Raw genomic sequence first — 57482 nt, forward strand, 5'->3', positions numbered from 1 at the left:
GCCTCAAGGGCAGCGAAGACATGACTGCGAAACATGCATTTGTCGCTGCCCATAAGGCTCTTTATCCCATTTCCCTGCTCTGTCGCATTCTGGGGATCGGCCGCAGTTGGTTTTATGGTTTTACTCAATCGCAACCAGCCCGAGATCAGCGGCAAAAGCTGCGTACCGACCGGGACGCCGAGTTGCTGCCAAAGATAATAGCGGCGTTTTCTCAAAGCAAAAAACGATATGGGTCAAAGCGGGTCCACCAGGATCTGAAGGCCGATGGCGAGGCAGTCTCGGAGCGTCGCGTCGCCAGAATAATGAAAGAAAACAGTATCTCACCGCGTCTACGCAAGCGCCGGAAGCCGCGCACGACTGACAGCAATCACTCTTTGAAACCATCGCCGAATTTGTTGGAGCAACAGTTCGATTGTTCCGTTCCAAACCGGGTTTGGCTGGCCGACATTACCTACGTCGATACGGACGAAGGATGGCTCTACGTCGCCGCCATCAAAGACATGGCAACACGTGAAATCGTCGGCTGGGCAATGGACGATCATCTGCGATCCAAACTCTGCTGTGATGCCTTGAACATGGCCCTGGGGCGGCGTGGTCCGGTGCCTGGGCTCATTCACCATTCGGATCGCGGCGTGCAATACGCTGGCAGCGAATACCGTGCGCTGCTCGGGTCCGCGAAGATCATCCAATCAATGAGCCGAACCGGCGAATGCCTGGATAACGCTCCAATGGAAAGTTTCTTCGCTTCACTGAAAAAGGAACTGGTTCACCGGGAGCGCTTCAAAACGCGCGCCCAGGCAGAGTCGGCGATCTTCGAGTACATTGAGGTCTTCTACAATCGACAGAGGCGTCATTCAGCCGTCGGCTACAAAACACCCGCGCAAGCATATGAAGACATGGCTTGGAAAAGCGCAGCATAGGGTCAATAGTCAAACTGTCCGGAAATCGGGACGAACTCCAATCCGCAGCAAATCTGAAACCACAAATTCACACAAATCGGGCTAGAATCGAAATTGCGGAGAGAAGCGGACCTACGACGGGCAGCCTGCAAATGGTATCTTCGGCCATTCGGCAATCCGGGAAGAAGCCGGATTCAATCGCGCGGCGCTTCATAGCCTCGCTCAGGTGTCGATCATGGAGTTCCCGCAAGCTCGGATTGGACTCCGTCGCAGCCTCCATAATTTCGATGGCTTCTTCGAGCGTCTGGTCCTTGAAGACGGTCATGGTCAGGCGAGCCTCCATGACCTCAGCAATGCCTTCGGCGGTCATGCCCAAGGGAAAGGCATTGGTTCATTTCACTTGGATATCAAGTGCCACAGGCGGTGTAAGGTGCGAATTGATAAAGGCGCCAGGAAACAAGGCATTTAGATCACTTTCGCGGTAGGCCAAGCTTCAGCCACATCTCAAGAAAAATGCCCGCTCCGTAATCACAGAGCGGGCCTGTTTTAGTTGGAGGTATGATCTACTTCAGCAAGACCCCCAGCGGCACAGGTTCGCTGATCGTCCATTCTCCCACGACGCTTGGGGTGGCATTCGAAACTTCAATGATCTGCATTGTCGCTCTGTTCTGGTGATGCAGCTTATCGCTGAAACTGCGTGGGCCAAATGCGGTAGTTTCACCTTTCATCTTTTCCAGTTCTGCAGTGACGGCAGTGCCTTCAACTGAGCCTGCACGCTCGACTGCCTTGGCCCAAAGGTCGATCAGGATGTAGCCCGGATATGCGTATTGGCTGGCCGGGCGCGCACCAGTCGCGGCTTCATACGCTTTGTTGAAATTCTCTACATCGTTGCGCGGGTCATCACCATATATAGAGCCTTGCACTGGCAGAACGAAGCCTGACAGATCCGGCACGGCGTCCAACCAGTAAGAACCGTCTACCGCTGAACCGTTCAGGATCAGCGAATTAACACCCGCTGCCCGCAACTGGCGCACGGCGGCCGCCGCACCTGGAATGTAGGAGCACAGCATGATCACGTCGGGCTGTTCCGGCAGCGCTTTGATACGGCTGATCTGACTTGCGATAGAGGCGTCACTATTCTTGAATGTGTCGCGCCCGACAATCTCACCGCCCGCTTTGGGGAACATCCAGTCGAATCCGGAGCAGATACCCTTATTGTATTCAATAGTGGTGTCCAGAAGCACATATCCGGTTTGGGCCTCGCGCACGGATTTCGCCCATTCAGCCATTGTCGCGCCTTGAACCGCCGCCAGGACCGAGCCCGAAAAGCTGTTTGGACCGACCCCCTGAATGCCGGCCTTGACGTCTTCAGCACATAGGAAGAACGAGTTCTTACCCTCGGCTTCGGCTGCCAGCGCCGCGGGGGCCCCAAAATCATAATCGCAGCTCACGACCATCATGTCGGCACCTTCGTCCAGGACCTGAAGGCCTGCCTTGGCTGATTGTGCCCGGTCAGTCTTAGTGTCAGCCTCGACCCATTTGATTTGCTTGCCCAGCAAACCGCCATTCGCATTGATTTCCTCGATGCGGATTTTGGCGGCGGTGGCAGCGGGAGTGTCGTACGCCTCCATCCAACCGGACTTTGCGATGGCAAAGCCGACCGTGATATCGTCGGCAAGGACGGGCGCAGTCATGGCCAGTGTCAGTGCCGATGCAAATAGCGTGTGTTTCATTGGAAGCGTCTCCTCAGTTGGTTGGTTTTTGTTTGGCGGGAACGGGCAGTCCGGCAAGCGGAAGGCGTAACTCCTTACCAGCCAGAAGCCCGGCAGGACGCAGAGCCAGAACCAGTACCATCACTGCGCCGATGAGAATTTCCTGGGCACCGCTTGGCAGAGCGAAATCTGCAGTACCGATGGTGACACCCCGCTCCAAGCGGACCAGCGCCTCGATCAATAGCGAGAGACTGAGCACGCCAATCACCGCACCCGACAGGCTGCCAATCCCGCCAACCACCAGCATCGCTAGTGAAATGAAAGTGATGCCGAGATAGAAGCTATCGGGGTTCAGCACACCGATAGAGTGGCCCAAGAGCGCGCCTGACACACCGGTGAAGAAGCCGCTGATCACCAGGGATATAAGGCGATGGAGGTACATGTTGATACCGGAAGCGCTGGCTGAGACCTCATCTTCACGGGTCGCGCGCAATGCCAGACCGCTGGCTGAGTTCGCATATAGATTGGCTGCGATGATCGCTGCGCCCGCCCAGCAAAGCGCCGTCCACATGCCTACATACCGGGGCAGACCAACCACAGATGAGGTCGCGCCGGTCACTCCCTCCCAATTGGAGTAGACCGTGTTAACGATGGCGAGGAATGCAAAGGTGGCGATCGAAGCTGCAATGCCTGTAAGCCGCAGAATTGCCGAGCCTGAGATCAGCGCCACCAGCGCCGCCAGTAAGCCGGAAGCAACAGCGGCCGGGAAGACTGGCCATTCGGCCTGCGCGAGCCAGGGCCACAGATCAGGCAGGAACAGCGCTTTCGTCTGCGGCTTCAGTGTCAGCCAAGCCGAGCAGTAGGCACCGATTGCCATGTAGCCGGCATGACCAAAGCTGACCACACCCGAATTGCCGACGAATATCCACAGGCTGACCACCAGAACCACCCGGATCAACGTCTCGGCAGCCATGCGTGCCAACGATTTATCGGCGGTCAGGGTGACAAGGCCTGCAAACAGTAGGAGTATTCCGATCAGTACAAACGGTGTCGAATAGGCCAGAAGCCGGTTTTTTGCGTGCTTAGCCATCATAGATTAGATCCTTGGTTTGGCGGAGCTGGGCACGAACAGCCCCTGCGGCCGCAAAAGCAGGCAGACGATGACCAGCGTGTAGAGAAAGGCGTCGCGGAAAGGACGAACTTCGAGGGGGAGGAATGCTTGCAGGACAACCGACACCGCCCCGATCAGGAAGCCCGCGGTTACAGCTCCGGGCAGGGATCCCAGCCCGCCGATTACCGTGGCGATAAAGGCGACCAGCATGATCTGCCCGCCCATGCGCACATCGGCGACGCCGGTTTGCGTGGCCATGATGAGAGCGACAGCAGCAGCCAGCGCGCCGGAAAGCGCAAAGGCACCGGTGATCACAACGTTAGCCCGCACGCCAAGCAGGCGCGCCATGTTGAAGTTCTCTGCCGCGGCGCGCATTTCCAGCCCGAGCCGGGTTTTCTTCAAAAGAAGCGCCAGGCCCGAGACCACCGCCAGTGTCGTCAGAATAACGATCACCTGCAAAAGCGGGACTTCCGCCCCAGCCAGCGCGACCGGCGTGTTCAGGTCGGGCCACAGGCTGATTGCCTTTGGCCGTCCGCCATAAACCGCCAGCAAAGCATTTTGGATTACGAACCCCAGCGCAAAGGAGGAGATCATCATCGCTACGGGGGTCGCATTGCGCATGTGGCGGAACACAGCATATTCGCTTGCCACTGCGGCCCCGGCCCCCAGCCCCAGAAGAACGGGGATCAGCAGGAAGGCTGGGGCTTTCCCCAGGAACATAACAGCCACAGCCTCTGTAGACGGCACAATCAGAGCAAAGACGCAGAAAGCGATATACTCGCCATGGGCAAAGTTCACGAGGTTCATCACCCCGAAAATCAACGCAATGCCGAGAGCGGCCATGGCATAAACGCCGCCCAATGAAGCTGCATCAAAGAATAGCTGTGCAATCGTGTTCATTGTGCTGCCTCATTTTGGGGGAGTTGGCTAGGCCGACCGAAATACGCTTCGCTGAGAAGGTCTTTTTCCGCGAAGGCAGCAGCATCGCCGTCACCAACTACCGACCCGCCGCGAAGCAGGATCATGCGGCCGCCGACCCGCGCGGCGCGGGTCGAGCTTTGTTCGACGATCAACAGTGTCAGCCCCCGCTCTTCTTGCAACTGAAGAAGCGTGTCATAAACCTGATCGACAATTTTTGGCGCTAACCCCAGCGAGGGCTCGTCAACCATCATCAGTTTCGGGTTGGTCATCAGCGCCCGGCCAATCGCCAGCATTTGCTGCTGCCCACCAGACAATGCACCTGCATTGGAATGGCGGCGTTCGCCGAGTATCGGAAAATTCTGATAAACGTCTTCGAAGTCGCCATCCAGCGCTGTTCGGTCCCGGCGCAACCCAGTCCCGATCCGCAGATTTTCCTCCACAGTCAGGCTGCCGAAAATCTCGCGTCCTTCGGGCACCATTGACAACCCAAGCCGCGCAATCGCTTCAGGAGGGCGTCCGGTCAGCAGGTCACCATCCATCTCGATCCGGCCGTGGCTGGTCGTCACGGCACCACTGATCGCACCCAGAAGTGAGGATTTTCCGGCTCCGTTGGGGCCTGAGATGAAAGCCCGCTCACCCTCATCGATGTGCAGAGTGACATTGTTTAGTGCAGGCACATTGCCATAGTTCACCGAGACGTCGAATACTCCAAGCTTTGACATCACGCGGCCTCCTGATCTGCACCGAGATAGGCGTCCCGCACGGCCTGGCTTGCGAGGATTACATCAACGTCGCCCTCTTCGATGATCTGACCGGCATCCAGCACATAGACATGGTGCGATACCGACAGAACCAACCCGACATTGTGCTCGATCAGCAGAACCCCAGTGCCTAGCTCCTTGGCTATGCGCCGGATCAGTGAAGCAAGATCAGTGGCCTCGGCCTCCGACATTCCAGCCGCCGGCTCATCCAGCAGCAGAAATTCAGGGGCAAACATCAGCGCCCGGGCAATGCCGACGCGCCGCTCATCGGTGTAAGGCAGGCTCGCCGCCGGGCGCTCGGCTAGGTGAGCAACGCCCATCCAGTCGAGCAGCCGCAGTGCTTCCGCTTCCGAGGATGAGCGGGAGTGACCAAGACCAACCCCGGTCACTGCCAGATTGTCGAAAACATCCAGGCCGGTGAACAACCGTCCGGCCTGGAACGTCCGCGCCACTCCCTCGCGGCGCAGCTTATGCGGCGGCAGCCTACTGACATCCTTGCCCGCAAGGCTGACGGTGCCAGCGGTCGGGGCCTGAAAGCCGGTCAGCGTGTTGACCATTGTGGTTTTGCCTGCCCCGTTCGGCCCTATCAGCCCATGGACGGCACCCGAGGTGATCGACAATGTGACATCAGTGAGGGCCTTGAACCCGCCGAAGGCCACCGTCACACCGGACGCCGCCAGGGAGGAAACCGTATTCTTCCGCCGCACCATGGGTCAGACCTCGGCCAGTTCTTTAAGCTGATCGATCTGGCGGTCTTGCGCTGCTGCATCGGCGGTCAGCACATATACCCCGGTTTCATGCAGGCTGACCGTCCATCCGGGTTCGACCACGATTGTGGTTGTGACCTCCTCAATCACCGCCGGCCCATGCAGCGTGTCGCCCGCGCCCATCGCCGATCCGTCATAGACTGGCGTGTCCTGGGCAATGCCGTCAGCACTGAACACCATCGGGCGAGTACCCTTCAGGGTTTCATGAGCGCCCTTGCCGGCGGCGATGGTCATCCGCTTGGGCTTGTCGACATGGCCCGCAATGGTGCTTTCGACATTCACCACCTCGACGGCGCTGTGCGGCTCGTCATAAGTATAAAGTTCCTTGTGGCGGGTATGGAATGCGGCCTTGATGTCGTCCAAGGTGGCCTCGGTGACATCGAACGGATCGATCTCGACGGTGCATTCATGCACCTGCCCGACATAGCGCATATCCAGGGAGCGGCGGATTGAGATGCGCTCTTCCGGGAAGCCGTCCTGGCTCAGGTCATCCTTGCCGCGCGCTTCCAACGACTTGAACAGGCTGTCGAGCTTCGCGGCCGCCTCAACCCCTTCCAGCCGGACCGGCGCCGGTGCCATGTAGTTGTATTTGACGTCCGAGATGATCTGGCCATAGGCGCAAAGACCCGAGGCCAGCTTGGAGATCAGCACCTTGGAAATACCCATCTCGCGGGCCAGCGAGGTGATATGCGCGCCGGTGGCACCGCCGGCGCCCATCAGCACGAAGTCCCGCGGGTCATAACCGCGCTCCACCGAGACGCGGCGGATCGCATTCACCATATTGTTGTTGACGATAGTGAACATGCCGTAGGCGGCTTTCTCAACCGAGATGCCCAGCGGATCGGCAAGCTTGCCCTTGATGGCGCTGCGGGCCTTTTCCAGGTCCAACGGCAGTCGGCCGCCGACCAGGCCGTCGGCATTCAGATAGCCCAATGTGAGGTTGGCGTCGGTGGTGGTGGGATTCTCGCCGCCCTGCCCGTAACAGGCTGGGCCGGGCTCGGAACCTGCCGATTGCGGACCCATCTGCATCAACCCCATCGAGTCGATCCAGCCGATCGAGCCGCCGCCGGCCCCCAGGGTTTCCACCTGGATCATCGGGATGCCGATGCGGTAGCGGAGAAAATCGATGTTCTTATTGACATTGGCCTGGCCGTCCTTGGTCAGGGTGATGTCAAACGAGGTGCCGCCCATGTCACAGGTGATGATGTTCCTGTCCCCCCAAGGCTCGGCCACGTCCAGCGCCGCCTGCGGCGCCGAGGCAGGGCCCGAGTTGATGGCGTAGACCGACTGATCGCTGACCACCTTGCCCAACGCCAGGCCACCGTTCGACTGGAAGTAGCGGACCGGGTGCTGGCTGCCGAGCTCGCGGAAATATGCGTCGATGGCTTCGACATAGCGTTGCAGGATCGGCGCCAGATAGGCGTTCACGATGGCGGTGGAGGTGCGGGTGTACTCGCGCACCTGCGGGTAGAGCTGCGAGCCGATGGTCAGCCGCACACCGGGCATCATCTCACGGACGATCTCGGCGGCGCGGTTTTCGTGCTCGGGGTGCAGCACCGACCAGACAAAACTGATCGCCACCGACTCGACGTTCTCGGCAATGAAGTACCGGCACGCCGCGCGGACGTCCTCTTCGTTGAGAGGTGTCTTGACCGAGCCGTCCGAGATCACCCGCTCGCTGACCCCTTTGCGCAGATGGCGCGGCACCAGCATGGTGGCGGGCGGGTAGTCGGGATCATAGCGATGGCCGTCTTCCTTGTGACCAAGGCGGATCTCGATCGAGTCCTCGTGGCCTCTGGTGGCGATCAGGCCGGTCTTGGCGCCGGTGTGGGTGATCAGCGCGTTCAGGCCCACGGTCGTCCCGTTGATGCAGAGATCCGAATTGGACACGATTTCTTCTGCGGTCAGGCCGGTTTCCTCGGTGATCAGCGCCAACCCGTTCTTGATAGCCTTGGTCGGCTCGGTCGGGGTGGACAGCACCTTGAAGATTTGAGTGCTGCCTTCCTTGTCGGCGAGAATGAAGTCGGTGAAGGTGCCGCCGGCATCAATGCCCAGGCGATATTGGGTACGCATGTTGTTAACCTTTCGGGTTTTTGGGCTCAGGCAGCGGAGCGCGCTTCGGCTGTGGCGGCTTCGTCAATGGCAAGGGTTTCGGCATCAGCGATGATCACGCCGTAGTCGAGCCTTGCGCCTTCGATGGAAACGAGACCGTTCCTGACATCCTCGACGACCTTCAGCGGGTCGCGCTCGAACGGATTGCCGAAGCCACCGCCGCCGGGGTTGAGGTTGGCCGCAATCTCGCCCGGTTTGATGGTCTCGATCACGTTGTCGGTGATGATCTGGGTCTCGCCATTCCGGGTGACTTCCAGTCTGCCGACCTTCTTGTCGATCATGATGGATTTCGCGCCGCCAGCCCCCATGGCCGGAATGCGGCGGCCTTCGCCGAAGGTGACCAGCGTCATCTCCTCATCGAGTGGCTCGACAGCCCAACGAGTGCCCGAACCTCCGCGGAACTTGCCCGCCCCGCCCGAGTCGGTCATCAGCCCGTATTCGTGGATAATGATCGGATAACTGTGCTCCAGCATCTCGATATCGCCCGAGGTCAACGCGCCGAAGCAGCATTCCGGTCCGCAGGCGTGCCAGCCATCCTGGCTAGCCGTCGCCCCAGCTCCCGAAATGATCGAAGCCAGCACCATGGTGACGTATTCCTCATCATGGCGGCTGTCCCAGCCAGCAATGTTGCATCCGTTTGCGTGGCCCCAACTGGCCGAAACCTTATCTGGCGCGGCCTGTTCAAAGGCGAGCCGCACCGCATCGGTCAGCGTTTCCATGGGTGTGGTTGTGCAGTTCATGTGAGGCGCCGGCGGCTTGGCGTTGCACAGCGTGCCTTTGGGACCCATGTCCACCGTCACGTTGCGATAGAGACCTTCGTTGTAGGGCGGCGGCAGCTGCGCAAACATCATCAGGCCGAGATAAACGCCGGAGTAGGAGTTCCCCTCGTAGGAGTTGATGAAGTAAGGGATCTGCGGCGGGCTGGCGATTTCGATATGACAGCTTTCGCCGTTGATGGTCACTGTCGCGGTGATGTCGAAGTCCCCGAAACCGTGCCCAGCATCTTCAAGAACGGCCGTGCCGGAGTATGTCCCATCGGGCACCTCTGCAATCAAGCCGTTCATGTGCTTGTTGGCCATGGTCAGCAACTCTTCGATGCAGGCCTGCACCGTGTCCTTGCCGTATTTGTCCATCAAGGCGACCAGATTGCGTGCCCCCACCTGGCAGGCGCCGATCAGAGCATTGAAGTCCCCCTCCTGGTCGCGCCGTGCCCGCATATTCGTCAGCAGCATGTTCATGATGTCATGCCGCGGCACCCCCTTATCCCAGATCTTGATTGGTGGAATGCGCAGCCCCTCGGCAAAGATCTCCTTGGCCTCGGGGTTGTACCCTGCGGGCACGGGGCCACCGATGTCGGTCAGATGACCCTTACAAACGGTCCAGAAAACCAGCTCACCTTCGTAGAAAACTGGGTAGTACATGCAGGTGTCGATGATGTGCGACCCGGCATAATCGGGGTCGTTGTGCAGGATCAGGTCGCCTTCGTGGATGTCGCCGCCGAAGAAACTGTCCACGGCCTTCATCGCCGGAATCAGGCTTCCAAGATGAATTGGGATGTCCTGGCCCTGCAGGATCATCTCCGGGGTATGGTTGAACAGCGCAGTGGAATAGTCATGGGCCAGGTTGAACACCGAGCTGCGCGCGGTCTTCTCCAGCGCCAAGGTCATTTCGCGCTGTGTGGTTTCCAAAACTCCGCGCACCACTGACAACGTGATGGGGTCAACTTGTCTCGATTCCATTCGATCTGGTCCTCTGCATGGGTGCAAAGGGGCCGCCTTACGGGTACGTAGGATCATCCCGATCCGGCGTGCTCCTCCTGCACGTCGATCTGGTGACTTCAGGATGCCGTGGGTACGCCATCTCGTCTTGACGCTCAGTGCAGAAGCGTTTGCACTACCGCGCAGGAGAATTTGCTGCTCAGCGCAGAATCGTTTGTCCGCCAGCGCACATCCCCTGATTTTCTTTGGTTTGAAGGGTGAGTGGGATATGTTCTAGTCGGGGAGGACTTGAACATGACCGCCGAGTTGAACTTCTCGACGGCCTCAACAGAGCCGCAACACCGCTCCAGCCGATGGAATGCGGTGATCGCGGAATCGTATTTTCCGCTGGAATTACAATTCCGTGATCCGATCCGTTTCGACGGGCGGCTTAGGCGTACTTCACTAGGCCATGTCGGGTTGTCGCGCTTGACCTCGGACCCGGTGAATTATGAACGCAGGCGAGCTCATATCCGCGAAGCTCGGGAAGAGGAATATTTGATCACACTCCCTAGCGTCAGCACGGTCGAGTTTCGCCAACTTGGCCGGGATGTGCGTTGTGATCCTGGGGGATTCATTATCGAACGCGGAGACGAACCCTATCGCTTCATGTATGAAAAACCCAATGACTTGTACGTATTGAAGGTGGGCCGCAAAGCGCTAGAGGAAAGGGTGCGCCAACCCGATCGGTTTTGTGCCCGCGTGTTTGATGCCACGTCAGGCACCGCCGGTCTGTTCGCGACCATGGTAGAGCAGGCGCAGTTGCAATCTGGATCACTTGCTGTTGCTGCCGCTGAAACCGTGGGGCGTCATCTGCTGGAGTTGCTGGGTCTAATGATAGATGAGGCCTCCGATGCCAGTACAAGCTCGGTATCCACCGTAAGGGCAGCACATATTGCGAGGGTCGAGAAATTCATCAGGACAAATCTGAAGAACCCCGATCTGTCCCCGGACCTGATTGCCGAAAGCTGCGGCATTTCAAAACGCTACCTGCACGACCTTTTCAAGGATGTGAACGGCACTGTCAGCCAGCAGATCCGTGATCAGCGTTTGGTCGCAGCACGGGACCGGCTGGCAGCAACGCCCGGCTTAGCCATTGCCGAAGTGGCCTATCGTTTCGGTTTCTCTGATCAAGCCCAGTTCTCTCGTTTGTTCAAAACCAAATTCGGAATGACACCGACGGATTTCAAATCAATTGCAACGTGATGTTCTTGTGAACCCAGCGCTTAATGGATGCGCTTTCAGCGTTCGATTGCAATGTCTCCGCGTCCAAGCCTTTGAAAATGCGTCTGGATGGGCGACACTCGGGTCCGCCCTGTCGCGACCTGGCTCTTCAGCGGGTTGGAACGGGAATGTCCCCCCGGTAGTCATAAAAGCCACGGTCGGTTTTGCGGCCCAGCCAACCGGCCTCGACATATTTCACAAGCAGAGGGCAAGGGCGGTATTTGGTATCCGCCAGCCCTTCGTGCAGAACATTCATGATGGCCAGGCAAGTATCCAATCCAATGAAATCGCCCAATTGAAGCGGCCCCAACGGGTGGTTTGCACCAAGTTTCAGTGCCGAGTCGATGCTCGCCACGTTCCCCACGCCCTCGTAAAGCGCATAGGCCGCCTCGTTGATCATCGGGATCAGGACTCGGTTGACTATGAAAGCCGGGTAGTCCTCAGCCGAAGCGGAGGTCTTGCCCAAAGTGCCCACCACACCCAGCAGCGCTTGGTATGTGGCATCGGACGTGGCAATACCGCGGATCAGTTCCACCAGCTTCATTAGCGGGACTGGGTTCATGAAGTGGAAGCCCATGAACCGTTCCGGGCGGTCGGTCTTGGCCGCAAGCCGCGTAATCGAGAGCGACGACGTATTGGTGGTCAGTACCGTGTGCGCTTCCAGCGAGTCCTTCAGGCCTGCAAAGATTTGGTCCTTGACATTTTCGCGCTCGGTTGCGGCCTCGATCACGAGATCGGTGCCGCCGATCTCACCCAGATCCTGGGTGGTTCGAATACGGGCCAAAGTGCTGGTACGCTCAGCTTCTGTCATCTGCCCCTTGGAAACCTGTCTTGCCGTATTCCCCGAAATGCGCTGCACCGCCCCCTTCAGCGCCTCAGCCGAGATGTCGTTCAACAGAACCTCGTAACCGGCTGCGGCGAACACATGGGCAATTCCGTTGCCCATCTGCCCTGCTCCGATCACGCCAACAGTACGGAACTCCATTGCCCTACCCCGCGTAGCTGTAGGCGGTTTTGACCGATGTGTAGAACTCGGCGGCATAACGTCCTTGCTCACGCGAGCCATGGGATGAGCCTTTGCGCCCGCCAAACGGCACGTGGTAGTCGACACCCGCAGTCGGCAAGTTGACCATGACCATGCCTGCCTGGCTGTACCGTTTGAACGCACGGGCGTATTTCAGGCTCGAGGTGCAGATGCCCGAGGAAAGGCCAAATTCGGTATCATTTGCCACTGATAGCGCTTCGTCGAAATCGGCAACCTTGATGACACTTGCACAGGGGCCGAAAATCTCATCGCGGCTTGACCGCATTTCGTTGTTTGCATTCAGAAACAGGGCTGGCGCCTGAAACCAACCTTCGGTTTCGAGATCCAGGCGCTCCCCGCCGACTACCTCTGCGCCTTCGGTTGCGGCAATGTCGACATAGGACAAGTTGTTGATAAGCTGGCGCTCGGAAACCACGGGCCCGATTTGGGTTTCCTGAGCCAATGGGTTGCCGACCTTCAATGCCTTCATTTTGGCTGTCAGCCGTTCCACGAAGGCATCGTGAATGCCTGCCTGCACCACGATCCGGCTGGAAGCGGTACAGCGCTGCCCTGTCGAGAAGAAGGCGCCATTCAGAACTGCTGAAACAGCAATATCCAAATTGGCATCGTCCATGACTACCATTGGGTTCTTGCCGCCCATTTCGAGCTGGATCTTCTTCATGGTCTGCGCCGCAGTCACGGCCAGCGCCCGTCCCACTGGCACCGAGCCAGTAAACGACATCGCATTAACGTCGGCATGGGTTGCAATCGCGTCGCCGACAACCGAACCGCGCCCCATGACCAGGTTGAATACCCCGGCAGGACACCCCGCTTCGTGCAGGATTTCAGCAAGCACGTGGGCGCATGCAGGGGTTAGATCGGCAGGTTTGAATACCACCGTGTTGCCATAGGCGAGGGCTGGCGCGATCTTCCAGGCAGGGATCGCAATCGGGAAATTCCAAGGGGTAATGAGGCCGACGACACCGACGGGTTCCCGCACCACTTCCACATCTACGTCCGGCCGCACCGAGGCGATTGCGTCGCCGCCAGCGCGGATCGCCTCGCCGGCGAAAAAACGGAAGATCTGGGCGGCGCGTGCGGTTTCGGCCACGGCCTCGACCAGGGTTTTGCCTTCTTCGCGGGCCAGCAAGCGGCCGATGTCATCCTTGCGCGCCAACAACCGCTGAGCCGTCGCTTCCAAGAGGTCAGCGCGCTCCTGCGGTGACGCTCCCGCCCATCCCGGCAGTGCCTCACGCGCCGCTAGAACGGCGGTGTCGACCTGACTTTCTGACGCGCGGGCGAAGTGGCCAATCACGTCGCTGACATCGGCGGGATTGAAGTTTGCGGCTTGCTCTTCACCCGGCACCCACCGGCCGGCAATTAGGTTCAGTTTCATGATTTCGTCCGTAAGTGAGAGAGGTTGAGAATGCCGATCATCCCAGTTTTCTTCAGGAGCGCGGCACCGCTATTGTATTCCCGAGCGGACTAAGGCTCGCGCGTGGCCGGAGCCCAGTCCAGGATCTGGTTCTACACTCTTTGCTTGCCTTGACAGGCGATGGAAGCTCCCTAGCTTCCGTTTGCCCGCAAACAGTGTTCAAGCTGGGTCTGAAATCGGTCAAAAGCCCTGAGCCTTGTCAGAGGCTCCCTCATTCCGCCGCCACAGCTGCAGCGTTGATCGCGGCCTCGATGGAGGTTTCAATGATGTCCAGGGCTTCCTCAACCAGCGGCATTGGCGTGGTCAGCGGCGGAAGAAGACGGATGGTATTTGCGCGGGTGCCGCAGGGAAGAATGATCAGCCCGCGCGCCTCGGCTTCGGCCACGATAGCCTGTGTCAGGACCGGGTCTGGGTTGTTCGTTTGGCGGTCGGTCACAAGTTCGAAAGCTATCATTGCACCCAGGCCCCGCACATCGCCAATCGCCTCCATGCCCTGACGTGCAGCAAGGCTGATTAGGCGCGCCTTGATAGCATCACCGACCTCGGTGGCACGCGCGCAAAGATCCTCCTCTGCGATCACATCCAGCACCGCATGTGCGGCGGCCACCGCCAACGGGTTGCCGGCATAGGTACCGCCGATGCCACCCACCGGGGCGGCATCGGCGATTTCAGCCCGGCCGGTCACGGCTGAGAGCGGAAACCCGCCAGCCAGGCCTTTGGCCATGGTCACCAGATCGGCGGCCACGCCAGCATGCTCAAAGGCAAACAGTTTGCCTGTCCGTGCGATCCCGGCCTGCACCTCGTCCGCGATCAGGACAATGCCGTGTTCATCACAGATGGCACGCAAGGCTCGCAGAAATTCAGGCTGGGCAATGTTGAAGCCACCTTCGCCTTGCACCGGCTCGATGATCATCGCCGCAACGCGCTGGGGATCAATTGAAGATCGAAGCAGGTTTTCCAGAACGGCCAGGCTGTCCCGAACAGTGACACCGTGAAATTCGTTCGGGAAAGGCACGTGCAGGACTTCGGGCGGCATCGCGCCAAATGCTTTCTTGTAGGGGTTCACCTTCCCGCACAATGCCATGCCCATCAGGGTTCGACCGTGGAAGGCCCCGGAAAAAGCGATCACGCCAGAGCGGCCGGTGTAGGCACGCGCCATCTTAACGGCATTCTCAACCGCCTCGGCGCCAGTGGTGACCAGCATCGTCTTTTTGGCAAAATCGCCGGGGGTGGCAGCGTTCAGGCGCTCGGCCAGCGCGAGATAGCTTTCATAAGGCGCGACGTGGAAGCAGGTATGCGTGAAGGCCTCTGATTGCTGGGCAACTGCCGCCATCACCCGCGGATGACGATGACCGGTATTGTTCACGGCGATGCCCGCCGCAAAGTCGATGAACCGCTTGCCATCAACATCCCACAGTTCTGCATTCTCGGCCCGGGCAGCATAAATACCCCGCGTCGCCACACCCTTCGCAATGGCAGACTGTCGGCGGGTCTTGAGGTCTTGAGTGGCGCTCATCTGCGAACCTTCCTCTTGGATTGCTTCGATTCTCCACTTTTTATTGCTCAATATTTTGATCAATGATAGTGTTAAATTGCGCAGCATCATGGGATTCGCATATTCTGCACCAAGGAAGACGATGGAGACGCAGAGATGAATGACGAATTTGATGTTGGCGGGCGGTTAAAGGCCTTGAGGGGGCAGTTCGGCATGTCTCAAAGGCAGCTCGCGGATGCCGCCGGAGTGCCGCACGGTCAAATCTCCATGATTGAAACGAATAAGAGCAGCCCTTCTGTCGCCTCTTTGCGCAAAATATTGGGCGGATTTGGAATGAGCATGTCAGAGTTTTTTGAGCCAGAAGTTGCGAGTAAACAGCAGCCCTTCTTCACGCCGTCTGAGATGCGCGATCTAACAAGCCTGCTTTACCAGAGTGATGAGCTGGCCCGCCAAAAGATTGCCATAAAGCAAGTGGGCGACGCCAAAGCGCACGGCCTTCAGATTCTGCACGAGCGGTACGAAGCCGGCGCGGACACGGGCGGCTCCATGATTGAGCACGAAGCCCACGAAGGCGGGATCGTCATTTCGGGTGAGCTCGAGGTCACGGTCGGCGACGATACCCGCGTTCTCAAGGCTGGCGACGCCTATTTGTTCAACAGCCGCGAACCGCACCGGTTCCGCAATATCTCCGACCGTCCGGCCGAAGTCATTTCGGCCTGCACTCCACCCTACCTGTAAACAACGCGGGCCTCATCTCGTCCGCCCCAAAAGGAAGCCTTCATGTCACCTCTTAACGGTTTGAAAGTTGTCGAACTGGCTCGCATCCTGGCCGGCCCCTGGATTGGCCAGGCGCTTGCCGATCTCGGTGCTGAGGTAATCAAGGTCGAAGCGGAGAGCGGTGATGACACCCGAAGCTGGGGGCCGCCTTTCATCGAGCGGAACGGCGACAGGACTGCTGCCTACTACTATTCCGCCAATCGCGGAAAGTCCTGCGTTACCGCCGATTTCCGCACCGAGGAAGGTCGGAAAACAGTACTGGAGTTGATCCGTGATGCGGATATCCTGATCGAGAATTTCAAGGTTGGCGGTCTGGCAAAATACGGCCTCGACTACGACAGTCTAAAAGACTCGAACCCACGTCTCATCTATTGCTCGGTAACGGGTTTCGGCCAGGATGGCCCCTATGCCAAGCGAGCGGGGTACGACTTTTTAATCCAGGGCCTTTCCGGGCTCATGTCGATCACCGGTGAGCCAGGCCAGCAGCCGCAGAAGGTCGGTGTCGCGGTAACGGATGTGGTAACCGGACTGTATGGTGCGATCGGAATCCTGGCTGCTGTGGAGCAACGGCACCGTACCGGCAAAGGGCAGCATTTGGACATGTCGCTGCTGGATTGCGCAACGGCGATGCTGGCGAACCAGGCGATGAATTTCCTCGCCACCGGTGAAAGCCCGATGCGCCAAGGTAATGATCACCCCAACATCTCACCTTACCAAGTCCTGCCAACAGCAGATGGCCATATTATTTTGGCCGTAGGCAATAACGGGCAATTCGAACGCCTCTGCGATGTGATTGACCGGCCCGACCTGCTGGCAGCATCGGACTATGCCAGCAACGGGCTGCGCGTCACGAACCGAAAGACACTTACACATGAACTAGAGCGGTCGCTTAAGCGATGGGCTTCGGCAGACCTTCTTGCGGCACTTGAGGAGGCAACCGTGCCCGCTGGGCCAATCAACTCGATCGGGCAGGCGTTCGACGACCCTCAGATCCGAGCGCGCGGTCTGGTGATTGAGCCCGAGGGGGTGAAAGGTGTGCGGGGGCCTTGGAAATTTTCAGATGCAGAATTGACTTTGGATCGAACCGCGCCGACGCTACCCAAGGATAACTAAGTGAGAGGCGGACACTGTTGGTGGAGACTTCCCGCCGAGTACTGTGCCAAACAATCCACGCAGTGAAGGGAAGAGGTGGCCTGACTTGCTGTAGCGTGCTGATGCCCCCTGAGATTTTGCTGGGCGTATTCACCGAGAAGTAACCTCCCCCATTGTTTTGCACTGGGGGGCATCAGTACCTCGCGTTCAAGCTTGCCGAGCTTCTCCGCATTGCCTTTTGACAAACTCTTCCGCGACAGCGATGAAATTCATGAGTGCAGGCGATTTGTAGGCTCGGTTCCAAACCAGAAGAGTGGATATCTCGGCTTCGCAATCCGAGATTGGTTTTGTCATAATCGTTCTTGGCTGAAACCTCGTTATCCCCTGCGCATAGACAGAAACTCCAAGGCTGCTGCCGACGAGGCCAAGGATCCCCAGCGCATTTGACGCTTCGTATTTGACATCGATGGAATTGCCGCTTCTCAAGAACACATCGTCGATAAACAGCCGGAAAAAATCCCATTCAGCCATGCTCCCCAAGACCATGGGATACTGAGCTATTTCAGTGAGTGTGACCGTTGGCCGGGTCGACAAGCGATGGTCTACTGGCAACAGCGCGACGAGTCTTTCGCTTGCGACTTTTCGGGTTTCGAACTGGGGGTGCTTGAATGGGCCAAGCATAAAGCCAACATCGATGTTGTTTCGGGACAGCTCAATTTTCTGCCCCTGAGTGCGAATATACTTCAGCTCCAGTTCTATGTCTGGGTAGCGGCGGGTAAATTCCCGCACCACCCCAGGCATGAGATCAAGCGCTGCGAAGGACATGTATCCGACGCGCAAAAACCCTTTCTTGCCCTCCGCTGCGATGCGCCCGGCTTGCACGGCCGCAGAAATTTCAGAGGAGATAAGCCTGGTCCGTTCGTAAAAGACCTCACCCGCGGCCGTCAGTGAAACTTCGCGCGTTGTGCGCCGGATGAGTTGATAGCCAAGCTGCTCTTCCAGCTGCCGGATGCGTCGGCTGAGCGCGCTTTGGTCTATCGAGAGGCGTTCCGCTGCACGCCTGAAGCTGAGTTCGACTGCGACTGCATTGAAGGCTTCCAAGTCGCGCGTCTGAGGTGTGTGGGTCATTGGCATTCAGAAATTCCCTTCATTTTCCGAGCAATAGCACGAGGCTTTTGATTAATGCAAAACCAACAACAATAGTGGCCGATACGGCGATTGTTTATGAACTGTGTGTGTCCGATTTTGTAGATGGGAACTCTAACCCGCGATCAAGATGCCAATGCAGCAAGGGCTGACTGAGGCAGACATAGCGACTTACCAAATCGAAGGACAACAAAATGAGTAATGTTGATCACGCAGCACTGGATAAGATGCTGCACGAGGCATTCGATGCTGCATCCGCACTGTACAAAGAGCGTGGCTTCCAGCGCCGTGTGGGCTTTGGCAAGAAACCGGCCCTTGTCAGTGTCGACCTGGCAAATGCCTGGACCCGCCCCGGAAACCCATTCACTTGCGACCAGGAGAAGATGGACAACGAGATCATTCCCGGCATGCAGCGCCTGATGGAAGCCTGCAGGGCCAACGGGCATCCGGTCATCCATGTCACTACCGCCTATGAGATCACCGATCGGAAGGCGCCGTTCACTGACATGGGGCTGTGGCACGACAAAATTCCGGTTGATGTGGTGGATTTGGCTGACAAGGACCTCTGGGCAATCGACAGCCGGATTGCTCCGGTCGAGGGCGAATATACGCTGCTGAAAAAACGGGCGAGCTCGTTCCACGGCACCGAACTGGCCGGCATTCTGCGCGCCAACGGCGTTGACACCATCCTGGTGACCGGCGTGACCGCTTGCGCCTGCGTGCGCCAGACAATCTGCGACGGTATTGCCGACGGCTTCCGCACGATTGCAGTGAAAGAGGCAATCGGCGACCGGGTTCCGGGTGCCGTCGCCTGGAACCTGTTCGACATCGACGCGAAGTTTGGCGACGTCGAGACCGTCGATACCTGTGTCGATTATCTCAACACCGTCAACAACCGTTAAGCGCTGAAAAGATTTCCGGGAGGGTGCTCAAGCGCTCTCCCGGACAGGGAGGAATTGGAGGACATCATGGCTCGCATCGGCGTTGACGTAGGCGGTACAAATACCGACCTCGTACTGGAATGTAATAAGGGTACTTTTTTCCATAAAGTGCCCAGCACCTTGAAAGACCAATCTATCGGCGTGGTCGAGGGTATTCACCAGATTTGCGAAATTGCCGGGATCGGCAAGGAGGCGATCGAAGTCATCAATCACGGCACGACTGTTGCGACGAACATTACCATCGAGCATAACGGCGCTGAAGTCGGGATGCTGACGACGAAAGGCTTCCGCGACATCTTGCACATCGGCCGCCACAAGCGACCGCACAACTTCTCACTGCATTTCGAAGTGCCTTGGCAGAACCGGCCGCTCGTCAAGCGGCGCAACCGGATCGCTATCACTGAACGCATCCTGCCGCCTGCCGGTGAGATCGAGACGCCGCTGAACGAGGACGAAATCCGCAGTGCCTGCGCTCTTTTTCGCAAGCGCGGCATCAAGTCCGTCTGCATCGGCTTCATGTTTTCTTTCCTGAACGACGCGCATGAAAAGCGCGCCCGTGACATCGTGCTGGAAGAAATCCCCGATGCCTATGTGTCGGTGTCCTCTGATGTGGCAAACGTCATTCGCGAATACGAGCGGTTTTCCACGGTTGCCATGAACGCTTTTGTCGGCCCGCGGTCTGCCTGGTACCTTCGCAATCTTGAGCAGAAGGTCAAGGATGGCGGTATTCCAGCTAAGCTGCGCGTCATCCAATCCAATGGCGGGATATCCACCATTGATGGATGTGCCAGAAAGCCCGTGAGCATTCTGATGAGCGGTCCCGCCGGCGGCGTATTGGGGGCGCTTTCTGAAGCACGGCTGGCAGGGACCGAAAACATCCTTACCGTGGATATTGGCGGTACGTCGGCTGACATTTCCACCATTGCTGCTGGTGAAATGCGTATCAAGAATCCGCGCGACACACTGGTGTCGGGACATACGGTCATGGCCCCGATGATCGACCTTGAAACCATCGGTGCCGGAGGCGGGTCAATCGCCTATCTCGATGAGGCAGGCGGTTTCAACGTCGGGCCCCGCTCAGCTGGTTCAGAACCTGGACCTGCTTGTTACAACCGAGGCGGCACGGAACCCACCGTGACCGACGCGCAAGTCGTACTCGGCCGCATGGATGCGGACAAGTTTCTTGGCGGTGATCTGCCGCTGGATCCGAGTCTGTCCCACAAAGCAATCAAGGAAAAGATCGCTGATCCTCTGGGTGTTTCGGTTACCGAGGCCGCTCTCGGGATCATCAAGATCGTCAACAACAACATGGCGCTGACGATCCGTTCCAACTCAGTCGCGCGCGGCTATGACCCTCGTGAGTTTTCGCTCATGCCGTTTGGCGGCGCAGGCCCCTTCCATGGTGTTGCCCTGGCCGAGCTTGTTTCCGCGAAGGACGTGCTTGTTCCGATCGCGCCTGGGATCACAGCTGCCATGGGCCTGCTGGGCACTGACCTTCAGTACGAGCACACCCGCTCGGTCATCACCAGTCTTTTCAATGCCGATCAGGGTGCCATCGGCAGGGTGAACGCGACTGTTGCTGAATTGAAGAATGTCGGTAAAGCCGATCTGGAGAATGACGGCATCCCGGAAGTGCAGCAGAATTTCGACGTTATCGCCGAAGTGCGCTATCACGGCCAAGGTTTCGAGCTGCGCGTGCCCATGCCGAAGGAAGGCTTGGCGCTGGAAAACGTACCGGACGTGATCAGCGCATTCCACAAGCAGCATAAGGCAGATTACGGATACTCCTTCGATGACAGCCTTGTCGAGCTCTACAACGTGCGGGTCATCGCGTCGGCAAGTGTCCGGCACCTGGAGCTGACACCGCTTTCAATAGGCAGCCAGGACGATATCAAGGCAGCCTTCATGTACGAGCGCGAAACCGTCTTCGACGATGGATCGGTGCATATGACACCGCGCCTGGATCGCGGAAAGCTTGGCGCGGGCACCCGTGTGGAAGGCCCGGCCATCATCATCCAGCACAATTCAACAACGCTACTGCCGCCCGGCTATGCCGCCGAGGTTCAGGACTTCGGAAGCCTGCGCTTGAGCAAGTCCTGAGGGAGGAAAACCAATGCCAAAAGACATCAATAAACCGATCGATCCGGTCACCCTTCAGGTCATCCGGGGATCCATCGAAACCATTGCAGAGGAAATGGCACATGTTCTGTTCCGCATGTCCTTCTCCTCGATTATCCGGGAGTCCGAAGATCTGGGCGCCGGGCTGTTCGACACAGACTTCAACACGCTCTGCGAGTCTGAATCCACGCCGATGCACATCGGCTCGATTCCGGGGTATCTCCAGGGTATCGCGGACTCTCTGGACGATGGCGAATGGTATGAAGGTGATGTTGTCGTCCACAACCATCCCTACTTGGGTTCGTCGCATACACCTGATCTGGCGATTGTCATTCCGATTTTTCACGAGGGTGAACTGGTCGGATACGCGGGCAATACTGCGCATCATATCGATATCGGCGCCGCCACACCGGGCCTGATCATCGATGTGCCGGATGTCTATGCCGAGGGCATGCTCTTTGCCGGCACCAAGCTCTACCGGAAGGGTGAGCGCAATGAAACAATGTGGAATTTCATCCGCAATAATTCACGTGCCGCCCGCCAGCTTGTGGATGACATCGAGGCACAGATCGCTTCTGCCAGGCTTGGTGTGAAGCGCTTCAAGGAATTGATAGAACGGTACGGCAAGGATCTGGTGTTCGGCGCCTGCAACCAGTTAATGGACTATTCCGAGACAATGCTACGGCAGAGGATTTCGGACATCCCGGATGGTGAATACCGTGCCGAAGGCTGGCTGGATGATGATGGCCGCAACCGCGGCCAGACACTTCCGGTTAAGGTCTGTGTCAGAGTTGTCGGAGACACTATTGAAGTCGACCTGACCGGATCAGCGCCGCAGACGCCAACCGCCTACAACGTGCCGTTTGAAGGGTCCACAAAAGTGGCCGCATTCGCAGCTTTCCGAAAATTGCTGCTAGACACGGCCACTTCGGACACCAGGGTGCCATCGAACCAGGGGTCCTTCCGGCCGATCAAGGTGACCGCGCCGGAAGGCACCATTTTCAATCCGATCGCGCCGGCTTCCGCCGAGGCCCGTTTCACCCAGTGCAACTTCATGATTGACCTGATCCTGAAGGCAATGGCGCCGGTCCTGCCCGAGGAGATCATTGCAGGGTCGTCTGCCAGCATTTCCTTTGCCTCTTACGCAGGTGTACGGGACGACGGGGAGTACTGGGTGTTCCTGGAAGTGAACGAAGGGGCCTATGGCGGCCGCCCGGAATCCGATGGCCCTGACGCCATTGACAATCTGATGGCCAACACCCGCAACAATCCGCTGGAAGACCTCGCGATGCATATCCCGATGATCTGCGAGCGGTACGAGTTGCGCGACGATGTGATGCCCGGTGCGGGCAAGCATCGCGGCGGGATCGGCGTTGTGAAGAGCCAGCGCATGCTGACCGACGGCATCATCACCCATGAGAGCGAACGGCATACCAATGTGCCATGGGGGATTTTCGGAGGAACGGAAGGGGCGGCCGGAAAATGCGAGATCTATAACTTCTCCAGTACCGAACCTCCGCGTCAGATGCATTCCAAGTTCCATGGCGAGGACGTCCGGAAGGACGATGTGATGGCTTACTACAGCCCCTGCGGCGGCGGCTATGGCAGCCCGCTGGAACGCCCTCCGGAAAAGGTTCTGGATGATGTCCTGGATGGTTTCTGCACACCGCAGCACGCCCGGGACATCTATGGAGTGGTGCTCGATCTGGACGCCGAAACCGTCGATGTGGCGGCGACCGAGGCCCTCCGTCAGTCGCTGGACACCTTGCGCTAACAAATGCGGAGGCAAGCATGGACACCGAAAGAATGACAAGCTATCGCAGCTTCGTACCGAAGAGCGCAGCCTATTTCGCGGTCAAAGATGCCTTGCCTCCGCGCGACATCTGCTTTCTTCTACTGCCCAGGTTCACGATGCTGGCCCTGAGCAGCGCCATCGAACCCCTGCGAGTTGCAAACCAGCTCTCACAACATGAACTCTACCGCTGGCACACGGTGGCAGATACCTCTGCGGTCGCGAGTTCCTGTGGCGTTGAACTGAATGCGCAATCCTGTTTGCACGACTTGAAAACAACCGATCAGCTGCTTGTGTGTTCTGGAACGGATCCCCACAAGGCGGCATCCGAACAGACTATGCAGGCCCTGCGCAAGTTCTCCCGGATGGGCGGAAAACTTGGGGCTCTGTGTACCGGTGCTTTCACCTTAGCGCGGCTAGGCCTGCTGCAGGACAGGCGTTTTACGCTCCACTGGGAGAACCAAACCAGTTTCCGAGAGATATTTCCTGACCTGGCGAGCAGCGAAAAGATCTTCGAGATTGATGGGCCGCTTATGACCTGCGGCGGCGGACATGCCGCGACGGATATGATGCTAGCCCTGATTTCTAGAGACTATGGCAAGGCGTTCGCACAAGCCGTTGGGGATATGTGCCTGCATGGTGCCGCGCGTCCACCTGGAACTCCACAAAAGACGTCCTTTGCATTCGCAAACAATGCGCGGAACCGGCATGTGACAACCGCAATCGAAATCATGAAGCGCAATCTGGAAAACCCGCTGTGCTTGGATGAGATCGCCAGGGAGTGCGGATGTTCGCGGCGCCAGCTTGAGAGGATGTTCAAGAAGCTGCTCCGCATTTCACCGGCGAAATACTATCGGAACTTGCGGCTCGATTTTGCGCATAGCCTGTTGGCTGAAACAAATATGCAGCTCCTTGATGTGGCAGTCGCGGCAGGCTTTTCGTCACGGACACAGTTTTCGAGGTGTTTTTCCGAACGTTTCGGAACATCGCCTTCGAGGATCGGCACGTCCCCTTGTGCCGGCAATTCAACCAACAGGGAAATCAAAAAATGACAATGACCGAGAAAATCCGCGAAGCGGAACATGAACGCACTGGGTTGCTTGAGGAATCGATCTTGCCGACATTGCTGGGGCAGCGTCCGCTCGGTTTGATTGGCTATGCTTGGATATGGGTCGGAATAGCGGTCATCATCGCAACTTATTCACTAGGTGCAGCCGGGGTTGGCGGTGGTGTTCCGCTGGCAACGGTTATCCTAGTGATCATGCTAGCCAACATCGGGATTGGCGCATTCATGGTGCTGACAGCAGATATCGGAACCGAACATGGCTTGTCCTTTGCCGTCTACCTTCGCGCGCCGTTTGGCATTTACGGCACGCATCTTCCGGCTATCTCCCGTGGCTTGGTTGCCGCAATGTGGTTCGGCATTCAAACCTACCTCGGAGCGCTGGCTCTGAACGGGATCGGCCAGTACTTTCTGGACTTCGACAACTGGATCGTTTGGTACGCAGTGTTCGGCATCATACAGATCGTGAACACCGCGATGGGGATCAAATCGGTTGAACGGCTCGCGTCTCTGGCAGCACCTGCCATTATCGCGATTTCGATCTGGATGTATTATACGCTGGAAGGTGTCGCCTCGACACAAGGTGTGAACATCTGGACCTTTGAAGGGACTGGTGAAATGTCCCTGATGGTGCTTTTTATCGCCAACCTGGGCTTCTGGTCGACGCTTGCCATCGACATTCCCAACCTGACGCGGTTTGTGAAGACCGATGCTGGAGCCAAAGGCTTTGTCTCGCGCAACAAGAACATCTTTCTTGCGCAGTTGGTTGCCTTGCCGGTCACCCAAGCACTTATTGCTGGTATCGGAGGTGTTTCATTTATTGCGACCGGCAATTGGAACCCGATCGAAGTCATCCAAGGCGAAGGTGAGGGACTGTCGCTAGTCATTTTGCTTGCGCTGGTGGTACTGGCACAGTGGTCCACTAACAACTCCGCCAACCTCATCCCCTCAGCGCTGACCTTCATCAACCTTGCGCCGCGCGTGATTAACTACAAGGTAGGCGTTGCGCTTGCAGGGGTCGTCGGCACGCTGTGCTTCCCATGGGAAATTCTGAACAACCTGTTCGTCTTCCTAGGCTACTACGGGGCATTCCTGTCTGCCATCGGCGGCATAATGGTGGCCGACTATTACATTCTGAGGAAGCGCCGCCTTAACGTGCCGGACCTGTTCAAGACCGATGGCCAGTTCCGCTACTCTGGCGGTTTCAATCCAGCGGGCTTGATTGCATGGATCGTGGCCGGAGGCATTGCAGCCTGGTACTCGCAGTACGCATTCGTCATCGGGTTCCCGCTTGGCCTCGTGCTCTATGCCTTGCTGATGAAGACTATCGTTCTGCCAGGGAACCCGCAGGCTGAGATCAGTAGCGGATACGCAGATGAGTTTCTCGCCACGAGCGAGGGGGTCAGCTGGGTTTATCTTGGCAAAGGGCAGTTCCGGCGAATGGCACCTGCAGAAACTCATGATGAAGAAATAGGCCGCGAAGACCTGTAACGTTCTTAAATGACCCTCCCCGACTTGCCCGCACCAAAACGGTGCGGGCTCTTTTTATACACTCGAACCTTGGATGTCGGCCGAAGATAGATGTGTTCCTGACCTTCTCCATTTCGCACTTGTTTTCATTCAGTACCGACCATCTGAATGCATAGCTCTTAATTCTGCACCAGGCGCTGGGGGTCGGTACAAGAGTGTGTCTCGCCAGTGAACCACCGGCACCGCTCAGAGATGCGGACCATCGAAGGCCGGAGCGGGGCTTGATCAACGCCGGCGCGTCCCAGGCAGCCTTCTCGACAAATCCTCAATTCCACAGCGTTGAGGCCACTCTAAGAAGGGTGACACAGCAAATCCAAGCCAAACTTGAAACGCTACTTCAGCATGTCCCGGGCGATGATGGTACGCTGGATTTCCGAGGAGCCCTCGTAGATCCGGAAGATCCGCAAATCCCGCAGGTAGCGTTCCAGCGGGAAATCGCGGGTGTAGCCATAGCCGCCGTGGATCTGCAGCGCCCGGTCGGCAATGCGCCAGGCCGCTTCGCTGGCATAAAGCTTGGCGAAGGCCGAGTCCGAAGAATACCGCTCCCCGGTGCCCCGCTTGCGGGCGGCCTGCAGCCCCAACGCCCGCGCTGCCGCCAGCTCGGTGGCGCTGTCGGCCAGCATCCATTGCAGCCCTTGGAAATTGCCGATCGGCTGGCCGCCGACCTCGCGCTCCCTGGCATAGGAGACCGCGGCATCCAGCGCGGCCCTGGCGATGCCGGTCGCCTGCGCCGCCACTTCGATACGGCCATTGTCCAGCACCTTCATGGCGGTGCGAAATCCCGTGCCCTCGTCGCCCAGCCGGTTTTCTGCGGGCACATGGCAGTCAAAGGAGACCGGGAACACATGGCCGCCGCGCAGGCCCATGGTCTCTTCGTGCCGGCCGATCTCCACGCCATCGGTCTTGCCCGGCTCAACGACAAAGGCGCTGACCCCGCGGGCGCCCGCCGCGTTGTCGGTCTTGGCATAGACCACGATGAAATCCGCCCCGCCCGCGTTCGAGATGAAGCACTTGGAGCCTTTCAGCCGATAGCCGTCCCCCTCGCGGACCGCGGTGCTGCGCATGTCGGCCGGGTTGGAGCCTGCTTGCGGCTCGGTCAGGGCAAAAGCTCCCAGCGCCGCGCCCGCCGCCGCTGCCGGCAGCAGCCGCTGCTTCAGCGCCTCATCCGCGCCCAGCAGCAGCGAATCCGTCGCCAGGAAATGCGCCGTCAGCATCGACGCGGTTGAGCCGCAGGCCCCGGCGATGGCCTCCACCGCGCAATAAAGCGCAGGCCCGGACAGGCCGGTGCCGCCATAGGCTTCGGGCAGGTTCATGCCCATGATGCCCATCTCCGCCAGCGCCGGGCGGTGCAGGATGGCAAACTGCCCCTCTGCATCGATCGCGGCAGCGGCAGGCGCCAGCACCTCGCTAGAAAACCGCTTGATCTGGCCGATGACGGCCTGCTCTTCACTGTTCAGATCACCGGTCATTTGGTCTCTCCTTCCTGCAGCCGCTGCAGAATTTCATCTGTATGCGCCCCCAGTCCCGGGGCGGCCTGCCGTCCGCCGCGCGGCGCGCCGCTGAAATGCACCGGCTGTTCCGGCACGCTGAGCGCGCCGAGCGCGGGATGGGTGACCGGCGTTGCCAGTTCCCGCGCCTGCGCCTGCGGCGACGCCCAGGCCTCAGGCACCGAACTCAGCGCCGCTGCCGGGATACCCTCCTCAGCCAGCAGCGCGGCGACGCTCTGCACGTCCCGGACAACAGCCCAGCTTTCGATATGCTGCGCCAGCGCCGGTTCATTCTGCCGCCGCAAGCTGTCGCTGGCGAAACGCGGATCATCCGCCAGTTCCGGCGCGCCGATGGCTGCTGCGAACTTGGCAAACAGCCGGTCGTTCAGCACTGCGACGGTGAAACTGCCGTCCCTGGCCGGATAAGTGCCAAACGGCGCCGACAGTGCGTGCTTGCTGCCCGTCCGCTTCGGCGTCTCCCCGGCCATCAGCGCCCGGCAGGCCAGCACCGGCATCATCGACACCAGCGAGTCGTAAAGCGCCAGGTCGACATGCCGCCCCCTGCCGCTGCGGGCGCGGTCGAACAGCGCCACCATCGCACCAAAGGCCGCGAACATGCCGCCTGCCACATCGGCAAAGGCATCCCCGGCCATCATCGGCGGGCCGTCCTCGGCGCCGGTCACGTCCATCAGCCCGCTCATCGCCTGGATGATGACGTCATAGGCCGGCAGCATCCGGTTCGGGCCGGTCTGGCCGAACCCGGACACCGAGACATAGACCAGTTCCGGACAGGCCGCGCACAGATCCTCCGCGCCCAGCCCGAACCGCTCCATCACGCCGGGACGGAAATTCTCGATCAATACATCGCTGCGGGCTGCCAGCGCCCGGGCCGCCGCTGCGCCTTCCGCGGATTTCAGGTCCAGAACGATGGATTTCTTGCCGCGGTTCACCGACTGGAACAGCAGGCTTTCGCCGTCCCTGAACGGGCCGATATGGCGGTAGTCATCGCCCGCGGGCGGCTCCACCTTGATCACTTCGGCGCCCAGGTCGGCCATCAGCGCGGTGCAGTAGGGACCGGCCAGAACGCGGGAAAAATCCAGCACCCGGATTCCCTCCAGCGGCCTGCGGCCTGCGGTCTTGTCATTGTCGGACATGCATCCCCCATCAATTGCTTGCTGCAGGATAGCGTCCGCTGGGCTATATCAGGAAATACGGGATTCATATAAAGGGTATTCCAATTTGAATATACCATTGACCTTCCGCCAGGTCGAAATCCTGCTGGCGGTGGCCGACACCGGCAGCACCGCCGCGGCAAGCCGCGTGCTGAACACGTCGCAGCCCTCGGTGTCGCACGCCATCGCCCGCTGCGAGGAAGTGTTCGGCCAGAAACTGTTTGTCCGCATCCCCGGCCGCGGGATGGAGCTGACACCGTTTGGCCAGCACAAGGCTGCCCAGCTGCGCGAACTGGAAAAACAGGCCCGCTGGGTGCTAAGCGGCGGCGAAGGCACGCCCGAGTTCCTGAACCTCGGAGTGTTTTCCACCCTTGGTCCCCGATATGCGCCGCAGCTGGTGCGCCGCTTCACGGAGATCCGCCCAGACGCCGAAGTCCGCATCCGCGAAGGCGACCTGCAAACGCTGTTCGACTGGCTCAGCGAAGGCCGGATAGATCTTGCGCTAATCTATGATTTCGGGATTCCCTCAGATTTCGCGATCACACCGTTGGCGCCCGCCGAACCCTATGCCCTGCTTCCGCACGGCCACCGGTTGGCCCGGCAGTCCGGCGTCAGCGCCGAAGACCTAGCGCAGGAGCCAATCATCCTGATGAACCTGCCTCACAGCCGCGGCTATTTCCTGTTGCTGCTGCAGAACGCCCGGTTTCCGGTGCGGGTGGCGCATGAGACCGGCTCGATCGAAATGCTGCGGTCGATGGTGGCCAACGGGTTCGGCGCCGGTCTGCTGGCCACCGACCTGCCGGACGGGATCTGCTATGACGGCAATCCGATCGTCCGCGTGCCGCTTACCGGCCATCCGCCGCTGCATCAGATCGCCCTTGCACACCGCGGCGCCGCGCTGAAACGGCCTGTCATCCAGGCGTTCACCGCCTTTGCCAAGTCCTTCTTCGCCCCGCCGGACTAAGCATCTGGCGTCGCGGCGCCAGACCAGCGGCACTGGGAACCGGCCCTGCGCTTGACGCGCGGCGCGGCGCGGCCCACCCTGACGCGCAGATTGCAGGCGGCGCGGCTGCTTGCACGGCACAGGCGATCCGCTGATGACGACTTCCGCCGGCGCAAACCCCCTCTGCGGCCTGCTGGGCTGCGATTACCCCATTCTCTTGGCAGGCATGGGCGGCGTGTCCCGCTGGGAACTGGCCGCAGCCGTGGCCAATGCCGGCGGCTTCGGCATGCTGGGCATGGTGCGCGAAAGCCCGGCGGTGATCACCGAGGAGGTCACCCGGCTCAGGGCCGCCACCGACCGCCCCTTTGCGGTCAATGTCATCCCCGCGGCAACCGAACCCGCCCTGCTCGACGCGCAGATCGGCTGCTGCCTCGATCTCGGCGTTCCCGCCTTCACCTTCTTCTGGGATGTCATGCCCGAAGCCGTGGCCCGGGTGAAAGCGGCAGGCCGCCTGGTTCTGCACCAGGTCGGCACGGCCGAAGCCGCCCGCGCCGCAGAGGCGGCCGGCGCCGACGTGATCATCGCCCAGGGCATCGAGGCCGGCGGCCATGTCCACGGCCGCCATCCGCTCCGCAGCCTGACAGAAGAAATCCTGAAAGCGGTGTCTGTCCCGGTCGTCGCTTCGGGCGGCCTGTCCACCGGCGCGGATCTGGCCGGTTTCCTGGCCATGGGGGCCGCCGGGATCCAGTGCGGCACCGCCTTTCTTGCAACCGACGAATCCTTTGCCCACCGCTATCACAAGGACCGCGTTGCCGCCGCCACCGGCGCCGACACCGTGCTGACCGATGTCTTTGTGCTGAACTGGCCCGCGGGCGCGGCGGTGCGGGTGCTGGAGAACAGTGTCACCAAGGCGCTCCGCGGCGCCTATATAGGCCACGACCCCGGCACCCTCCCGCGCGAGGAAATCGCTTGGGACGGCAGCCAGCCGCGGCTGCGGTACAGCACCGATTCCCCGCTGCGCACCACCACCGGCGACCTCGAGGCGATGGCCCTGTTTGCGGGCCAGGGCGCGGGCGCCATCCGCCGGATCATGCCGGCAGCCGACCGTATCGCGGACATGGTCAGCGGCGCAGAGCGCATCCTTGGACGGCCCCTCTCGCCCCGCAGCTGAGCAGCCGGATAAGCAAGAAACCCAGCACCCCGCCTGCCGCCAAGGGCTACGCGTCCTCGCCCTGTATGGCAGAGGAAACCGGCCTTTACGACCCTCAAGCCGCGACCTACCGGCACGCCGCGGACGTTGCCCGCTGGCGCAAGGCCGAACGGAGCCGGCTGCGGGCGGAACGGCTCGCCCTGACGGTTGCCGAACGCCAGGCGGCGGGGGACGCGCTGTCCGGCCATCTGCGGCAGCTGCTCCGGTTCCGGTTCGGCGGTGCGGACGGGCACCTCATCTCCTTCTACTGGCCGATCAAGGGCGAACCCGACCTGCGCCCGCTGATGGCGGAGCTGCACGCCGAGGGCGCCACAATTACCCTGCCCATTGCCGAGACCAAGGCCGCGCCGCTAGTGTTCCGGCTGTGGACGCCGGAAACCCGGCTGGTGCGCGGCGACTGGAACATCCCGGTTCCGCCGCCCGAAGCGCCGGCGCTGCCCCCCGCCACCGTCCTCGCGCCGCTGGTAGGCTGGGCCCCGGGCGGCTACCGGCTGGGCTATGGCGGCGGCTATTTCGACCGCACCCTGGCGGCCCTGACGCCGCGCCCCTTTGCCATCGGCATAGGGCTGGACAGCGCGCAGCTTCAAACAATCCATCCGCAACCGCACGACATTCCACTGGCTGTCGTTTTGACTGAATCCGGCCAGCGGCTGAGGTGCTGAGATGCCTTTTCTTTGCCACAGCGGTTCTAAACCCCGGTTCGCGTTTTCCCGCCATCTTCGCGGCGGGATAGGTTGGAGCAGGCTTAGCAATCACTGGGGGACGGTATTAGCCAACTGTATCATTTGCCTGACTGTTCGGCGTCGATAGCTCCGGTTCGGTGCGCGGATCCAGCCCCATGGCAACTGGCGAGATATCAGGAAGCGGCACAAACTTCTCTCGTCCATCGGCTGGCAATTCGGGGCCCGCCCTGACGCTGAAGAGGACAAAAATCGCATACGCTATCGCGACCGCGGATTCGAACAGGAAGAACGAAGAGGGGCCGTAAACCGCTATGAGCGCCGATGCGAGCAGCGGGCCGATTGTCGCTCCGATGGAATAAACCATCAACAGACGCCCTGATGCCGCGACGTAATACTTCCGGTCCAGCCGATCGAAGGTTTGCGCGACACATAGCGGATAGACGCTGCTGATTGCGCCGCCGAAGGCCAGTGCCATGACCAGCAAGCCGGCTAATGGCACCCCATTCGCAATCGAACCCGACAGTAGCCCCCATGACGCTCCAACAGCGATCAGCAAGCAGGACATGACAATACGGCGATCAAACTTGTCGGCGAGAATACCGACGGGCATCTGAGAGCCAAGGCCCCCGAGCACAACGACGCTCATGAACAGGGCAGCTTCCGTCACGCTCAATCCGATTTGACGCGCAAAAACGACACCCATTGCGTAGAATGAGCCAACAAGCATGCCGGCGACACCTGCGCCAACAACGCCAACCCGTGACGCCTCAAATAGTTTTTTCACGCCCAGGACGCGCAGCTCGCCAAGATTTGGTTCGCCAAGACCTGTGAGGGCAATGGGCATAAGCGACAGACCGATCAGCACCGAAGCGATCATAAGATGGTCGCCGCCGCTCACAGGGGCGACGTTTATCAAAGTCTGGCCCAATGCAATCGCAAGGTAGAAAGTCAGCATGTAAAATCCAAGGACACGCCCGCGGGTTTCGTTGCTGCTGCGATCATTGAGCCAACTCTCAATCAAGGTTGTCATCCCGGCGATACAGAATCCATTGACGACCCGCAAAATCATCCATGCTAACGGGGTAAAGAAGAATGCATAGGCAAGGCACGTTGCAGCGGTCAGCGCAGCAAAGGCCGAGAAAGCGCGGATATGTCCGATCCGAAGGATGACGTGTTTGGCTTTGAACCCGCCAAGGGCCAATCCAAAGTAATATGCCGCCATGATCATACCGGTTAATGCCACCGGATAGTCTGCCGCTTCCATGTGAAGCGGCAGCAGAACGCCAAGCAGGCTGTTCCCGGCCATAAAAGCGACCGTGCCGCCAAGGAGGGATTTTACAGGGGCCAGCAGCTTGCCAAGCTTAGGGGCAGTATCGATTTCCGGGATCAGTTTTCTCCAATTGGCGGTTCAGGCTGATCTTAGGAGTCTGAATATCTGAGATCAGCGCTTACAGGACTACAGTAATGCAACAAGCCCCGGCCAGGGCCGGGGCTGATCTGCTGCTATTCCGCTGCAACCGGCTGCGCCTACGCAGCCGTGGAGCGTAACATCCAGGCGGCTTTCTCGTGAAACGCCGCGCGTTCGGTTGCGAGGTCTGCAGTCACCGGATCCTTTGCGGCTTTTGCGGTCTCGACAAGTGCACGCAGTCGCAGAGCCAGCCTTTCATGGTCAGACAGAAGTTCCCTGACCATCTCATTCGCTGACAGTTCTGCATCCGGATCCTGTCCGTCCGGGCTTGCCGCCAGACCCGCCGGATCCACCGAAGCGGGCTTACCCAGTGCCCTTATCCGTTCGGCCAGCACATCCGCCGCGGCGAACATGTCGGTGTATTGCGCCTCTGTCATCTCGTGGATTGAGTAAAACAGCGGACCGGTTACGTTCCAATGGCAGATGTGGGACTTCAGAACCAGCCGGTAAGTCACCGATAGGACCTCGGACAGCGCCTCCGTTACGGACTCGGTGTTCGGGATATCGGCCTTGGCAAGTTTGGCTGACGGATTTTGTTCCAAAGTGGTGGTTATAGGTGCCTCCTGTATAGAGTGGTTAGGATTGTTGGCCGTGGGCTGGCCGGCTTGCCGATGCTGTTGTCAACGCGCGTGGCACGCCAGCCTCTGCTGGGCGGCAGATCAAAACGTCGCAGGCGGCTTCGCGTAGCAATCGCTGCGTGACACTGCCAACAAACGCACGCCGGATCAGACTGGACCGGCTGGGCCCCAGCGTGATCAAGTTCGTATCGGGGCACTGCGTCGCGCGAATGAGTTCTTCCGCTGGTTCGCCGCGCAGCACCTGCCATTCTACGCGGTGCCTTAGCCCGGCCGCGAGCGAGCCCAGGCGTTTCTCGGCCTCGTCGGCCAGAGCGTCGCGGTGGGCGGTTAATTCTGTCTGAGCCAACCCGACGCGCAGTATCGCCGCTTCAAGCTGCGGCGGAATCTTGACTGCCTGAACCAGTTCCAGCGCGGCGTCCGGCAACAGGCTTGTCACGACAGCCAAGACCTCTGGCACATAGTCAGGGCCGTCAACCGCCAGAATAACACGGCCGTATGGTTTACTGGATGCCTGTTTCACAATCAGAACCGGAACGGTGCCTGCGGCGACTACTGCCTGTGTCGTCGAACCAAGCAGCTTTTCGAGGATCCAGGGTTTTTGGTTTGCCCGCATCACGACAAGTTCTGGTGCGAACTCATCGCAGATCTCGACAAGCCGCTGGGCGGGCGATCCGGCTTCGATGCGTATCTCAGTGCCGGTTGGGCCGATGCCGTTCCGGCGCAATGCCACTTCGATCCGGTCGCGGGCTGCAAAATCCGACTGGCTACGGAAAGTATCAGCCAGCGCCCGGGCCGCTGCATGGTCGGGCAGTTCCACCACATGAACGATGGTCAGCACTGCTCCAAGCCGGTTTGCTATTTCGAAACCGCGCTCCAACACTGCGTCGTCTTGCGGAAACCGCTCCACTGCCGCGAGGATTCGTGTAACCTTCATGATCCCAACTCCTGATTATAGTTGGCGTGCCGATCAGCCATTCCAGGTGTGGCATGCCGTTGTTTCACATCTACCCTTAAGCAGTAATCACGCTTCAGGCGGCCGCATGGGCCATGATGGCCACGCGTCGTGGCGGCAGTGACGCCGATCCTGTCAATTCTCGTCAGATCGAATCGGGTTTGCGGGCCGTTGCCGTATGCAGCTTCGCTCCGCAGAGAGAAACCGCCTGCCGTCCGCCGTCATCGTTCCACCGGGCGATACACTCGGAACTTGGCCCCTGTGCCTTTGGGCATGGAGCGAGTACGGGCTCGGGTTGAAACAGCGCAGGAAACAACTCTTCGAAATCGGCCTTGCAGATCATCATCGGTGTAACCCTCTCGTGGACAATGTTGGACACTTGTGATTGCGCGAGCCTACGCGCCACCGGCGCCGGTGGCGGGCAGGCTCGCATAGGCTGGCGGTTACGCCGCCTGCAGATACTTGGTTTGAGCGTCCTTCGACCGGTCGTTGCCCGGCGCTACTGGGTTCAGACCCAATTCACGGTCGTCAAATTCTGCGACCAGGCTCTGGATATCGCTGCGATAAACACCAATATCGCGCAGAAGCCGGTCGTCCATAGATTGCAGCGCCGCAATCATCCTGCGGCGCTTCCACTGCCGGACCGCGGCGCGCAGCATTCGCCGAAGGCCACTGCCGCCAGCTGCCGCCCGCTTTTGATGCGCACGTGCATACGGCAAGGACGGTGAAAGGTAGTTTCGATGTGAAAAATAAGGATGCATGTCGTTCTCCCGCTCGGAGGTGTTGAGATCGCAACATTGGCCTCTGCATGGCCAGACCCGTCCGCGAACACGCCGCTGACGATAGATCCGGCGACACAAAGGCAGGTGCCGCTACGTTTTGTCATGAGGGACAGATATGAACCCCGAGGCGTGGATAGGCGCGAAGAGCCATCCCGCCCGGGGCTACCGGCGGTTCAGTAGATTTCCTGCGAAGCGCAGAAACCTCGTATGAAGGCTGAACAACAACATGGCTTAGATGTTGCCACGATGCGGGATTTTTTCAAGCCCATGGCAGCGGGTGCGACCTTTTGGCCTGAAACAGCGCAGTCCAGCCCGATCCCGGCGGAAAGCAGCCGCGCGAGATTGACTAACATGCATGCCGAACCTAACTCACCGGCATGTTGGTTCATCAAGATCATACGCGGTTTGTGCTTTTGAACCGCCTGTTTCCCCGGGAGGTCTAGGCGCGTCTGCGCCGTTCTTTTCCCCCGGGGCTCCTCAAATTTCTGAATTGGAAACTGACGCATCGCCGTCGGAGGAGAGGCCATGACCAACTTTCATAGTCCCCGAAGCATCGCCGCCGCCCGCAGGCCCAACTCACCGCAGCATTTGTGACGCCCGCCGCCTTGTCCGGTGCTGACAGGCATCGGCCGGAATGCCCTAGCAGGTACGTCATCCAGCCACACAGCGCAGCACGAAATCCTTCTTTCCAGCCATCAAAAAGGATCAGACCCATGTCTACTGCTATGACCACGGCCCCCAGCAAGCGCCATGCGCACCAGCCAAATATCATGATAAACGCCGATGATCTCGCCCATATCGAGGCGCTTGCCGAAGGCGCATTCAGCCGCAATCCGGCGCTTGCTGATCGTCTGCTGGAGGAGCTGGGCCGTGCCCGGGTCGTTCCATCGGACCAGATGCCCCAGAACGTGATCGGGATCGGCAGCCACGTCACCTTCAGAGATGAAGCGACCGGGCAGGAAAGAGCTGTCACATTGGTCTATCCGGAGAATGCCGATATCGCGCGTCAGCGGGTTTCAGTGATGGCGCCGATCGGTGTTGCACTGCTGGGACTGGCTGAGGGCGCAGCCTTTCACTGGGACACACGCAGTCATCAACGCCGGATGCTGACGGTGATCCGGGTGGAGGGCCCGTCCGGCCCCGTTATTGAGTAACACGATAGTGCTTTCAGAAGAATGGCGGGGCGTTACGCCGGGCCGCCGCCCTCCCTGGGGACCGCGCCGACTTGATATGTTCAGCGAGCCGCCACCCGGAAGACGTGCAATCAGCAGGCGTCAACGCCACCCACCAACTGTTCCCTCGGAGTCCGCGAAATGACCTGCATCGGCAATCATCCAATTTGCTTGAACTGCAACGAAATCCTGCCACGTTTCGCCGCCGGGCAGTGCCCGCTCTGCCGGGCACCCATCGCCTCGGCGAAGGCGCCCCGGGCCGTTACCTGGCGCCGCGGCAATGCGGCGCTTTCCCCGTCGGGTGCGAAGAACCGCCCGTCCTGCCAGACCCGGAGTTTGCGCGGCCCGCAGCCCGGCCAAAGGGTAGAAGCCCTGTCATGAGCGCAAAGCAGCATATCCGCCGGCTTCTCTGGCCATCCCTGATGACACTGATCAGCCTCGGGCTGATCCTGTCTCCGCCGCGGCTGGCCGGGGCCATTGGCGATGCCGGGAACCTTTTGCCCGCCATCACCGCACTGGCTTATTTTGCAGCGGCCTGGCTCATCAGCCGGATCACTGCACTGGCGCTCGACCAGGCGGCGGCGCGCCGCCGGCCCTACCCGCGCCTTCTCAAGGATATGGTAGCCGCACTGCTGTTCCTGATCGCCTTTGGCGCAACGGTATCTCTGTATATGGGTCAAGGTGCGTTCGGAGCGCTTGCAGGGTCCGGCCTGGTACTGGCACTGCTTGGGTTCGCTATCCGCAACGTCGTCGCCGACACGCTGTCGGGAATTGCCCTCGGTGTCGAAGGGCCGTTCCGTATCGGCGACTGGATCGATATCGACGGGCTGGCGCGCGGCAAGGTGATCGAGATCGGCTGGCGCACCACACGCCTTTTGACCCGTGACCGCACCTACATGATCCTGCCCAACAGCCAGATCGCACGGCAGCGCATTACCAACTACTCTGCGCCTAAGCCGGAATACCGCGCGCAGGTCAGCATCGTGCTTGATCATGGCATGCCGATCGGGCGTGCGCGCGAGGTGATGCTGAAGGCCCTGAGGGATGCGGAACTTATCCAGCAGGATTCTGCGCCGGACGTGCGTGTTCTGGCCTACGAGGAAGGTGGTATTACCTACGCGCTACGCTATTGGCTGTCACGGTTCGACCGCGACATCGACTGCCGCGACGAGGTTTTCACTCTTGTGGACGAGGCGCTGCGCAATGCAGGAACCATCGCCCCCTATCGCCGGATAGAGGTGATCCCGGCCGCGTCTTCCGGCGGCACGTAGCGCCCTTCATCCTTCACTGGCCGCGATTGGTCCGCCGTCAGGAGGACGCATTCAGGGCCGACCTGCCAAAACCGCTGCAGCTGGCACGCGACAATTTAGTGAACCCTTCTGCAGAAAGGACCGCCGGGGCATACCGGCAAGCGATAAGCGCATATCGTAGCGGCAGGACCGTTGACAGATCAGAGGGTATGTCTGATTCTTCTCCTATGGTCCTACATGAGAATCATTTTCGATTTCTTTTACTGAACCGCCCGGATCCCCGGGTGGTTTGCGCGTAGGCATAAATCCAACCACCCGGGGCTGCTCAATTCCTTGAGACAAGCAAAGGAGCTTTTTTGCTCCGGGAGGAAGATCATGTTCAGGCCTTGGCCTCAAAACCTCACTCACAGAAGTGCTATTCGATCATTGGCAGAGGGCTCGCCGTTGGCTCTCGCTTCGCCCTGACCGTTGCCGACCGTGCTGGCATCGAGCGCCTTCTGCGTCAGGGTGGCCTGAAAAGTTCCGCGAATCCTGAACTTCTGGCCGGATTTCTGCGGCACAAACTCCGCATTTCACGCGGGGCGCCGGAACCTGCGCCGGAGGATCTTGTTACTGCAGGGTGCGAGGTCGTTTACATGACAAATGACGGGGTCATCCGGTCAGGTTTGCTTACCTTTGATCTCAACCCAAAATCGGAACACGTGCCCGTCGAAACACTTCTCGGCGCAACGTTGATTGGTATGCAAATGCTTCAGAAAGCGCCGCTGCTGCGGGATAGCGGAGATATCGATGCTGTCGTCGTCATCGATGTCAAACCGGCGCCTGGCAGGGCAAATGCACCACACCAGTAGCAGCGGTTTCCACGTGAGATCTAAACTCTTGGAGAGCCGCCTGGTTGCCGATTGTTTCGGGCCCTATTTGCAGCTCGATTTTTGCCTAAACGCTTCAAGAATGCGTTTGGCCCTCGTCGAGCCGAGCGCAGGGAAGTGCGGCGCTATGCCAAAAATCTTTGTACTGTCCATTTGGGCGTGCGGATCCTTGGGCAATTCACCAGGCTGCTGAGTTCCGGTTCTCCACTCCGCGGATTCGGATCAAGTGTCATCCAAGTAATTCCGGGCCGCTCACACAGTTCACCCCCTTCAGCATCGCCAGGGAACTTGACCGCATGTGACCATGGCCGCTCCGCAGCACGGCTTATTCATAAGCAGACCTGGGGGAGGCTTGACTTCCAAATGGCAGGTGGCCATCTTTGCCGCATGATTATTCGCGAGTCATATGCACGGTTTCTTCTTCTGAACCGCCCGTTTCCTCGGGCGGCCTGAAACTCGCGTTGTCGCGGCCTCCCGAGGTTTCTTCACCCTAAAACCTGGATAGCGGGCATTCCCCGCTTGCGACGGGCATCGCCCGTTTGTGGAGAGCGATCATGCTTACTTGTGAAAAAACCGGCAGCTTGGCCGGACCGCGGGTATTCTTCCCGAATACTGAACCTCATGACTATGCGCTGACCGACAGCGATGCCGACAGGCTGGAGCAGGTATTGGCCTCGGACGCCTTGTCCTTGGAGGCGGCAGCAATTCTGCATGGCAAATACGACGGCGCAAGACGCATATCCGGACCAGTCCCCGATGACCTCGTAGTGCCCGGCCGCCGAATTGAATTTATGATCAGCGGGGGCGGCGCCCAGCGGGGCACCCTTGCGATTGGGGCCGTGCCAGCGCAGCGGCCGATCTTGGTTTCTTCGGCCCTGGGCGCGACGCTTTTGGGGATGCGGATCCTGCAAAAGGCGCCTTTTTGCCTTGCGACGACGGCAACACTGCCACGCTAGTTGTGCTGAAGGTCTTCAGCGCGACCTGACCGATACCCGCTTCTGCGGGTCAGCCACGGTGCAAACCAAGGAAGCGAACCACCGGTTTCCCGGTGCTCAAAAGAGGAAAAACACATGATTTCGCCTAACACCGCCTCCCGCCCATCGCGGCGCCAACCCAAAGTCGTGCTTGCCCGCGAGACGTTGGACAAGCTTGAAGCACTGGCTGAGGGGGCCCTGAACCGCACACCTGAATTGGCTGACCGGCTGCTGGAAGAAATCGAGCGCGCCAAAGTCGTTTCCATCAGCAAACTGCGCGGTGATGTCGTGGCGATAGGCCGCTCAGTCACCTATCGCGACGAATCTACCGGCCAGTCCAAAACGGTGACACTGACGTTCCCGGAGGAAGCCGATATTTCCGAAGGACGCATTTCACTGATGACGCCGGTTGGCGTGGCGCTAATCGGCCTGTCCGAAGGTTCGTCTTTCCGCTGGAACCCACGCGATGGAGAGGAGCGCTCTTTGACGGTGCTAAATGTCGGCCCGGAAGCATAGCTTGGCAACAACCGGCAGAAGGGCAGAGTCCCATACATCGTAATGGGAGAATCCTGAGGTCCGCGGCGCTGTGCAGATGCTCTTATTCCGCCCTTTCCCCGGGGAGCCGCGCACTCTGTGCGAACCCGGGGAAAGTTGTCTCCTGAACTCTGATTTTCGCAATAATGGGGTATCGATATGTCTCAAGTCAGGCTCCCGGAAACCTGCCCAAGATGCGGTGCAACTGTGCCGCGCGCCGCTGCGGGGCGCTGCCCCCATTGCCTAACCCGCTTTCGGGATCGAGCCGCATAATCCTGAAACATGGTTTCGCCCTGTGATACCGATCAGGATTGAATGCGAGATTTTGGTACATTTCCGGCCCAACCGGGAGTGTGTCAATGTCAGCGAACCGGCGCAGCGATGAGCAGGGTGCCTAGGCGCTGAGGCAGGCGGAAGCGGGGACGGAGGCCGCGGCACACCTGCTGTTCGTGAAAGGCGCAGCAGACAACGGCTCCCCAGCCTAAACGACATGCTAACCAGGGAAGGCCATAGAGATGCTGCGATAGCGAAACATCTGGGCCTTCATTCCGAAAGCTGCCGTCCCGCAAGCCGTCGCGACCCGCCCTATGATGAGGGCGCACGACAGAAATTGGGCATGCGGCAATGCGTCCGCCAGCCTCAGGCCTTCACAACATTGTCTTGCAGCGGGAGCCCGCCGCTGTAGCGTGACTTTGGCCTGACGCTGGTAAATGGGGGATTATATGGACGACAAGTGTATTTTTTGCCGAATTGCCGATGCCAAGCTGCCTGCCCACAAGCTTATCGAGGACGATCTCGTTCTTGCGTTTCTGGATCTCCACCCGATCCGCGAAGGTCACGCGCTGATCATCCCCAAGCAGCACTACCCTTGGTTTGAAGACCTGCCGGACCTTACCGCAGCGCGGATGATGGCCGTTGGGCAGCAGCTGGCACGCGCGATGAAGCGCGAATGGGGCGTAGAGCGGGTTTCGTTTTTCTACACCGGCATCCACGTGCCACACACCCATGCCCATGTTGTGCCGATGTCTCACCGCCATGATGTCACCTCGGCGCGGTATCTCGAAGACGGCTTCGAGGAATTTTCGCTGCCCCCTAGCCCCGGCGGTGCGGCGCTCACCCATACGGCCGGCCGTATCCGCGCCCGGCTGGCAGAGGCTTGCTGAATGGCAAACTCCGACCGAAAATTGGCGGCAGGCGGTTATCATAACCGTGGCCGGCGTGAACCAGCCCTTTCGCAACTTTATGCCAGGCGCGGCGCCCGCTCCGCTGCAGACGCGAAAATCCGAAGCCGCCTTACCGCCAAGGAAAAGATCAGGGGGCTTAAAAAAGGCCGCCCGGTTCGGGAGGAAACGGGCGGCAAGAACAGGAAGGTCAACGGGGATTTGACTATTAACAAGTATGTTCGCGCTTTTCGGGAACAAGGCGGGAGAGTTAGGGGTGCCCTCGGTTGGCGAATATCCGCCAATAGCGAGCTCTGATTTTCGTATTGAGGCCGCTAGAAGGGGCAGTCGTTTACTGACCTTGTAAAAGCGAACTTGCGGGCACTTGTGGCGGGCGCCCGCAAGAATCGTCACCTATATGAGATAGGAGAAAGGAGTGTCCGCAGTCGTCTCCGCAGCCACAGCCAGCGTAAAGACATTGTGTTCCTGATGCATATCCGGGAACAGTTTCGTCTGGCGGCACGAGGCGAGAACGTGGTTCTCCGCCATGCACCTTCATGCGGCGGTTCGAGCCGGCAAGGCGATATCCGCAAGTGTCGTCTGGTTCAGATCTTCCAGGAACGCCGTCTCGGCTTGACGCAACCGGGCTTTTAGACGGCAGCAACCATTAATCGTGCAATCGCCTCCGCCGTCGCTAAAGCATTCGACCAGCGCCTGCCCCTGCTCGAGCAACGCAACAATTTCACCAAGTCGGATGCTTTCCGCAGGCATGCACAAGAAGGCGCCGCCACCGGTCCCGCGCCGGGTTTCAACAATTCCGGCGCGTGCCAGCCGCTGCATGATCTTCGTCAGATGATTTCGGGAAAGGCCGAACTCCTCAGCCAGTTCGGCAGTCGAAAACCCTTGCCCTGGCTGGCTTGCCATCCGCATCAGCATTCTAAGGCCGTAGTCTGTGAAAGATGTAAGGCGCATGCGGGTCCCCTTCGGAATGAATAAGTATTTACTGTACCAATTAAGGTGCGTACGCTCAATGAGAGAAGCAGGCCAGCCAAGCCTATGCCGCCACATCATTCGCACGTGATGTGTGCTCACAGGGCGAAGGCCTTGCCGGAGCAACTTGCAGCGCAGACTGCTGCGAAGGATCAACAGGGCAGTGGAACTGCTTACTTTGGGCGCCATTTCCACCAAAAGGAGCATAGTTGAATGAGCAGCCAAAAAGGTGACAATCTGCTGCACACCCCGCTTTGCGCGTTGCTGGGATGCGATTACCCGATCCTCTTGGCTGGCATGGGCGGATTATCCCGCTGGGAACTGGCCGCCGCCGTCTCCCAAGCCGGCGGCTTTGGCATGCTTGGAATGGTGCGCGAAAGCCCGGACCTGATCACCGAAGAAGTCACAAAACTCAGGGCCGCAACTAACCGCCCCTTTGCGGTGAATGTCATCCCTGCAGCCACAGAGCCTGGACTGCTTGATGCCCAGATCAGCTGCTGCCTGGAGCTCGGGGTTCCAGCCTTCACCTTCTTTTGGGATGTCGTGCCCGATGCCGTTGTCCGGGTGAAGGCGGCAGGCTGCCTCGTCTTGCACCAGGTCGGAACGGTTGAGGCTGCCCGCGCGGCGGAAGCGGCTGGCGCGGATGTGATCATCGCGCAAGGGATCGAAGCAGGCGGCCATGTTCACGGCCGCTGCTCGGTCGGCGGGCTTACTAAGGCAATCCTGGAAACCGTGTCCGTATCTGCGGTTGCCTCAGGAGGCCTTTCCTCAGGCGAAGACCTGGCCCGATTTCTATTGATGGGCGCCTCCGGCATACAATGCGGGACCGCCTTCCTTGCCACAGATGAATCCTTTGCTCACCTCTACCACAAGGAACGCGTCGCAGCCTCCACCGGCGGCGATACAGTCCTGACCGATATCTTCGTCTTGAATTGGCCAATGGGAGCGGCGGTGCGTGTGCTGGAGAACAGCGTGACCAAAGCACTCAGCGGCACCTACCTGGGTCACGACCCGGATGCCATGCCGCGCGAGGCGATCGCCTGGGACGGATCCCAGCCGCGCCTGCGGTTCAGCACGGTTTCCCCCCTGCGGACAACAACCGGAGACCTTGAGGCAATGGCGCTGTTTGCAGGCCAAGGCGCGGGGGCCATCAGCCGGATTGTACCGGCGTCGCTCCGTATAGCGGACATTGTCAACGAAGCCGAGAGGATCCTCGAATACTCCCTTTCGCACCGCAGCGGAGCAGGACTATGAGCGGGAATTCTGATGGCCCGCTCGATCAGAAAAGATACGCCTCCTCACCCTGCATGGCTGCGGAGGTCGGACATTACCACCCGCAGGCGGTTTCTCCGCAGCAGACTGCTGACGTTGCCCGCTGGCGCAAGGCCGAACGGCACCGGTTGCGGGCAGAACGCTTGGCATTGCCGGTTGCGGCTCGCCAGTCCGCTGGAGAAGCGCTGGCCGGACATCTGCGCGAACTGATCCGGAACCGGTTCTCCGGTGCAAGCGGGCGAGTTATCTCCTTCTACTGGCCGATCAAGGGCGAACCCGATCTGCGACCCCTGATGGCAGAGCTGCACGCAGAGGGCGCCGCCATTGCCCTGCCAATAGTCGAGACCAAGGCTGCGCCGCTGGTTTTCCGGCTGTGGACACCAGAGACGCAGCTGGTGCGCGGCGACTGGAACATTCCGGTTCCGTCGTCTGAGTCACCCGAGCTCATTCCCGGAATCATCCTTGCGCCGCTGGTGGGCTGGACTTCTGGAGGTTTCCGGCTGGGTTATGGCGGGGGATATTTTGACCGGACGCTCGCGGCAATGTCTCCGCGCCCCTATTCCATTGGCATTGGCTTGGAAAGCGCACAGCTTCCTACAATCTCCCCGCAACCGCACGACATTCCTTTGGATGCTGTCCTGACTGAAGCAGGCGAAAGGTACGCAAGAGAAGGTGCGTAGAGAACTACAGCACGTTGATTGGCGCAAGTCGGCTGGCTGAATCCCTGGAACCGGCATATCGCCGGGGCAGACAGATTGATCTCGTTCGAAGCGCACTCAAAATGGGCGGGCTGGCTTCTTTGCTAGTGTTATGAGCGACCTGCCGCCATCTGAGGCTTGACTAAAGTTCATCTCACTAATAGGTATTATGAATGCCTATTAAGGGAATGGCGATTTCAGCTTTGGCCAAAGCAGTCCGTTATGGACATGGCCGCAGTGGTGCAGTTGCCCTGCTTCCCTTCAACGATCCAATGGAGAGCTTGATGTTTCGCACTGTTTTTTTCGTCGCATGTCTCATTTCACCTGCAGCAGTATCTGCTGCCTCGTCTTGCGATAAGGTCAGGGAACTGGCCGATACCGTGATGTTCACTCGGCAATACATGCCAGTCGAATTGCAGAGCCAGATGATCGCCGTTGGAAACCCGGAACGCGTGCGTATCGCTCAGAAGCTAATCCAAGAGGCATACAGCTGGCCGAAAGTGCCTTCCACTCAATGGAACGCTGCAGCCGACCAATTCGCAGAGCTTGCTTTAATCGAATGCGAAAGGGCAGGTCGCACTCACTGAAGGGTAGCGTCAGGTTTCTGTTTAGGCCGAGCGGTCTCGGTCTGCCTTGAAACAGCATCCGGAATGACGGGCCGTATTTCAGCACAAGATCGCCAGGTCTGCCGGGGTAGTCTTCACCCCGGCCAAAAGCGGCTTCGCACGGTTCCCACCCATTCATGTCTCGAGCGTTATCCGGCGGTTACTGGACCTATGCCATTTCGGCGAACGCAGGTGTGGGACGCTGTCCGTCGTCAGAGTTTCTGGAACCAAGAGCGGCGTAAACTAAGTGAGTGTATTGCTCATCTGTTTGGTTTGATTATGCTGCGCGTTGTCTGTGATGCAAGGGTCGCGCTTCGAACGTCTTCTGTTTGATCTTTTCTCGTTGTTCCAGAATGGCTTGGTCACGCCCGAAGTAGACGTCTGCGGGTGTGACGTTGTTTAGGCTCTCGTGGTAGCGCTGGTGATTGTAGTGGTCGACGAAGGCTTCGATCTGGGCTTCGAGATCGCCCGGCAGGAAGTAATTTTCCAGCAGGATCCGATTTTTCAGGGTTTGGTGCCATCGTTCAATCTTGCCCTGCGTTTGCGGATGATATGGCGCACCGCGACTGTGTTTCATGCCTTTGTCCTGCAACCATTCAGCCAAATCGCCCGAGACATAGCTGAACCCATTATCGCTCAGCAGGCGTGGTTTGTGGACGACATGGACCTGATCACAGCCGGATGCTTGCAACGCCAGATCCAGAGTATCCGTCACATCTTCCGCCCGCATGTTGGTGCAAAGCTTCCACGAGATGAGGTAGCGGCTGTAATCGTCCAGAACCGTACTGAGATAGAACCAGCCCCAGCCCAGAACCTTGATGTAGGTGAAGTCTGTCTGCCAAAGCTGGTTGATTGCTGTCGTCTTGTGCTGGAACTCATCGGCTGCCTTCAGAACGATAAAGGCCGGGCTGGTGATCAGGTCATGGGCTTTGAGGGTGCGATACACCGTAGATTCCGATACAAAATAGCGTTCTTGATCGGTGAACGTCACGGCCAGTTCGCGTGGCGACAGCTCCGTTTCCTTCAGCGCGAGGTCGACAACCTTGCGCTTCACTTCGATGGGAACACGGTTCCAAACGTGATTGGGCTTGGGAGATTTATCCTGCAAACCAACCTCACCACGTTGCAGATATCGGTCATACCACCGGTAGAATGTGGTGCGAGGAATAGGGGCTCTGCGTGGCCGGTGTCGGCCTGAAGCGGTATTCGTTTCGCGGTTTTCGAGGTCGGGTGTGTGCTGTTGGCCGAGGTGATTTTGCCTCGGTTGACAGAGAGTTTTCCCATGACCAATCAGCACCCTGCACCGGCGACACCCCTCCGCGCGCGCATGATCGCGGATATCTCGGCGCGCAATTTGGGTCCAGCGTCGCAGACCAGCCACCTGCGGGCCTGCAAGCGTTTTTGCAGCTTGGCTGGAGCGTTCACCCGACACGGCAAAGCCGGACAATGTGAAGGATTTCCAGCAGTATCTGATCGAGACCGGGACCGGCATCTGCACCCGCAACTCGACCATGACCGGGGTGAAGATTCTGTTACTGGTCACCCTGCGGCGGCATGATCTGGCAGCCGAGGTTTTTTGCCTGAAGGAACCGGTGAAGGTGCCGCTTGCGCTGAGCCGCAATGAGGTCAAACGCGTTCTGGCCATGGCGCCCGGCCTGCACCCTTGCACGCCACCTCGCTCACGGTTGCTAGCGGATCCAGCATTTCCGCAACCGGACGGCCCTTCACTTCCTCCGGCCAAGTTCGCTTGACTGGAGGCATCCGGGATCTCACAGGGGAAGACCCCGGACGTTCACTTATGCCGGTCTATGTCTCAACAGGCATGGTCGCCGGACTGGGTTCAGCCGAAGCAACTTTCCGGTCCGGTAGACCGCTCCGCAGGTGCCATTTCGTTGCTGCTAAGCGGCGTCCAGTTCCTGTGCTGGCCCGAAAAATTCGTAGAAGATACGGTTCTCGTCAACGCCAGCCGCCCTCAGGCCGTTCACAGCCATCGCCATGAATCCCTTTGGACCGCATATGTAGTATTCAGCCTGATCTGTATTGGTGTTCCGGGCCAGCCACTCCGGAGTGATGCGGCCTTCCACATCGAAGTTTGCTTCTGCCCGGTCTTCGGAACTGGGATCCTCAAAAAATGTGACGCACCGGCGGGACAGGGATCGCGCGATATCAGGCATGACGTGATACCTGCTGTTTTGTGTGGCATGCAGGTAGGTCGCAGAGCGATCGTTTGCGGCCAGAACCTCAAGCATGGAAATCATCGGCGTCAGCCCGACACCGGCCGACAGCAGGATAACATCAGCCTCCTGGCCGCTTTTCAGGAAAAACTCTCCAGCCGGTGCAGCAACATTAACCATGGTGCCTTCGACTGCCTGCTCATGCAGCCAGGTGCTGGCCTGGCCGCCTTTCTGGTGCTTGACCGTGATCCGGTAGAACTCATTCGATGGTCCCGAGGAAATCGAATAATTGCGGCGCAGCTTGCCTGCTCCAGGCACCTCAAGATCGAAAGACAGATATTGCCCCGGCTTGTGCTTCAGCACGGGCTTACCGTCGACGGGTTTCAGGATGAATGACATCACGTCAGCACTCTCCCGGATCCGTCTGCCGATCCGGAATTCCCGCCAGCCGCGCCAGCCGCCCTCGGCCGCGGCGGTGTCCTGGTAAAGCTGTTCTTCACGGCCAATCAGGATATTGGCCAGGAACCAATAGGCTTCGCCCCAGGCGCGGATCACCTCCTCGGTCGCCGCCTCTTTAAGAACTGCCTTGATCGCGGCCAACAGGGCGCTGGCGACATGATCATAATGGCGGGGTTCGATTTGCAGGCCCACATGCTTGTTTGCAATACGCTCCACCGCTGCGGCCATCACCGGGAGGTTTTCGATGTTCTGGGCATAGGCCAGAATCGCGTTGGTCAATGCTGCGTGCTGCGGGGAGTCGCCGTTCTGATGCGACTGGTTGAACAGTGCGCGGATTTCCGGATCGGCCAGCAACCTGTCGTACATCTCTGCTACAATCTCGCGCCCATGCTGCGCCAGCGCCGGAACAGTCGCCTTTACGGTGTCGATGGTGGTTTGGCTGAGTGGCTGTGCCATTGCACGCTCCTGATTTGTCGGGTGGCAAGCCTGCGGCCTGCGTAGTGAGTTTCACCGCCTGAAACATTCAGACTGGTTGCATGTATGATTGCGAGATTGAAAGATGCAACCCAAATGAATATTAAAAGCGTGATCGGAGCCCCGCATGAAGCTGAACCTGACAACAGATTACGCGTTGAGAATTCTTATTTTTCTGGCGTCCAAACCCGAAGAGCTGCACTCGATTGAGACATTGAGCCGCATCTACCGTCTGCCGCACAGCTCTTTGATGAAGATCGTCAGCGAACTGGTCCGGCAAGGCTACGTCATGAGCGTTCGCGGCCGCTACGGCGGCATCAAGCTCGGACAGGCCGCCAGCGAAATCAATGTGGGGCAAGTCGTACGGGTCATGGAAGAAAGCTTCGAAGTTGCCAATTGCGGAGAGTGTTTGATCCAGCCCCAATGCGGGCTCCGAGGGGTCTTTGCCGAAGCGGTCAGTGCGTTCCTGAGCATCCTCGACCGCAGCACCGTTGCCGATCTGATCAGAAACAAAGCAGATCTGGTTCCGCTGCTGACTTTGTCAGAGGCGGCAGATAATCCGTGAGCCGGCCTGATTAAAGGCTGCGGCCAGAGTCCTGGCATGCGCTAATCGCAGTTGTGCCTGCTTGAGGCACCTGCAATGACTTTTCGACGCATTGCAGGGAGCAGGCTGAAATTTGCGATGGCGTCCCAGTCAGGCCTTCCAACTGCAAGACACCCGGACTTTGGGCAAGTGAACAAGGACGAATCGCGGCTCACTATGTCTTCTTTTCGCCTCGGGTTCCGGATAACCGCGGTTGCCAGCGATGGCGTCAGTGATGCTGCTATTCTGGAAGAACATTTTTGCGTCGCACCGTGTGCCACCGCAGAGTTTCCGGGCCGTGGAACGTTTTCAAAGTGACTGTTTTCTGTGCAGCTTGCCGACTGTGATTCATTTCCAGGCAGGCGGAGCCATGCAACTGAAGTCAAATTTCTTGCGCCATCTCTCTCCGGCACTGCCGCCAGCACAGATGCGGGAAACCCTGCGCGCAGCGGCAGGCGCGGCGGCCGGGATTGGTGTTTGCGCGTTGTTCGCGCTTGTCTGGCCGGAAATCGCAGGGATTCCAATGCGTCTGCTTGCCCCCTTGGGTGCCTCGGCAGTTTTGATCTACGCGGTCCCGAATTCTCCGCTGGCGCAGCCCTGGTCGGCAATCTGCGGCAATATTGTTTCCGCCGTGGCGGCGGTTGCAGTCTTGCAAACCGTGCCCATGCCCTGGGGACCGGCATTGGCTGTGGCAGCCGCGATCTTTGCAATGATGATCGCGCGGGCCCTGCATCCTCCGGGCGGGGCAATTGCCTTGCTGGCGGCACTGGACCCGGTGCCGGTCCTTGATGCAGGCTTTGCCTTTGCGGTCGTGCCTGTTGGCCTTTTGACGGCCGCATTAGTCCTGACGGGTGTTCTGTTTAACCGGATCACAGGCCGTAAGTACCCGTTCCGCCAATCCGTAGAGACGCCTGTGCAGCCGCAAGAGATCCGCTTGGGTCTCAGCAATGACGAACTGGAGGAGTTGCTGGAGCGCTTCCATCAATCCGCCAACATCGGCGCGGCAGATCTGGGGCGGCTGCTTGCCGCCGCGGAGGAGGAAGCCGCGCAGCACCGGTTTGATGGTGTAACCTGCGGCAGCATCATGACGCAGAACCTGATCACTGTGACGCCCGATGTGCCAGTAGCGCAGATTGCGCAGTTGTTCCGCCGCCATTCCGTCAAGAGCCTTCCCGTTGTGGACGCCAGCGAAAACTTCGTGGGGCTCATCCTGCAAAGTGATCTGATCGATGCGCTGGTACGGGGCGGCGGCCGAATGTTCCGCCCGATGCGCCAAGGCAAACTGAGGGCGAAGCATGTGATGCAGCCGCCCGCCGGCAGCGTTCCGCATGACCTTCCGGTCGGCACTCTCCTGAACCGGCTTTCGCAGCATGGGGTGCAAACCGTGCCGGTAACGAAGGATGGCCGCCTGGCAGGCATTCTCACGCGCACTGACATTATCGGTCTGCTTCTGCGAGGCGCGCAAAACCGATTGGCCACGTAAGTTAGAAGCCGGATTGGGGACATCTGGGGTCGCCCAGGCTGGCCGTCAGGTGTAGGACAGTTTTTCCGCTCAGCTTCGGTTAGTGCTGGGAGCAGCTAAAGGGGTCTGCTCCGGTAAGGGGCAGGATAGTACGTTTAGCAAACCGGACCTTCATACAAAGAGCGGCAAAATCACCCAGTGAGCCCAATCCGGAAGTGACAAATTCTTGCTGCGAGTGCATGCAGAGCGCTTACCTGCTGCACCGCCGGATGGTACTCGCTGCTTGGCAGAATGAAATGCGGCCGTTCAGACAACACGCAGCGATGTTTCGACGGGCATAACGGGGTTTCGGATAAGACTCCGATGCGCCGCTGTCACGTCAATCTCGGTTCTTGCGCATGCGCACACTTTAAGACCGGCATTCTTATCTAAACACATGCAGCAGATTAGTAGCGGCATCACCAACAAGCTAATTGATCAATAAATGTGTTGAACCTCTAGTAGCTATAGAGGTTAGTCTGCGCAAAATTGATCGAATAATGAGGCGAATCATGCCTGTTGAGAAGTGTATCAGTGGATCGGAATGCAGCCAAAACCAGACGCAAAGTAGTAGTGCGTGTGGTAGTTCTTGTGGCGAAGCGATAGCGACGCCTAGCGCGTCCGAAGCAGGGCGAAGCTTTCGCGTGACAGGTCTTGATTGCGCAGAAGAAGTTGCGATCCTGAGTCGTGTCGTCGGTCCCGGAGTTGGAGGCGCAGAACATCTGGCCTTTGATGTTTTGAATGGCAGGATGATTTTGCGCGAGAGTGTGCAACTGGTGTCGGATGAGACAGTCATTCGACTTGTTGGCTCTACCGGCATGAGCGCCAAGCCCTGGGACGCTAAGACAGCCGAGGCAGATCAGGCATCGCATTTCAGACAGCAACGATTGTTCACAGGTCTGAGCGGTTGTTTCTGGGCCGCCGGGCTTACATATCACGTGATCGAAACAGGGGCGGGAGGTGCAATCAGTTTGTTCTCCGGCCATGGCGACACACAGATGCCAGTGATCGAAGTTTCCGCATTCCTTATAGCGATCATTTTGGGGGTTTGGTTGGTTGCGCCAAAAGCATGGTCTTCGTTGCGACGGTTTTCTCCAGACATGAACCTTCTCATGATCATTGCTGTTGCTGGCGCAATTGCTATCGGAGAGTTTTTCGAGGCCGCGACAGTCGCATTCTTCTTCGCGCTTTCCCTGACCTTGGAAAGTTGGAGCGTCGGAAGAGCGCGTAACGCAGTTTCCGCCTTGCTTAATCTCGCACCGCCCACAGCCAGAGTGATCCGGGAGGATGGTCGTGAGAATGACATAGCTGCGGCAGATGTGTCCGTCGGAGATAAGTTTGTCGTGCGGGGCGGTGACCGCATCGCCCTGGACGGCGAAGTTATTGATGGCCGTGGCGAGGTTGATCAAGCGCCCATTACAGGCGAAAGCGCACTTGTGCCGAAAGAAACCGGCGACGAGGTTTATGCAGGTACAATCAATGGCGATGGAACTCTCATCGTCCGCGCCACGAAGCTTTCTTCAGATACTGTCCTATCTAAGATCATCCGCATGGTCGGAGATGCCCATTCGCGGCGCGCGGAGGTGGAGCAGTGGGTGACAAAATTTGCCCGCATCTACACCCCGGTTGTTATGATTTTGGCGTTTCTGATCGCTGTGATTCCGCCTCTTCTTACAGGCGGTGCTTGGAACTACTGGTTTTATAACGCGCTTGTGTTGCTGGTCATTGCCTGCCCTTGCGCACTTGTGATCTCGACACCGGTTTCAATAGTCGCAGCACTCGCATCCTCTGCTCGACACGGCGTACTCATTAAAGGTGGAGCCTATGTTGAAGCCCCGTCGCAAATGACCGCTTTGGCTATGGATAAAACAGGGACCATTACAGAAGGCGAACCTGAAGTCACAAACCTCCGGCCACTAGGCAAAACCACGCAAGCAGAACTGTTGCAGGCAGCGGTCGCATTGGAAGCCCGTTCCTCGCATCCACTTGCACGAGCCATTTTGGAGCGTGCAGCGTCCGACGGGATTGATTCCGTCGCAGCGGAAAATACGAAAACTGTCCCCGGTCGTGGGGTCGAAGGAGAGTGGCAGGGACAGGAAATCTGGTTGGGTTCCGACAGATTTTCTGCGGAGAAAGGGCTTCAAGAAACCATTCCCCGTGACTTGCTGCATCAGATTCAATCGGCAGGTAACACAATGGTCGTGGTGGGCACGTCTGATCGGTTGCTTGGCGTTATCGAATTGAGGGATAAGATCCGTGCGAATGCAAAGGGCATTGTTGCCCGGCTGCATGCCCAAGGTGTAACAAAGATCATCATGCTGACCGGTGACAATGAGCGCACCGCCCGTGCTGTCGCAGCTGAAGTTGGAATTGATGAGGTCCGCGCAGAACTTCTGCCCGAAGACAAAGTTACCGCAATCGAGGAACTGACAGCCAATCATGACGTGGTTGCGATGATCGGTGACGGCGTCAACGATGCTCCGGCAATGGCTCGGGCGCACTTTGCAATTGCAATGGGCGCGGTTGGTTCGGACGCCGCCATTGAGACGGCGGACATTGCGTTGATGACTGACGACATCGGAAAAGTTCCCTGGCTTGTTACCCATTCGCACAGAACGATGGGAATTATCCGCCAGAACATCGGCTTGTCGCTCGCGACCAAGGCGTTTTTTGTCGTGCTGACTGCCTTTGGCATGGCCTCTATGTGGGGAGCGATTGCGGCAGATGTGGGCGTATCTCTTTTGGTGGTCACCAATGCACTACGACTATTGAAAGCCCGAAAGGATGGGGAATTGGAACTGCATGGCGACCGCAAGGCAGGCGCCCGTAGTGCTGCCGCAGCATAGACCAGTAGACATTGAGCAACGGCGCATAGAACGTCCGGGGAAAAAAGGAAAACGACTTGGGATTGTTGAGTTGGCTTGACCGTTGCATTCGGGTTGTCGGTGTTATTGCGTCATGGACGACTGTAATTCTGATAGCCGCCTACAGCGCCCTTCAGATGCTAGATCGTAAGCTTCAATTGGGTATTTCAGGCTATTTGCCGGACCTTTCCACTTCTTTGTTGTTCATCCTGATATTCATGACCTTCGGCTATACCTACCTGCGCAATGGTCACGTCCGGGTAGACGTCTTCCGACGCCATTGGTCGGCGCGCAGAATTGCGTGGATTGAGTTAGTTGGATGCCTCTTTGTGATTTTGCCGCTTGGCGTGATCCTGACCTACTATGGTTGGGACGGGCTGATGCGCACGACGAAGTTCGCCGAAACGCAGGTCTGGGCTCGGCGTGCTGCAGGGTTCGTTGGTCCGATACTACTTGCGCTGGCCGGATTAATCGTTGCCGCTCGCAACATTGCGTTTCTCGCGGGCAGACGTCCACACGGTGCGCCCGAGACTGCCAAGGGCTTGCACGATGGCGAGTGAAATTCTGACCATCGCGATGCTGCTGGCCATGGCTATTGGCGTTTTCAGCGGGTTCCCGGTGGCGCTAATTCTGGCCGGAACAGGCTTCCTGGGATTTGCGGCAGCGGCATGGTCGGGGATGACAGATTTCCAACATCTGGGCCTGATCTATTTCCGGGTCAGGGGTGTGCTAACAAATGAAGGCGTTCAGTTTACCAGTGTTCCGCTCTTGATTTTTCTCGGGCTGATCCTGAACGCCAGCGGTATTGCCGAAACCATGTTTCGCTTGTTGGGGCGGGTCTTGTCTGGTGTCCCTGGACGATATGCGATCGCAACACTCCTGATTGGCCTCGTTCTTGCTCCGGCGGCCGGGGTGATCGGTGCGTCGGTTGTTACCGTGGCCCTGGTTGCTTATGCACCTATGTTGGCGTCTGGGTACGCGCCTCGGACCGCGGGAGCGGCTGTGGCAGCCTCCGGTACGCTCGGTGTGATTTTTCCACCTGCAGTGCTGCTCTTTTTTGTGGCGAACCTGTTCCAGTTGCGGATCGGTTTGATGTATATGGCCTTGATTGTACCGGTTTTCCTGATGGTGATAGCGTTTTCTCTGTTTTTTGCGGTGACACTCTGGAAAAAAGTGGAAACGCCGGTAGCAGCTGCGAATGGAAAGCTTTGGGGCGATGTCGCCTCCGTCATTGCTGCTGTTATCGTGATTGCATCAATCCCGTTAAGCATCATTACAGGCCTAGCCACTCTTTCTGAAGCCGCAGCAGTTGGAGTGTTCGGCGCGCTTGTAGTCGCGCTGTTCCGCCGACGGTTGTCTTTCTCAATGTTCAATTCGGTGACGGTTCAGACCAGCACGATGACGTCAATGGTGTTCTTCATCGTCGTTGGTGCAACGGTATTCTCACTCAGCTTCAATTTGGTCGGCGGACCCGACGTGATTTTCAATTGGATATCAGGCTTCGATCTCACCCGGTGGGAAATGCTCGCGATTTTGCTGGGCGTCGTCATTGTTCTTGGATTTGTCTTTGACTGGATCGAAGTTCTGCTGGTCTTTGTGCCGATACTGATGCCGATTTTCGCACAGCTCGATTTTACCGACCATGTGGGCTCCGCCTATTTTGCAAAGATGTGGTTGGCGGGCTTGATTGCACTGTCGTTGCAAACCTCGTTCCTGACACCACCATTTGGTTATGCGCTTTTCTTTGCGAAGATGGCCGCACCGAAAGGTGTAAATCTTGCTGACATCTACCGTGGGGCCGTTCCCTTGGTCGTCATGGAAGTCCTTCTGATTGCGACTTTGATCTGGTTTCCTGAACTCATCACATGGCTCCCTGAAAAGGCACTGAGCGCAGCTGATACTCCACTTTTTGATTGAGCTGACCTAGCTTTAACCGCGCTGATCCCCGGCAGCAGCAAAGCTTCCTGGCTCGGCAAGCCTCTAAAAAGCTTGGTGTCTGAACAATCTGATCCGGGTATTTTCAATGGTAACCGCTACGCCGGATTGCGAATCTGGTGGAAGATCAACAGGGATACACCGCACACAACCGCTACATCGGCCAGATTGAAAGACGGCCAGTGGTAGTTTCCGACATAAAAGTCTAAGAAATCCGTAACACCACCGTGTCGGATACGATCTGCGATGTTGCCCAATGCGCCCCCTAAAATGAGGCCGCAGCCAACAACTTCAACCTTGTGGTGTGACCTCAGCATTATACTCGCAATCCACAAAGAAATCAGCACAGCGAGAACGGTCAAAAACCACCACGGAGTACCGCTGAGTAGCCCGAAGGTGACGCCTTCGTTGCGTGTGAACACCAAGTTGAAGCCGGGCACTACCGGCATAGCGGCAGACAGGCGGTGCGCGTTTTCTAGCACTGCTTCCTTGGATGCCTGATCTGCCACCAACGCGACGATGACTGCCAAGCATCCCTGGAGGGGCTTGTTGGAAAACAACAAGGACAATTTCAGTCTTCCGACCATTGGGATCAACTCGCGGGGTATGAGTTATAGACTTCCAAGCTTCCGTCCTTGCCGATAAGCATGACGTCATATGCTTCACGACGACTTCCAAAATCCATGCCGGGTGATCCCAAAGGCATTTTTGGCACGGCAAGACCCACCGCGTCAGGGCGTTCTTCAAGCAAGCGGCGAATATCAGCCGCCGGTACGTGGCCTTCAATGATATAGCCGTCGACTTGTGCCGTGTGGCACGAAACCATTCTTTGAGGCACGCCGTTGTCGAGCTTGAACCGTACCAAAAGCCCACCGAACATATCCTCGCTTGTGGTAGCAAAGCCGCTTTCCCGCAGATGCTCGATCCATGCAAGGCAACATCCACAACCCCTGGTTTTTATCACATGAATTGAAGAGGCGCTGGCTATGCTCGCGGACGCGATCAGCGCGCAGATCAATGGTAGCAGCAATGATGTGCTTTTTCTGGGTGGCATGGGTAAGTTCCGTCCCGTTCGCGACCATGGGTTTTCTGTCAGGGCGTTGCAATTGTGGGTTGACAGTGGTGCTTGATTCTATTGGCCCAAAGTGACCTCTACATGCTCTAGTAGGTATAGGTTCAAGCACAATCGTCGCAAAGAAGGCTGCGAAAATATTTTTCCAGAGCAAGCCGCGATGGCTTGTCGCTTGAAGACTTCATTTCTATAGTTGCTGAAGGTTTAGGGGGCATTGGATGCTATCAATTGGAGCTCTTGCGCATCGTACCGGAACAAATGTACAAACAATCCGCTACTACGAACAGATTGGGATCATGCCCGAGCCCGGGCGTAGCAGCGGTGGCCAGAGGCGCTATGGAAACGAAGCGGTTGACCGCCTGTCATTTGTCAGGCACGCACGCCAGCTTGGATTTCCGTTGGATGCAATACGGGAGCTGCTAGAGCTTTCCGACCAACCGCATCACACCTGCTCGAATGTTGACCACATTGCACGGAGGCAACTGAAACATGTGGAATCCCGCATAAGCCGTTTGAAGTCCCTACGTAGCGAGCTTCGACGCATGATTGCAGAGTGCAGTGGCGATAGCGTCGCTGAGTGCCGCATTCTTGAGGTTCTGAGAGATCACTCCGAATGTCTGACAGATCATGGGAATGAGAAGGTCTAGCAGAGTGTCAGAATCCAGAAGAAAATGCGCCCATCATGAAAAATCTTACTTGAAGCTATAGCCACTATAGGAACTACACTCCCGTCGTAGAGCGTCCGAGACCCATCGGAACAAAGCGTGCGGAGTGAGGCACTATTCCTGACGATGTAACACAAAAGAATGATGGACGTCGCCTCGCTGACACCGCGGCTTGGATACGGGCGTTGCTTTCGGTTGTGCAGATCGTCGGAGGTTTCGTTTCTGGAAGTACGGCCCTGGTCGCCAATGCACTGAATGGTCTCGCTGAGATGACGTCTCATCTGATTGTACTGGCCGGGCGCAGGCTTGCGCGCCACCCGCCGACGAAGGAGATATCTTTCAGCTATGGGCGAATTGAGACAGTCGCCGCCCTGGTCAGCTGCTCAGTGATACCTGTCATCGGACTGTACTTGGTCTACGTCAGTCTGGTTCGGATGGCTGAACCCGCTCCGATCAACGGACGCATCGTCGTGGTCGTTGCAGTTATCGTGCTGCTGACTAACGCGATTGTAGACTGGCTAACCAGGATGGCTGGTAAAGGCAGCGCCACAACCCACTCGTTTTCTTCCAGCGAACTGAGTTCTGCGCTTTCAACAGCTGCAGTCGTAAGTGGGGGGGCGTTGCTGATGCTATATGACATTCGGTGGGTTGACCCTTTCGTTGCCGCTATCATCGCTTCAAGGGCCGTATGGACCTCAGTTAGTGAGGTTGCTAGAACGCTCCGCTCTCCGACGTTGGAAGCTCGACCAAAAGTCGATGCAGAGGAAATAATTCGACAGATTAAGTCGGTTGACGAAGTAGAAAGTGTTCACCATGCGCATTTCTGGCTGCTGGACCCGCAAAGCGTAGCTCTCGATGCGCACATAGTCGTATCAACGACATGCTGGCAAAATGCGGAGGCGGTTCGAGATCGGATCGAAGCAATGCTCATTCGCAAGTTTGGTATCGTGCATTCGACTCTCGAACTGGAAACTCCAAACAGAGAATTAGACGAGTGCCATGCTTACGGAATGTAACGATGACGGAATTGTACAATGAATGAGCAAAATGGCCGGGATTGCAGAACAGAGATCACTGATTTTAAGCCATAATCTGAAATTAGGAGAAACGGCATGTTAGGAAGATTAACCAGCAAAAGGTGCCTGTTCGCTCTGGTGCTGTTTGTGGTTCCACAAACGCTTGGAGCTCAACAAGGGGGGTCCTGTTGCAACGACAGGTGGGGCTCTGATTGGATGGGATCAGGGCACATGCACGATCGGGAAAACTGGGGCTGGAACGA

Annotated in this window: 52 protein-coding genes and 1 pseudogene (1 of these 53 running past the window's edge); 30 read left to right on the top strand and 23 right to left on the bottom strand. The window is 58.5% G+C overall.

Going from position 1 to position 57482, the window contains the following annotated elements:
* Nucleotides 1–920, top strand: a 920-nt coding sequence (locus A2I95_RS17145; protein WP_291731398.1) for an IS3 family transposase, incomplete at its 5' end; no start/stop codon positions are given.
* A 67-nt stretch (nt 921–987) separates the two neighbouring features.
* Here A2I95_RS17145 and A2I95_RS17150 read toward each other — a convergent pair.
* The 8 genes from A2I95_RS17150 to A2I95_RS17185 form a co-directional block, all read right to left on the bottom strand.
* A complete protein-coding gene (locus tag A2I95_RS17150; RefSeq protein ID WP_291731401.1) occupies nt 988–1275 on the bottom strand; it encodes a hypothetical protein in 288 nt (95 codons plus the stop codon).
* A gap of 187 nt (nt 1276–1462) precedes the next feature.
* Nucleotides 1463–2593: an ABC transporter substrate-binding protein gene (locus A2I95_RS17155; RefSeq protein WP_291731403.1), complete on the bottom strand. Its 1131-nt coding sequence runs from the start codon at nt 2591–2593 to the stop codon at nt 1463–1465.
* A 52-nt stretch (nt 2594–2645) separates the two neighbouring features.
* Entirely contained in the window at nt 2646–3704 is a 1059-nt protein-coding gene (locus A2I95_RS17160) for a branched-chain amino acid ABC transporter permease (RefSeq protein WP_291731405.1), read from the bottom strand.
* Nucleotides 3705–3707: 3 nt separating this feature from the next.
* On the bottom strand, nt 3708–4622 hold the full coding sequence (locus A2I95_RS17165) for a branched-chain amino acid ABC transporter permease (protein ID WP_291731407.1): 915 nt from the start codon (nt 4620–4622) through the stop codon (nt 3708–3710).
* Nucleotides 4619–5365: an ABC transporter ATP-binding protein gene (locus A2I95_RS17170; protein WP_291731409.1), complete on the bottom strand. Its 747-nt coding sequence runs from the start codon at nt 5363–5365 to the stop codon at nt 4619–4621. Before A2I95_RS17170 ends, A2I95_RS17165 begins: the two co-directional genes overlap by 4 nt.
* Nucleotides 5365–6114 (bottom strand): ABC transporter ATP-binding protein, encoded by a 750-nt coding sequence (locus A2I95_RS17175; protein WP_291731411.1) that lies wholly within the window; start codon nt 6112–6114, stop codon nt 5365–5367. Before A2I95_RS17175 ends, A2I95_RS17170 begins: the two co-directional genes overlap by 1 nt.
* Before the next feature lie 3 nt (nt 6115–6117).
* Nucleotides 6118–8244 carry a hydantoinase/oxoprolinase family protein gene (locus A2I95_RS17180; protein WP_291731412.1) on the bottom strand — a complete coding sequence of 709 codons (2127 nt, stop codon included), beginning with the start codon at nt 8242–8244 and terminating at the stop codon, nt 6118–6120.
* 26 nt (nt 8245–8270) lie between these two features.
* A complete protein-coding gene (locus A2I95_RS17185; protein ID WP_291731414.1) occupies nt 8271–10022 on the bottom strand; it encodes a hydantoinase B/oxoprolinase family protein in 1752 nt (583 codons plus the stop codon).
* 273 nt (nt 10023–10295) lie between these two features.
* Between A2I95_RS17185 and A2I95_RS17190 the strand changes: the two genes are divergently transcribed.
* A complete protein-coding gene (locus A2I95_RS17190; protein ID WP_291731416.1) occupies nt 10296–11246 on the top strand; it encodes an AraC family transcriptional regulator in 951 nt (316 codons plus the stop codon).
* Between the two features lie 127 nt (nt 11247–11373).
* Here A2I95_RS17190 and A2I95_RS17195 read toward each other — a convergent pair whose 3' ends face one another.
* From A2I95_RS17195 to gabT, 3 genes are all read right to left on the bottom strand, one after another.
* A complete protein-coding gene (locus A2I95_RS17195; protein WP_291731418.1) occupies nt 11374–12249 on the bottom strand; it encodes a 3-hydroxybutyryl-CoA dehydrogenase in 876 nt (291 codons plus the stop codon).
* A gap of 4 nt (nt 12250–12253) precedes the next feature.
* A complete protein-coding gene (locus A2I95_RS17200) occupies nt 12254–13684 on the bottom strand; it encodes an aldehyde dehydrogenase family protein (protein ID WP_291731419.1) in 1431 nt (476 codons plus the stop codon).
* Between the two features lie 250 nt (nt 13685–13934).
* Nucleotides 13935–15239: a 4-aminobutyrate--2-oxoglutarate transaminase gene (gene gabT / locus A2I95_RS17205; protein ID WP_291731421.1), complete on the bottom strand. Its 1305-nt coding sequence runs from the start codon at nt 15237–15239 to the stop codon at nt 13935–13937.
* Between the two features lie 135 nt (nt 15240–15374).
* Here gabT and A2I95_RS17210 point away from each other — a divergent pair, with 135 nt between their 5' ends.
* Nucleotides 15375–15956, top strand: coding sequence for a cupin domain-containing protein (locus A2I95_RS17210; protein ID WP_291731423.1), 582 nt, complete (start codon nt 15375–15377; stop codon nt 15954–15956).
* Between the two features lie 42 nt (nt 15957–15998).
* Entirely contained in the window at nt 15999–17108 is a 1110-nt protein-coding gene (locus tag A2I95_RS17215) for a CaiB/BaiF CoA-transferase family protein (protein ID WP_291731425.1), read from the top strand.
* A gap of 186 nt (nt 17109–17294) precedes the next feature.
* On the opposite strand, the gene A2I95_RS17220 is transcribed toward A2I95_RS17215, so the two are convergent.
* Nucleotides 17295–18221 carry a LysR substrate-binding domain-containing protein gene (locus A2I95_RS17220; protein WP_291731427.1) on the bottom strand — a complete coding sequence of 309 codons (927 nt, stop codon included), beginning with the start codon at nt 18219–18221 and terminating at the stop codon, nt 17295–17297.
* A 206-nt stretch (nt 18222–18427) separates the two neighbouring features.
* On the opposite strand from A2I95_RS17220, the gene A2I95_RS17225 reads away from it, so the two are divergent.
* The 5 genes from A2I95_RS17225 to A2I95_RS17245 all read left to right on the top strand — a co-directional run bounded on the left by A2I95_RS17225 (nt 18428) and on the right by A2I95_RS17245 (nt 25638).
* Nucleotides 18428–19135 (top strand): isochorismatase family protein, encoded by a 708-nt coding sequence (locus A2I95_RS17225; RefSeq protein WP_291731429.1) that lies wholly within the window; start codon nt 18428–18430, stop codon nt 19133–19135.
* A 66-nt stretch (nt 19136–19201) separates the two neighbouring features.
* Complete coding sequence (locus A2I95_RS17230; RefSeq protein WP_291731431.1) at nt 19202–21274, top strand: hydantoinase/oxoprolinase family protein; 2073 nt, start codon at nt 19202–19204, stop codon at nt 21272–21274.
* A gap of 13 nt (nt 21275–21287) precedes the next feature.
* Nucleotides 21288–23066 carry a hydantoinase B/oxoprolinase family protein gene (locus A2I95_RS17235; protein WP_291731433.1) on the top strand — a complete coding sequence of 593 codons (1779 nt, stop codon included), beginning with the start codon at nt 21288–21290 and terminating at the stop codon, nt 23064–23066.
* A gap of 17 nt (nt 23067–23083) precedes the next feature.
* Nucleotides 23084–24136, top strand: a complete 1053-nt coding sequence (locus tag A2I95_RS17240) for a GlxA family transcriptional regulator (protein WP_291731436.1) — start codon at nt 23084–23086, stop codon at nt 24134–24136.
* Nucleotides 24133–25638 (top strand): NCS1 family transporter, encoded by a 1506-nt coding sequence (locus tag A2I95_RS17245; protein WP_291731438.1) that lies wholly within the window; start codon nt 24133–24135, stop codon nt 25636–25638. Before A2I95_RS17240 ends, A2I95_RS17245 begins: the two co-directional genes overlap by 4 nt.
* 371 nt (nt 25639–26009) lie before the next feature.
* On the opposite strand, the gene A2I95_RS17250 is transcribed toward A2I95_RS17245, so the two are convergent.
* Together A2I95_RS17250 and A2I95_RS17255 are read right to left on the bottom strand one after the other, a co-directional pair.
* A complete protein-coding gene (locus tag A2I95_RS17250) occupies nt 26010–27146 on the bottom strand; it encodes an acyl-CoA dehydrogenase family protein (RefSeq protein ID WP_291731440.1) in 1137 nt (378 codons plus the stop codon).
* A complete protein-coding gene (locus tag A2I95_RS17255; RefSeq protein ID WP_291731442.1) occupies nt 27143–28318 on the bottom strand; it encodes a CoA transferase in 1176 nt (391 codons plus the stop codon). The genes A2I95_RS17250 and A2I95_RS17255 overlap by 4 nt, the downstream gene beginning before the upstream one ends.
* 85 nt (nt 28319–28403) lie before the next feature.
* Here A2I95_RS17255 and A2I95_RS17260 point away from each other — a divergent pair, with 85 nt between their 5' ends.
* From A2I95_RS17260 to A2I95_RS17270, 3 genes are all read left to right on the top strand, one after another.
* Nucleotides 28404–29300, top strand: coding sequence for a LysR family transcriptional regulator (locus A2I95_RS17260; protein ID WP_291731444.1), 897 nt, complete (start codon nt 28404–28406; stop codon nt 29298–29300).
* Nucleotides 29301–29433: 133 nt separating this feature from the next.
* Nucleotides 29434–30450 (top strand): nitronate monooxygenase, encoded by a 1017-nt coding sequence (locus A2I95_RS17265; protein WP_291731446.1) that lies wholly within the window; start codon nt 29434–29436, stop codon nt 30448–30450.
* 65 nt (nt 30451–30515) lie between these two features.
* Complete coding sequence (locus tag A2I95_RS17270; RefSeq protein WP_291731448.1) at nt 30516–31151, top strand: 5-formyltetrahydrofolate cyclo-ligase; 636 nt, start codon at nt 30516–30518, stop codon at nt 31149–31151.
* A 106-nt stretch (nt 31152–31257) separates the two neighbouring features.
* Here A2I95_RS17270 and A2I95_RS17275 read toward each other — a convergent pair whose 3' ends face one another.
* The 4 genes from A2I95_RS17275 to A2I95_RS17290 form a co-directional block, all read right to left on the bottom strand.
* A complete protein-coding gene (locus A2I95_RS17275; protein ID WP_367151839.1) occupies nt 31258–32562 on the bottom strand; it encodes an MFS transporter in 1305 nt (434 codons plus the stop codon).
* Between the two features lie 137 nt (nt 32563–32699).
* Entirely contained in the window at nt 32700–33182 is a 483-nt protein-coding gene (locus A2I95_RS17280; RefSeq protein WP_291731450.1) for a DNA starvation/stationary phase protection protein, read from the bottom strand.
* A 34-nt stretch (nt 33183–33216) separates the two neighbouring features.
* Nucleotides 33217–34152, bottom strand: coding sequence for a universal stress protein (locus tag A2I95_RS17285; RefSeq protein WP_291731452.1), 936 nt, complete (start codon nt 34150–34152; stop codon nt 33217–33219).
* A gap of 461 nt (nt 34153–34613) precedes the next feature.
* Nucleotides 34614–34931 carry a DUF1127 domain-containing protein gene (locus A2I95_RS17290; RefSeq protein ID WP_291731454.1) on the bottom strand — a complete coding sequence of 106 codons (318 nt, stop codon included), beginning with the start codon at nt 34929–34931 and terminating at the stop codon, nt 34614–34616.
* A gap of 228 nt (nt 34932–35159) precedes the next feature.
* On the opposite strand from A2I95_RS17290, the gene A2I95_RS17295 reads away from it, so the two are divergent.
* The 7 genes from A2I95_RS17295 to A2I95_RS17325 all read left to right on the top strand — a co-directional run bounded on the left by A2I95_RS17295 (nt 35160) and on the right by A2I95_RS17325 (nt 40914).
* Nucleotides 35160–35369, top strand: coding sequence for a hypothetical protein (locus tag A2I95_RS17295; RefSeq protein WP_291731456.1), 210 nt, complete (start codon nt 35160–35162; stop codon nt 35367–35369).
* Nucleotides 35370–35665: 296 nt separating this feature from the next.
* Nucleotides 35666–36106 carry a nucleoside diphosphate kinase regulator gene (rnk, locus tag A2I95_RS17300; RefSeq protein WP_291731458.1) on the top strand — a complete coding sequence of 147 codons (441 nt, stop codon included), beginning with the start codon at nt 35666–35668 and terminating at the stop codon, nt 36104–36106.
* A gap of 440 nt (nt 36107–36546) precedes the next feature.
* Nucleotides 36547–37395 carry a mechanosensitive ion channel domain-containing protein gene (locus tag A2I95_RS17305; RefSeq protein WP_291731461.1) on the top strand — a complete coding sequence of 283 codons (849 nt, stop codon included), beginning with the start codon at nt 36547–36549 and terminating at the stop codon, nt 37393–37395.
* A 335-nt stretch (nt 37396–37730) separates the two neighbouring features.
* Nucleotides 37731–38225 carry a hypothetical protein gene (locus A2I95_RS17310; RefSeq protein WP_291731463.1) on the top strand — a complete coding sequence of 165 codons (495 nt, stop codon included), beginning with the start codon at nt 37731–37733 and terminating at the stop codon, nt 38223–38225.
* 572 nt (nt 38226–38797) lie between these two features.
* Entirely contained in the window at nt 38798–39199 is a 402-nt protein-coding gene (locus tag A2I95_RS17315; RefSeq protein ID WP_291731465.1) for a hypothetical protein, read from the top strand.
* A gap of 114 nt (nt 39200–39313) precedes the next feature.
* A complete protein-coding gene (gene rnk / locus A2I95_RS17320) occupies nt 39314–39733 on the top strand; it encodes a nucleoside diphosphate kinase regulator (protein ID WP_291731467.1) in 420 nt (139 codons plus the stop codon).
* Nucleotides 39734–40473: 740 nt separating this feature from the next.
* A complete protein-coding gene (locus A2I95_RS17325; RefSeq protein WP_291731469.1) occupies nt 40474–40914 on the top strand; it encodes an HIT family protein in 441 nt (146 codons plus the stop codon).
* A gap of 552 nt (nt 40915–41466) precedes the next feature.
* Here A2I95_RS17325 and A2I95_RS17330 read toward each other — a convergent pair.
* Nucleotides 41467–41883 (bottom strand): Rrf2 family transcriptional regulator, encoded by a 417-nt coding sequence (locus A2I95_RS17330; RefSeq protein ID WP_291731471.1) that lies wholly within the window; start codon nt 41881–41883, stop codon nt 41467–41469.
* A gap of 231 nt (nt 41884–42114) precedes the next feature.
* Here A2I95_RS17330 and A2I95_RS17335 point away from each other — a divergent pair, with 231 nt between their 5' ends.
* From A2I95_RS17335 to A2I95_RS17345, 3 genes are all read left to right on the top strand, one after another.
* Nucleotides 42115–43155 carry a nitronate monooxygenase gene (locus tag A2I95_RS17335; RefSeq protein ID WP_291731473.1) on the top strand — a complete coding sequence of 347 codons (1041 nt, stop codon included), beginning with the start codon at nt 42115–42117 and terminating at the stop codon, nt 43153–43155.
* Entirely contained in the window at nt 43152–43853 is a 702-nt protein-coding gene (locus A2I95_RS17340; RefSeq protein WP_291731476.1) for a 5-formyltetrahydrofolate cyclo-ligase, read from the top strand. Before A2I95_RS17335 ends, A2I95_RS17340 begins: the two co-directional genes overlap by 4 nt.
* A 191-nt stretch (nt 43854–44044) precedes the next feature.
* Nucleotides 44045–44458, top strand: a complete 414-nt coding sequence (locus A2I95_RS17345; protein ID WP_291731479.1) for a hypothetical protein — start codon at nt 44045–44047, stop codon at nt 44456–44458.
* A gap of 295 nt (nt 44459–44753) precedes the next feature.
* Here A2I95_RS17345 and A2I95_RS17350 read toward each other — a convergent pair.
* Nucleotides 44754–45644: pseudogene (locus A2I95_RS17350) on the bottom strand (IS3 family transposase); the annotation flags it as partial.
* A 730-nt stretch (nt 45645–46374) separates the two neighbouring features.
* On the bottom strand, nt 46375–47565 hold the full coding sequence (gene hmpA, locus A2I95_RS17355; protein WP_291731481.1) for an NO-inducible flavohemoprotein: 1191 nt from the start codon (nt 47563–47565) through the stop codon (nt 46375–46377).
* Between the two features lie 145 nt (nt 47566–47710).
* On the opposite strand from hmpA, the gene A2I95_RS17360 reads away from it, so the two are divergent.
* The 5 genes from A2I95_RS17360 to A2I95_RS17380 all read left to right on the top strand — a co-directional run bounded on the left by A2I95_RS17360 (nt 47711) and on the right by A2I95_RS17380 (nt 54448).
* Nucleotides 47711–48148, top strand: coding sequence for an Rrf2 family transcriptional regulator (locus tag A2I95_RS17360; RefSeq protein WP_291731484.1), 438 nt, complete (start codon nt 47711–47713; stop codon nt 48146–48148).
* 388 nt (nt 48149–48536) lie between these two features.
* The gene (locus A2I95_RS17365; RefSeq protein WP_291731487.1) at nt 48537–49649 is read left to right on the top strand and encodes an HPP family protein; all 1113 of its coding nucleotides are present in this window, start codon (nt 48537–48539) and stop codon (nt 49647–49649) included.
* 662 nt (nt 49650–50311) lie between these two features.
* Entirely contained in the window at nt 50312–52513 is a 2202-nt protein-coding gene (locus A2I95_RS17370) for a cation-translocating P-type ATPase (protein WP_291731489.1), read from the top strand.
* Between the two features lie 56 nt (nt 52514–52569).
* Nucleotides 52570–53091 carry a TRAP transporter small permease subunit gene (locus A2I95_RS17375; RefSeq protein WP_244940707.1) on the top strand — a complete coding sequence of 174 codons (522 nt, stop codon included), beginning with the start codon at nt 52570–52572 and terminating at the stop codon, nt 53089–53091.
* Nucleotides 53081–54448, top strand: a complete 1368-nt coding sequence (locus tag A2I95_RS17380) for a TRAP transporter large permease subunit (RefSeq protein ID WP_141889222.1) — start codon at nt 53081–53083, stop codon at nt 54446–54448. The genes A2I95_RS17375 and A2I95_RS17380 overlap by 11 nt, the downstream gene beginning before the upstream one ends.
* A gap of 116 nt (nt 54449–54564) precedes the next feature.
* Here the strand turns inward: A2I95_RS17380 and lspA are convergent, their stop codons facing one another.
* Both lspA and A2I95_RS17390 read right to left on the bottom strand, forming a co-directional pair.
* Complete coding sequence (gene lspA, locus A2I95_RS17385) at nt 54565–55053, bottom strand: signal peptidase II (protein ID WP_141889221.1); 489 nt, start codon at nt 55051–55053, stop codon at nt 54565–54567.
* 5 nt (nt 55054–55058) lie between these two features.
* Nucleotides 55059–55520 carry a DUF411 domain-containing protein gene (locus tag A2I95_RS17390; RefSeq protein WP_141889220.1) on the bottom strand — a complete coding sequence of 154 codons (462 nt, stop codon included), beginning with the start codon at nt 55518–55520 and terminating at the stop codon, nt 55059–55061.
* A 236-nt stretch (nt 55521–55756) separates the two neighbouring features.
* Here A2I95_RS17390 and A2I95_RS17395 point away from each other — a divergent pair, with 236 nt between their 5' ends.
* The 3 genes from A2I95_RS17395 to A2I95_RS17405 all read left to right on the top strand — a co-directional run.
* Nucleotides 55757–56185, top strand: coding sequence for a helix-turn-helix domain-containing protein (locus A2I95_RS17395; RefSeq protein ID WP_141889219.1), 429 nt, complete (start codon nt 55757–55759; stop codon nt 56183–56185).
* Nucleotides 56186–56379: 194 nt separating this feature from the next.
* A complete protein-coding gene (locus tag A2I95_RS17400; protein WP_276509269.1) occupies nt 56380–57219 on the top strand; it encodes a cation diffusion facilitator family transporter in 840 nt (279 codons plus the stop codon).
* 231 nt (nt 57220–57450) lie between these two features.
* Nucleotides 57451–57482, top strand: partial view of a cytochrome c gene (locus A2I95_RS17405; protein ID WP_167510217.1) — the start only. It continues 403 nt past the right edge of the window; 32 of the gene's 435 nt are visible here — the first part of the coding sequence; its start codon is at nt 57451–57453; its stop codon lies off the right edge, out of view.

This window comes from Leisingera sp. F5 (genome assembly GCF_001593695.1).

Excerpts from the sequence above, each read along its gene's own strand:
- A2I95_RS17270 (WP_291731448.1), top strand. The coding sequence starts at position 30,516 with ATGGCAGAGGAAACCGGCCTTTACGACCCTCAAGCCGCGACCTACCGG.
- A2I95_RS17185 (WP_291731414.1), bottom strand. The coding sequence starts at position 10,022 with ATGGAATCGAGACAAGTTGACCCCATCACGTTGTCAGTGGTGCGCGGA.
- A2I95_RS17365 (WP_291731487.1), top strand. The coding sequence starts at position 48,537 with ATGCAACTGAAGTCAAATTTCTTGCGCCATCTCTCTCCGGCACTGCCG.
- A2I95_RS17290 (WP_291731454.1), bottom strand. The coding sequence starts at position 34,931 with ATGCATCCTTATTTTTCACATCGAAACTACCTTTCACCGTCCTTGCCG.
- A2I95_RS17210 (WP_291731423.1), top strand. The coding sequence starts at position 15,375 with ATGAATGACGAATTTGATGTTGGCGGGCGGTTAAAGGCCTTGAGGGGG.
- A2I95_RS17230 (WP_291731431.1), top strand. The coding sequence starts at position 19,202 with ATGGCTCGCATCGGCGTTGACGTAGGCGGTACAAATACCGACCTCGTA.
- A2I95_RS17325 (WP_291731469.1), top strand. The coding sequence starts at position 40,474 with ATGGACGACAAGTGTATTTTTTGCCGAATTGCCGATGCCAAGCTGCCT.
- rnk (WP_291731467.1), top strand. The coding sequence starts at position 39,314 with ATGATTTCGCCTAACACCGCCTCCCGCCCATCGCGGCGCCAACCCAAA.
- A2I95_RS17345 (WP_291731479.1), top strand. The coding sequence starts at position 44,045 with ATGCCTATTAAGGGAATGGCGATTTCAGCTTTGGCCAAAGCAGTCCGT.
- A2I95_RS17175 (WP_291731411.1), bottom strand. The coding sequence starts at position 6,114 with ATGGTGCGGCGGAAGAATACGGTTTCCTCCCTGGCGGCGTCCGGTGTG.
- A2I95_RS17180 (WP_291731412.1), bottom strand. The coding sequence starts at position 8,244 with ATGCGTACCCAATATCGCCTGGGCATTGATGCCGGCGGCACCTTCACC.
- A2I95_RS17165 (WP_291731407.1), bottom strand. The coding sequence starts at position 4,622 with ATGAACACGATTGCACAGCTATTCTTTGATGCAGCTTCATTGGGCGGC.
- A2I95_RS17395 (WP_141889219.1), top strand. The coding sequence starts at position 55,757 with ATGCTATCAATTGGAGCTCTTGCGCATCGTACCGGAACAAATGTACAA.
- hmpA (WP_291731481.1), bottom strand. The coding sequence starts at position 47,565 with ATGGCACAGCCACTCAGCCAAACCACCATCGACACCGTAAAGGCGACT.
- A2I95_RS17295 (WP_291731456.1), top strand. The coding sequence starts at position 35,160 with ATGAAGGCTGAACAACAACATGGCTTAGATGTTGCCACGATGCGGGAT.
- A2I95_RS17200 (WP_291731419.1), bottom strand. The coding sequence starts at position 13,684 with ATGAAACTGAACCTAATTGCCGGCCGGTGGGTGCCGGGTGAAGAGCAA.
- A2I95_RS17215 (WP_291731425.1), top strand. The coding sequence starts at position 15,999 with ATGTCACCTCTTAACGGTTTGAAAGTTGTCGAACTGGCTCGCATCCTG.
- A2I95_RS17240 (WP_291731436.1), top strand. The coding sequence starts at position 23,084 with ATGGACACCGAAAGAATGACAAGCTATCGCAGCTTCGTACCGAAGAGC.
- A2I95_RS17235 (WP_291731433.1), top strand. The coding sequence starts at position 21,288 with ATGCCAAAAGACATCAATAAACCGATCGATCCGGTCACCCTTCAGGTC.
- A2I95_RS17225 (WP_291731429.1), top strand. The coding sequence starts at position 18,428 with ATGAGTAATGTTGATCACGCAGCACTGGATAAGATGCTGCACGAGGCA.
- A2I95_RS17195 (WP_291731418.1), bottom strand. The coding sequence starts at position 12,249 with ATGGAGTTCCGTACTGTTGGCGTGATCGGAGCAGGGCAGATGGGCAAC.
- gabT (WP_291731421.1), bottom strand. The coding sequence starts at position 15,239 with ATGAGCGCCACTCAAGACCTCAAGACCCGCCGACAGTCTGCCATTGCG.
- A2I95_RS17390 (WP_141889220.1), bottom strand. The coding sequence starts at position 55,520 with ATGCCACCCAGAAAAAGCACATCATTGCTGCTACCATTGATCTGCGCG.
- A2I95_RS17330 (WP_291731471.1), bottom strand. The coding sequence starts at position 41,883 with ATGCGCCTTACATCTTTCACAGACTACGGCCTTAGAATGCTGATGCGG.
- A2I95_RS17335 (WP_291731473.1), top strand. The coding sequence starts at position 42,115 with ATGAGCAGCCAAAAAGGTGACAATCTGCTGCACACCCCGCTTTGCGCG.
- A2I95_RS17380 (WP_141889222.1), top strand. The coding sequence starts at position 53,081 with ATGGCGAGTGAAATTCTGACCATCGCGATGCTGCTGGCCATGGCTATT.
- A2I95_RS17340 (WP_291731476.1), top strand. The coding sequence starts at position 43,152 with ATGAGCGGGAATTCTGATGGCCCGCTCGATCAGAAAAGATACGCCTCC.
- rnk (WP_291731458.1), top strand. The coding sequence starts at position 35,666 with ATGTCTACTGCTATGACCACGGCCCCCAGCAAGCGCCATGCGCACCAG.
- A2I95_RS17285 (WP_291731452.1), bottom strand. The coding sequence starts at position 34,152 with ATGAAGGTTACACGAATCCTCGCGGCAGTGGAGCGGTTTCCGCAAGAC.
- A2I95_RS17360 (WP_291731484.1), top strand. The coding sequence starts at position 47,711 with ATGAAGCTGAACCTGACAACAGATTACGCGTTGAGAATTCTTATTTTT.
- lspA (WP_141889221.1), bottom strand. The coding sequence starts at position 55,053 with ATGGTCGGAAGACTGAAATTGTCCTTGTTGTTTTCCAACAAGCCCCTC.
- A2I95_RS17250 (WP_291731440.1), bottom strand. The coding sequence starts at position 27,146 with ATGACCGGTGATCTGAACAGTGAAGAGCAGGCCGTCATCGGCCAGATC.
- A2I95_RS17255 (WP_291731442.1), bottom strand. The coding sequence starts at position 28,318 with ATGTCCGACAATGACAAGACCGCAGGCCGCAGGCCGCTGGAGGGAATC.
- A2I95_RS17305 (WP_291731461.1), top strand. The coding sequence starts at position 36,547 with ATGACACTGATCAGCCTCGGGCTGATCCTGTCTCCGCCGCGGCTGGCC.
- A2I95_RS17265 (WP_291731446.1), top strand. The coding sequence starts at position 29,434 with ATGACGACTTCCGCCGGCGCAAACCCCCTCTGCGGCCTGCTGGGCTGC.
- A2I95_RS17160 (WP_291731405.1), bottom strand. The coding sequence starts at position 3,704 with ATGATGGCTAAGCACGCAAAAAACCGGCTTCTGGCCTATTCGACACCG.
- A2I95_RS17155 (WP_291731403.1), bottom strand. The coding sequence starts at position 2,593 with ATGACTGCGCCCGTCCTTGCCGACGATATCACGGTCGGCTTTGCCATC.
- A2I95_RS17315 (WP_291731465.1), top strand. The coding sequence starts at position 38,798 with ATGCTTACTTGTGAAAAAACCGGCAGCTTGGCCGGACCGCGGGTATTC.
- A2I95_RS17245 (WP_291731438.1), top strand. The coding sequence starts at position 24,133 with ATGACAATGACCGAGAAAATCCGCGAAGCGGAACATGAACGCACTGGG.
- A2I95_RS17220 (WP_291731427.1), bottom strand. The coding sequence starts at position 18,221 with ATGCCAATGACCCACACACCTCAGACGCGCGACTTGGAAGCCTTCAAT.
- A2I95_RS17190 (WP_291731416.1), top strand. The coding sequence starts at position 10,296 with ATGACCGCCGAGTTGAACTTCTCGACGGCCTCAACAGAGCCGCAACAC.
- A2I95_RS17170 (WP_291731409.1), bottom strand. The coding sequence starts at position 5,365 with ATGTCAAAGCTTGGAGTATTCGACGTCTCGGTGAACTATGGCAATGTG.